General features: G+C 65.1%; 42 protein-coding genes and 2 pseudogenes. 23 read left to right on the top strand and 21 right to left on the bottom strand.

What is annotated here, in order from left to right; translation table 11 throughout:
• From A3736_RS13505 to A3736_RS13475, 7 genes and pseudogenes are all read left to right on the top strand, one after another.
• Positions 1 to 253, top strand: a pseudogene (locus tag A3736_RS13505) (MFS transporter); the annotation flags it as partial.
• 21 nt (positions 254 to 274) lie between these two features.
• Positions 275 to 1,303, top strand: coding sequence for a LacI family DNA-binding transcriptional regulator (locus A3736_RS13500; protein ID WP_067683951.1), 1,029 nt, complete (start codon positions 275 to 277; stop codon positions 1,301 to 1,303).
• 97 nt (positions 1,304 to 1,400) lie between these two features.
• Positions 1,401 to 4,547, top strand: coding sequence for a helicase-related protein (locus tag A3736_RS13495; RefSeq protein ID WP_233999388.1), 3,147 nt, complete (start codon positions 1,401 to 1,403; stop codon positions 4,545 to 4,547).
• 106 nt (positions 4,548 to 4,653) lie between these two features.
• Positions 4,654 to 8,232: pseudogene (locus A3736_RS13490) on the top strand (hydantoinase B/oxoprolinase family protein).
• A complete protein-coding gene (locus A3736_RS13485; RefSeq protein ID WP_067683949.1) occupies positions 8,229 to 8,924 on the top strand; it encodes a DUF969 domain-containing protein in 696 nt (231 codons plus the stop codon). The pseudogene A3736_RS13490 and the gene A3736_RS13485 overlap by 4 nt, the downstream one beginning before the upstream one ends.
• The gene (locus A3736_RS13480) at positions 8,921 to 9,871 is read left to right on the top strand and encodes a DUF979 domain-containing protein (protein WP_067683947.1); all 951 of its coding nucleotides are present in this window, start codon (positions 8,921 to 8,923) and stop codon (positions 9,869 to 9,871) included. Before A3736_RS13485 ends, A3736_RS13480 begins: the two co-directional genes overlap by 4 nt.
• Positions 9,862 to 10,851, top strand: a complete 990-nt coding sequence (locus tag A3736_RS13475) for a DUF2891 domain-containing protein (protein ID WP_067683945.1) — start codon at positions 9,862 to 9,864, stop codon at positions 10,849 to 10,851. Before A3736_RS13480 ends, A3736_RS13475 begins: the two co-directional genes overlap by 10 nt.
• Here A3736_RS13475 and A3736_RS13470 read toward each other — a convergent pair.
• Positions 10,848 to 12,116 carry an acetyl-CoA C-acetyltransferase gene (locus tag A3736_RS13470; RefSeq protein WP_067683943.1) on the bottom strand — a complete coding sequence of 423 codons (1,269 nt, stop codon included), beginning with the start codon at positions 12,114 to 12,116 and terminating at the stop codon, positions 10,848 to 10,850. The two genes, A3736_RS13475 and A3736_RS13470, sit on opposite strands and share 4 nt — an antisense overlap.
• 100 nt (positions 12,117 to 12,216) lie before the next feature.
• Here A3736_RS13470 and A3736_RS13465 point away from each other — a divergent pair, with 100 nt between their 5' ends.
• Together A3736_RS13465 and A3736_RS13460 are read left to right on the top strand one after the other, a co-directional pair.
• The gene (locus A3736_RS13465) at positions 12,217 to 12,978 is read left to right on the top strand and encodes a crotonase/enoyl-CoA hydratase family protein (protein WP_197465608.1); all 762 of its coding nucleotides are present in this window, start codon (positions 12,217 to 12,219) and stop codon (positions 12,976 to 12,978) included.
• Between the two features lie 2 nt (positions 12,979 to 12,980).
• Entirely contained in the window at positions 12,981 to 14,144 is a 1,164-nt protein-coding gene (locus tag A3736_RS13460) for an acyl-CoA dehydrogenase family protein (protein WP_067683933.1), read from the top strand.
• A gap of 67 nt (positions 14,145 to 14,211) precedes the next feature.
• Here A3736_RS13460 and A3736_RS13455 read toward each other — a convergent pair whose 3' ends face one another.
• From A3736_RS13455 to tsaD, 10 genes are all read right to left on the bottom strand, one after another.
• Positions 14,212 to 15,222, bottom strand: coding sequence for a fumarylacetoacetate hydrolase family protein (locus A3736_RS13455; protein ID WP_067683930.1), 1,011 nt, complete (start codon positions 15,220 to 15,222; stop codon positions 14,212 to 14,214).
• A 10-nt stretch (positions 15,223 to 15,232) separates the two neighbouring features.
• On the bottom strand, positions 15,233 to 15,877 hold the full coding sequence (gene maiA, locus A3736_RS13450; RefSeq protein ID WP_067683972.1) for a maleylacetoacetate isomerase: 645 nt from the start codon (positions 15,875 to 15,877) through the stop codon (positions 15,233 to 15,235).
• Between the two features lie 67 nt (positions 15,878 to 15,944).
• Positions 15,945 to 17,120: an acyl-CoA dehydrogenase gene (locus tag A3736_RS13445; RefSeq protein WP_067683927.1), complete on the bottom strand. Its 1,176-nt coding sequence runs from the start codon at positions 17,118 to 17,120 to the stop codon at positions 15,945 to 15,947.
• A gap of 107 nt (positions 17,121 to 17,227) precedes the next feature.
• The gene (locus A3736_RS13440) at positions 17,228 to 17,581 is read right to left on the bottom strand and encodes a response regulator (protein ID WP_067683924.1); all 354 of its coding nucleotides are present in this window, start codon (positions 17,579 to 17,581) and stop codon (positions 17,228 to 17,230) included.
• Positions 17,582 to 17,676: 95 nt separating this feature from the next.
• The gene (locus A3736_RS13435) at positions 17,677 to 18,357 is read right to left on the bottom strand and encodes a hypothetical protein (RefSeq protein ID WP_067683969.1); all 681 of its coding nucleotides are present in this window, start codon (positions 18,355 to 18,357) and stop codon (positions 17,677 to 17,679) included.
• On the bottom strand, positions 18,357 to 18,494 hold the full coding sequence (locus A3736_RS17710; RefSeq protein WP_197465607.1) for a hypothetical protein: 138 nt from the start codon (positions 18,492 to 18,494) through the stop codon (positions 18,357 to 18,359). Before A3736_RS17710 ends, A3736_RS13435 begins: the two co-directional genes overlap by 1 nt.
• Positions 18,494 to 19,234: an OmpA family protein gene (locus tag A3736_RS13430; RefSeq protein ID WP_067683922.1), complete on the bottom strand. Its 741-nt coding sequence runs from the start codon at positions 19,232 to 19,234 to the stop codon at positions 18,494 to 18,496. The genes A3736_RS17710 and A3736_RS13430 overlap by 1 nt, the downstream gene beginning before the upstream one ends.
• A 63-nt stretch (positions 19,235 to 19,297) precedes the next feature.
• A complete protein-coding gene (locus A3736_RS13425) occupies positions 19,298 to 20,851 on the bottom strand; it encodes a lipopolysaccharide biosynthesis protein (RefSeq protein WP_156502128.1) in 1,554 nt (517 codons plus the stop codon).
• A gap of 2 nt (positions 20,852 to 20,853) precedes the next feature.
• Positions 20,854 to 21,858, bottom strand: a complete 1,005-nt coding sequence (locus tag A3736_RS13420) for an NAD(P)H-dependent glycerol-3-phosphate dehydrogenase (RefSeq protein ID WP_067683920.1) — start codon at positions 21,856 to 21,858, stop codon at positions 20,854 to 20,856.
• The gene (gene tsaD, locus A3736_RS13415; RefSeq protein WP_067683917.1) at positions 21,855 to 22,895 is read right to left on the bottom strand and encodes a tRNA (adenosine(37)-N6)-threonylcarbamoyltransferase complex transferase subunit TsaD; all 1,041 of its coding nucleotides are present in this window, start codon (positions 22,893 to 22,895) and stop codon (positions 21,855 to 21,857) included. Before tsaD ends, A3736_RS13420 begins: the two co-directional genes overlap by 4 nt.
• A gap of 45 nt (positions 22,896 to 22,940) precedes the next feature.
• On the opposite strand from tsaD, the gene hemC reads away from it, so the two are divergent.
• From hemC to A3736_RS13400, 3 genes are all read left to right on the top strand, one after another.
• Positions 22,941 to 23,894, top strand: coding sequence for a hydroxymethylbilane synthase (gene hemC / locus A3736_RS13410; RefSeq protein WP_082851496.1), 954 nt, complete (start codon positions 22,941 to 22,943; stop codon positions 23,892 to 23,894).
• A complete protein-coding gene (locus A3736_RS13405; RefSeq protein WP_067683914.1) occupies positions 23,891 to 24,577 on the top strand; it encodes a uroporphyrinogen-III synthase in 687 nt (228 codons plus the stop codon). Before hemC ends, A3736_RS13405 begins: the two co-directional genes overlap by 4 nt.
• Positions 24,578 to 24,644: 67 nt before the next feature.
• Positions 24,645 to 25,595 carry a hypothetical protein gene (locus A3736_RS13400; protein WP_067683911.1) on the top strand — a complete coding sequence of 317 codons (951 nt, stop codon included), beginning with the start codon at positions 24,645 to 24,647 and terminating at the stop codon, positions 25,593 to 25,595.
• Positions 25,596 to 25,599: 4 nt separating this feature from the next.
• On the opposite strand, the gene A3736_RS13395 is transcribed toward A3736_RS13400, so the two are convergent.
• Positions 25,600 to 26,820 carry a UbiH/UbiF/VisC/COQ6 family ubiquinone biosynthesis hydroxylase gene (locus A3736_RS13395; protein WP_067683908.1) on the bottom strand — a complete coding sequence of 407 codons (1,221 nt, stop codon included), beginning with the start codon at positions 26,818 to 26,820 and terminating at the stop codon, positions 25,600 to 25,602.
• A gap of 73 nt (positions 26,821 to 26,893) precedes the next feature.
• On the opposite strand from A3736_RS13395, the gene A3736_RS13390 reads away from it, so the two are divergent.
• Positions 26,894 to 28,966, top strand: coding sequence for a protein-disulfide reductase DsbD (locus A3736_RS13390; RefSeq protein WP_067683903.1), 2,073 nt, complete (start codon positions 26,894 to 26,896; stop codon positions 28,964 to 28,966).
• Here the strand turns inward: A3736_RS13390 and A3736_RS13385 are convergent.
• From A3736_RS13385 to uvrB, 5 genes are all read right to left on the bottom strand, one after another.
• Positions 28,896 to 29,468: a hypothetical protein gene (locus A3736_RS13385; RefSeq protein ID WP_156502127.1), complete on the bottom strand. Its 573-nt coding sequence runs from the start codon at positions 29,466 to 29,468 to the stop codon at positions 28,896 to 28,898. The two genes, A3736_RS13390 and A3736_RS13385, sit on opposite strands and share 71 nt — an antisense overlap.
• A 53-nt stretch (positions 29,469 to 29,521) precedes the next feature.
• A complete protein-coding gene (locus tag A3736_RS13380) occupies positions 29,522 to 31,015 on the bottom strand; it encodes a S10 family peptidase (protein ID WP_067683897.1) in 1,494 nt (497 codons plus the stop codon).
• 59 nt (positions 31,016 to 31,074) lie between these two features.
• The gene (locus A3736_RS13375; protein WP_067683957.1) at positions 31,075 to 31,395 is read right to left on the bottom strand and encodes a HigA family addiction module antitoxin; all 321 of its coding nucleotides are present in this window, start codon (positions 31,393 to 31,395) and stop codon (positions 31,075 to 31,077) included.
• Positions 31,370 to 31,651, bottom strand: a complete 282-nt coding sequence (locus A3736_RS16755; RefSeq protein ID WP_082851493.1) for a type II toxin-antitoxin system RelE/ParE family toxin — start codon at positions 31,649 to 31,651, stop codon at positions 31,370 to 31,372. Before A3736_RS16755 ends, A3736_RS13375 begins: the two co-directional genes overlap by 26 nt.
• Before the next feature lie 143 nt (positions 31,652 to 31,794).
• A complete protein-coding gene (gene uvrB / locus A3736_RS13370) occupies positions 31,795 to 33,990 on the bottom strand; it encodes an excinuclease ABC subunit UvrB (RefSeq protein WP_067683894.1) in 2,196 nt (731 codons plus the stop codon).
• 136 nt (positions 33,991 to 34,126) lie between these two features.
• Between uvrB and A3736_RS13365 the strand changes: the two genes are divergently transcribed.
• From A3736_RS13365 to A3736_RS13345, 5 genes are all read left to right on the top strand, one after another.
• The gene (locus tag A3736_RS13365; RefSeq protein WP_156502126.1) at positions 34,127 to 34,909 is read left to right on the top strand and encodes a triacylglycerol lipase; all 783 of its coding nucleotides are present in this window, start codon (positions 34,127 to 34,129) and stop codon (positions 34,907 to 34,909) included.
• A gap of 112 nt (positions 34,910 to 35,021) precedes the next feature.
• Complete coding sequence (locus A3736_RS13360; RefSeq protein WP_369815453.1) at positions 35,022 to 36,419, top strand: circularly permuted type 2 ATP-grasp protein; 1,398 nt, start codon at positions 35,022 to 35,024, stop codon at positions 36,417 to 36,419.
• A complete protein-coding gene (locus tag A3736_RS13355; protein WP_067683888.1) occupies positions 36,419 to 37,363 on the top strand; it encodes an alpha-E domain-containing protein in 945 nt (314 codons plus the stop codon). Before A3736_RS13360 ends, A3736_RS13355 begins: the two co-directional genes overlap by 1 nt.
• Positions 37,363 to 38,178, top strand: a complete 816-nt coding sequence (locus tag A3736_RS13350; RefSeq protein ID WP_067683884.1) for a transglutaminase family protein — start codon at positions 37,363 to 37,365, stop codon at positions 38,176 to 38,178. Before A3736_RS13355 ends, A3736_RS13350 begins: the two co-directional genes overlap by 1 nt.
• Before the next feature lie 23 nt (positions 38,179 to 38,201).
• Positions 38,202 to 38,954, top strand: coding sequence for a proteasome-type protease (locus A3736_RS13345; protein ID WP_067683882.1), 753 nt, complete (start codon positions 38,202 to 38,204; stop codon positions 38,952 to 38,954).
• Between the two features lies 1 nt (position 38,955).
• On the opposite strand, the gene A3736_RS13340 is transcribed toward A3736_RS13345, so the two are convergent.
• The 3 genes from A3736_RS13340 to putP form a co-directional block, all read right to left on the bottom strand.
• Entirely contained in the window at positions 38,956 to 39,630 is a 675-nt protein-coding gene (locus A3736_RS13340) for an extensin family protein (RefSeq protein WP_067683879.1), read from the bottom strand.
• Between the two features lie 65 nt (positions 39,631 to 39,695).
• Complete coding sequence (gene ggt / locus A3736_RS13335) at positions 39,696 to 41,465, bottom strand: gamma-glutamyltransferase (RefSeq protein WP_067683876.1); 1,770 nt, start codon at positions 41,463 to 41,465, stop codon at positions 39,696 to 39,698.
• A gap of 15 nt (positions 41,466 to 41,480) precedes the next feature.
• On the bottom strand, positions 41,481 to 42,956 hold the full coding sequence (putP, locus tag A3736_RS13330; protein ID WP_067683953.1) for a sodium/proline symporter PutP: 1,476 nt from the start codon (positions 42,954 to 42,956) through the stop codon (positions 41,481 to 41,483).
• Between the two features lie 304 nt (positions 42,957 to 43,260).
• Here putP and A3736_RS13325 point away from each other — a divergent pair, with 304 nt between their 5' ends.
• The 4 genes from A3736_RS13325 to A3736_RS13310 all read left to right on the top strand — a co-directional run bounded on the left by A3736_RS13325 (position 43,261) and on the right by A3736_RS13310 (position 47,835).
• Entirely contained in the window at positions 43,261 to 45,600 is a 2,340-nt protein-coding gene (locus A3736_RS13325) for a TonB-dependent receptor (protein ID WP_067683873.1), read from the top strand.
• 69 nt (positions 45,601 to 45,669) lie between these two features.
• Positions 45,670 to 46,419 carry a hypothetical protein gene (locus A3736_RS13320; protein ID WP_067683870.1) on the top strand — a complete coding sequence of 250 codons (750 nt, stop codon included), beginning with the start codon at positions 45,670 to 45,672 and terminating at the stop codon, positions 46,417 to 46,419.
• Positions 46,420 to 46,501: 82 nt separating this feature from the next.
• Complete coding sequence (locus A3736_RS13315) at positions 46,502 to 47,290, top strand: SDR family NAD(P)-dependent oxidoreductase (RefSeq protein WP_067683867.1); 789 nt, start codon at positions 46,502 to 46,504, stop codon at positions 47,288 to 47,290.
• A gap of 2 nt (positions 47,291 to 47,292) precedes the next feature.
• Positions 47,293 to 47,835 (top strand): hypothetical protein, encoded by a 543-nt coding sequence (locus A3736_RS13310; RefSeq protein ID WP_067683864.1) that lies wholly within the window; start codon positions 47,293 to 47,295, stop codon positions 47,833 to 47,835.
• A 21-nt stretch (positions 47,836 to 47,856) separates the two neighbouring features.
• Here A3736_RS13310 and typA read toward each other — a convergent pair whose 3' ends face one another.
• Positions 47,857 to 49,686 (bottom strand): translational GTPase TypA, encoded by a 1,830-nt coding sequence (gene typA, locus A3736_RS13305; RefSeq protein WP_067683860.1) that lies wholly within the window; start codon positions 49,684 to 49,686, stop codon positions 47,857 to 47,859.
• Between the two features lie 304 nt (positions 49,687 to 49,990).
• Between typA and A3736_RS18050 the strand changes: the two genes are divergently transcribed.
• On the top strand, positions 49,991 to 50,373 hold a 383-nt coding region (locus tag A3736_RS18050; RefSeq protein ID WP_156502125.1), incomplete at its 3' end, for a TonB-dependent receptor plug domain-containing protein.

Below are 50,373 nucleotides of genomic sequence, written 5' to 3'. Positions count from 1 at the left end.
GGCCGATGCGATTCCGCCTGCGCGAACGGGCATCTATATGGGTATCTTCAACATGTTCATCGTGATTCCGATGCTGATCGAAACGGTGACGATGCCGCTGATTTACGAACCTCTGCTGGGCTCCGATCCGCGCAATGCGCTGATGCTGGGAGGAGGGCTGATGCTTCTGGGCGCGGTGGCGACTCTGTTCGTGCAGGCAGGCGGACGTCCCGCACGGGCCGTGTCGGAGGCCGCGTCTGTTCCGCCGACCTAGTCGCGTGTAGACGCTGGGACGATGAGCGCGAAAGAAACACCCAGGGGCCGCCCCGCCGTCCGCACCCTCAGCGATCTCGCGGGCATTGCCGGGGTGTCTGCAGGCACTGTCAGCCGGGCGCTTGCAGGCAACAGCCTGGTCAACACGGACACGCGCGACCGCATCGTCGCTCTCGCGCGCGAGCATGGTTTCCGGCCGAACAAGATGGCCAGCAGCCTGCGCCGCCAGAAGACGGACGTCATCGGCATCGCCATCCCGCTGGGCCACGATCGCAGACAGCAGATTTCCGACACCTTCTTCATGACGCTGCTGGGCCATCTCGCCGATGCACTTACCGAGCGTGGCTACGACCTGATGCTGCGCCGCGTGATCCCCGAACGCGACGAGGACTGGCTGGACCGTTTCATCGGATCGGGATTGGTCGATGGAGTGCTGGTGATCGGCCAGTCCGACCAGTTCGACCGGATCGAGGATGCAGCCGACGGCTATCTGCCGATGGTCGTCTGGGGCAATCATGCCGAAGGGCAGCGCCATTGCGTGGTCGGCACGGACAACCGCCTGGGCGGGCGGCTTGCGACCGAGCGGCTGATCGCTGGCGGTGCGCGGCATATCTATTTTCTGGGCGACACATCCGCAGTCGAATTCGCAGCTCGCTATGCCGGCGCGCTCGATGCGGCAGGCCGGTTTGGCGTGACGATCACACCCCTCACGAGCCACCTCTCCAGCGATCGGCTGGAAGCGGAGGTGGCCGCCAATCTCGATCGTCCGTTCGCGCCCGGAGACGCCATCTTCGCCGCGACCGACACGCTGGCCATCGCCAGTCTCGCGCGGCTGAAGGCGCTCGGCATCTCTGTGCCCGACGAGGTGCGCATCATCGGGTTCGACGATCTCCCGCTGGCCGCCCAGACATTTCCGCCGCTCACCACCGTTCGCCAGGACATACGCGCGGGCGCCTTCGCGATGGTCGATCTGCTGATCCGCCGACTGTCGGGCGAGGAAACCGAAAGCATCGTGATGCCGCCGCGCCTCGTCGTCCGGCAGACAGGGTAGCGCGGATCGGGGAACGGCCCTGTCTCTCGGGCCTTTTGTCCTGTGCGCGACCGGCCGCTTCCCTGGCCCCGCAGCGCCGCGAAAGGGCTTCCAGACAGTGTCTTCGACCGACGACGAAAGCGCCGCTGTGACCGGCATGGGTGCAAAGGTGCTGCGCATCGTTCGAAATATCGGCGATGGCCCGGTGCTGTACCTGTGCGACGACGACACCGAGGCCGAGAGCCTTGCCACGGCGCTCGAGGCGCTGCTGCCGGAGGTGACGATTGTCCATCTTCCCGCAAGCGATACCTTGCCGGGCGACGATGCGCCGCCATCGCCAGCCAATGTCGGCCACCGCGTCACCGCGCTGCGGCGGCTGCGACAGCTTTCGTCCGACGAAGGACACAAGGATCTCGTCGTGGTGACCACGGGAGAGGCCGCCGCGCGGCGTTATCTCCCTGCAGACGCTTTCGATGCCGAACCACCCTGCATCCGCGTCGGCGATCCGATCGATCCCGACGACTTTCGCGAAGATGCGATCGAACTCGGCTATTTCCTCGACGATCGCATCGACGAGCCGGGCGAGATCGCAATTCGCGGCGAGGTGATCGATCTCTATCCCGCCGATGCCGGAGAGCCCGTGCGGATCGATCTGGCCGATGGCCGGATCGCAGCGATCCATCATTTCGATGCCATCTCGCAATTGCGCAGCGATGCCTGCGACGCGGTTGCGATAGGCCGCGCGGCAGAGCCGGAGGGAGACGCGACGGCTACGCTTGTCGATCATATGACACCCGGCATCCTGTTGCTGTCGCCAAGGGCGGAAAAGCGGCGCAGGCGGTTCGCAAAGCTCGCGCAGCGTGCGGCGAAAGAGAGCAAGGCCGATCTGGACGCCGTCGACGACGCCCGCTGGCAGGCGGCGATCGAAAACTGGCGGTTGGAAAGCGATGGTTCCTCGATCGCTCTCGAAGCGATTCCCCGCTTCGCGGAAAAGAAATCCCCGGCGCGGGCGGCCATACGCTTTCTGAAGTCCGAACGCGAAGCGGGTCGCGCTATCGCCATTGTCGGCAGCGAGCGCGACCTGCGGTTTCTGCGCAGCCGTCTGGGCCATGCCTTCGAAATCGTCGAGCATTGCGAGAGCCTGCGCGCCTTATCCGCGAAAGACGACAATGCGCTCAATTTCCTGTGCGCCCCGCTCGATCGCGGAGCGCGCGATGACGATGTCGCGCTCATTGCGGCGGCGGATATTCTGGGCTCGCGCGCGCTGCTCGATACCTCGCCTTCCGTTGCGCGTCAGGTCGGCCTTGTCGGAGCGGAATTGCAGCCGGGCGATCTGGTGATTCACGAAGATCACGGCTTTGCCAGAGTTATCGGTCTGGAACCCGCGCCAGAAGCGCAGGGGGGCGAGGTGATCGCGCTCGAATATGCAAAGGAAGCGCGGCGTCTGGTGCCCACCAGCGACGCGGCCCTGCTGTGGCGTTACGGCGGCGATGCCGACAGCGTGAAACTGGACAAGCTCGATGGCACGGGCTGGAACAAGCGCCGCGCGGAAATCGACAAGGCGATCGCGGAAACCGCGAAATCGCTGATCACTCTGGCTGAAGAACGGGCCAGGCAGTCGGCCCCGGCGATGGAGCCCGATGCCTCGGCCTATGAACGCTTCGTCTCGGGCTTTCCCTATAACGAGACGTCCGATCAGGCGCGCGCCATCGCTTCGGTGCGCGACGATCTGGCTTCCGGCAAGCCGATGGAGCGGCTCGTCATCGGCGATGTCGGCTACGGCAAGACCGAAGTGGCTCTGCGCGCCGCGGCGATCGCCGCGCTGTCGGGTTATCAGGTTATCGTGGCCGCGCCGACCACGGTGCTGGCGCGCCAGCATCTGGAGGAATTTACGCGCCGCTTCGCCGATACCGGCGTCAAGGTCGCCGGTCTGTCCCGGCTGACGAGCGCGGCGGAGAAGAAGTCGGTCATGGCGGGTTTGGCGGACGGATCGATCGGCGTGGTCGTCGGCACCGCAGCGGTCGTCGGGAAGTCGGTCGAATATGCCAAGCTCGGCCTTGTCGTAATCGACGAGGAACAGCGCTTCGGTGCAGCCGACAAGGCGAAATTGCGACAGGCCGCCGACGTCCATCTCCTGGTGATGAGCGCGACGCCCATTCCGCGCACGCTGCACCGGGCGATGATCGGCTTGCAACAGGTATCCGTGATCGCCACGCCGCCCGCCCGCCGCCAGCCGATCCGCACCACGACCAGCACGATCGACGATCCGGCGATCGGCCTTGCACTGCGCCGGGAAAAGATGCGCAAGGGGCAGAGCTTCGTCGTCGTCCCGCGCATCGCCGATCTGGACGCCATGCGAGAGCGGATCGAGACGATCGCGCCCGATCTCACCATCGTCGAGGTGCACGGCAAGATGCCCGGTGGCGAACTGGACGAGGCGATGGTCCGGTTCGCGGCAGGTGATGGGGATATCCTGCTTGCGACCAATATCATCGAGGCCGGGCTCGACGTGCCGCGGGCCAACACGATGATCGTCTGGCGATCGGATCGGTTCGGCCTTGCGCAATTGCATCAACTGCGCGGACGCGTGGGGCGGGGGCGAAGGCGCGGGCAGGTGATCCTGACCACAGCTGAGGAAACGATTTCGCAAGCGAGCGAGAAGCGTCTGCGCACGCTCGAAACCTTCGATCAGCTCGGCTCCGGTTTCTCGATCGCCAGCGCCGATCTCGATCAGCGCGGAGCGGGCGATATTCTGAGCGATGCGCAGGCCGGGCACATGAAATTGATCGGCATCGATCTCTACCAGCATTTGCTCGAAGGGGCGCTTCGTCGGGCGCGCGGCGAAGCGCAACGCGAATGGCGTCCCGAAATCCGTACCGGCATCACGGGTGCGTTCCCGCCCGACTGGATTCCCGAAGAAGAGGTGCGCCTCAATCTCTACATCCGCCTCGCCCGATTGAGCGAGCGCGCCGAGCTGGATGCGTTCGAAGCGGAACTGGCCGACCGGTTCGGACCTTTGCCGGACGCCGCGCAGTCGCTGATCGATCTGGCCCTGCTGACGATACTCGCACTCGAAACCGGTATCCGCGCCGTGAATGCCGGCCCCAAGGCGATAGCCCTTACGCCGGCGGAAGCGGACGAAGACGCTCTGGAAGCGGTCGGGCTCGTCGCGAGCGACGATCGGTGGCTGGCCAGCCCGGACAAACCCTTCGCCGAACCGGCTCGCGCGGCGATCTCCATTCTCGAAGCTCTGGTAGAGAAATGAGGTAGGAGGGACCGATCGCGTGCGACATTCCCCAAGAGCCTGAAGGCTGTTCGCAGCGCGTCCGGTCCGTTTGTAATCCGTCGTGGCGCGTGCCAAGCCGTGCTCCATGACAGATGCTCCTTCCAGGCCGAGCTGGCGCTTCGCAATCGATCGCGGCGGCACATTCACCGATGTCGTCGCAACCACGCCCGACGGGCGGCTGGTGACCGACAAGCTGCTGTCCGAAAATCCCGAACATTACGAAGATGCCGCCAGCGAAGCCGTGCGCCGATTGATGGCGGCATATGGCGAGGGCGACGAGGCGGCTCCCATCGCCGAAATGCGCGTCGGCACCACGGTCGCCACCAATGCCCTGCTCGAACGCAAGGGGGCGCGGCTGGCTCTGGCGATCACGCGCGGCTTTGCCGATGCGCTCAGGATCGGCACGTAGGCGCGGCCGGACATCTTTGCGCGCCATATCCTCCTGCCCGAACAACTGCCCGAAACTGTGGTCGAGATCACGGAGCGCGTCGCGGTCGATGGCGAAGTTCTCGAACCTTTGGATATCGAGGCGGCGAAGCGCGAATTCACGGCTCTGCGCGAGGACGGATACGATTCGATCGCCATCGTCCTGATGCATGGCTGGACGCATCGCGATCACGAAATGGCTCTGGCGGATCTGGCGCGCGAGCTTGGCTTCGCGCAGGTCAGCGTCAGCCACGAGGTCGCGCCTCTGATCCGCCTGATCCCGCGCGGCGATACGACCTCCGTCGATGCTTATCTCTCGCCCGTCCTCGATCGGTACACCGATAATCTGCGTGCGAGCCTGCCGGAAACGGGTGCGCTGCGCTTCATGCAGTCGAATGGCGGCCTCGCCGAAGTCGGCGCGTTTCGGGGCAAGGATGCGATCCTGTCCGGCCCGGCGGGCGGTGTTGTCGGCATGGGGGCGACCGGCGCCGCGCTCGGCCACACGAAGCTGATCGGGTTCGACATGGGCGGGACCAGCACCGATGTCGCGCATTATGCAGGCGAATACGAGCTGACCGGCGACAGCACGGTGGCGGGCGTGCGCGTGGCCGCGCCGATGATGCAGATCCACACCGTCGCGGCAGGCGGCGGATCGATCTGCAGTTTCGACGGATCGCGCTTCCGCGTCGGCCCGGAAAGCGCAGGAGCGGACCCGGGCCCCGCCTGCTATCGCAAGGGCGGGCCGCTGACGGTGACCGACTGCAATCTCGTTCTGGGCCGGATCGATCCAGCCTTTTTCCCAAACGTATTCGGCCCCGATGGCGACGCGCCGCTGGACCCGGCGGCTGCGCGGGCCCGTCTGGAAGAGATCGCCGCCGCTCTTCCAGAGCCGCGCCCGATCGAGGATATCGCCGAGGGCTTTCTCGCCATCGCGGTGGACAGCATGGCGAATGCGATCCGCAAGATCAGCGTGGCGCGCGGCCATGACGTGACGCAATACGCGCTCGCCTGTTTCGGCGGCGCGGGCGGACAACACGCCTGCAAGGTGGCGGACGAATTGGGCATCGAAACGGTGCTGGTTCACCCGCTGGCAGGGATGCTCTCCGCCTACGGGATTGGCCTTGCCCCGGTGAAGGCGATCCGCGAGGTCAGTCTGGTGCGGCCACTGGAGGAATCCTATGATGACGGCCTCGCGGCTTTGCAGGACGAAGCGCGCGCGGCCCTGCTCGAACAGGGGATCGCGGAAGATGCGATAGAGATCGACAGCCGTGCGCGGCTGCGGTTTTCCGGCAGCGACAGCATCCTGACCGTGGATTGCGAAGACAAGGGCGCGATGGATACGAACTTCCGCCGTCTCCACCGCCAGCGCTTCGGCTATTCCGACGATAAGGCCCCGATCGTGGTCGAGGCCCTGAGCGTCGAGGCGAGCGGCTTTTCCGGCGGGCTCGACGCGGCAGAGGTGGAGCCGGTGGCGGCGGGCGGGACGCCTTCTGGCGAATGGACCACGCTGGAACGAGCCGCGATGAGCGCGGATGATGGCGTGGACGGGCCGGCCCTGATAATCGATCCCGGCTCCACCACCGTGGTCGAGCCCGGCTGGCAGGCGCGCCTCCAGTCGGAAGGCAGCCTCGTGCTCACGCGAACCGAACCCCTTGAGCGCAATCAGGCGGCGGGCGTTTCGGCGCATCGCCATGTCGATCCGGTCCGGCTCGAAATCTACAACAATCTCTTTATGGCCATCGCCGAGGAGATGGGCGTCGTGCTCCAGAGCACGGCGAGTTCGGTCAATATCAAGGAACGGCTCGATTTCTCCTGCGCTCTGTTCGACGCGCAAGGCGCGCTGATCGCCAATGCGCCCCACATTCCGGTGCATCTGGGAAGCATGGGCGATTCCATCGCGCGCGTGATCGAAACGCGTGGGGGCGCGCGGGATGGACGCGGATTTCGCCGTGGCGATGCCTATATGCTCAACGATCCCTATCGCGGCGGCACGCACCTGCCCGACATCACCGTGATCGTTCCCGTCTTCTATGGCGAGGCTTCGCACCTGCCCGACGCCTTCGTCGCCGCGCGCGGCCATCATGCCGATATCGGCGGGATCGCGCCCGGATCGATGCCTCCCGAAAGCCGCACGATCGTGGAAGAAGGCGTGATGATCGACGATTTCCTCCTCGTCGACGAAGGAGCGTTCCGCGAAGATGCGGTCCGAACCCTGCTGGCGAGCGCGGATTATCCCGCGCGCAATCCCGATCGCAACCTGTCCGATCTGCGCGCCCAGCTCGCCGCCTGCACGCGCGGGGCCGAATTGCTGCACAGCGCCGCGCGCGATTCCGGCGGCGAGACGGTTGCGGCCTATATGGGCCACGTGCTGGCGAATGCGGAAGAAAGCGTGCGGCGGCTGCTCGATCGGCTCGAAGACGGGCAGTTCGCCTATCCGATGGATAATGGCGCAGTGGTGAAGGTGACGATCCGTATCGATCGCGAAGCACGATCCGCCGTCATCGACTTTACCGGGACCAGCGATCAGCGCCCGGACAATTTCAACGCGCCGCGCTCGATCACCCGCGCCGCCGCGCTTTATGTGCTGCGCACGCTGATCGACGATGCGATCCCGATGAACGATGGCTGCCTGCGCCCGGTCGATCTGATCGTGCCCGAAGGATCGATGCTGAACCCGCGCCCCGGCGCGGCGGTGGTGGCGGGCAATGTCGAGACCAGCCAGACCGTCACCGATGCGCTGTTCGCCGCAACGGGCCGCCTTGCGCCCAGCCAAGGGACGATGAACAACTTCACCTTCGGGAACGAGAGCGACCAGTATTACGAGACGATCTGCGGCGGATCGGGCGCGGGGCCGGACCATGACGGGACGAGTGCGGTCCAGACCCACATGACCAATTCGCGCCTGACCGATCCGGAAATTCTCGAAACGCGCCTCCCTGTGCGGCTCGACCGCTTCGCCATACGGCGCGGATCGGGCGGGAAGGGCGCGCATACCGGCGGTGACGGGGTGGAGCGGCGCGTGACCTTCCTCGAACCGATGCGCGCCAATATCCTCGCCAATCGCCGCAAGCATCCGCCGCAGGGCATTTGCGGTGGCGGCGATGCCGAGCCGGGACGCAACTGGGTCGAACGGGCCGACGGATCGCGCGAGGATCTGGGCGCAACCGGATCGGCCGAAATGCGCCGCGGCGATGCTTTCGTGATCCTGACCCCCGGCGGCGGAGGATACGGCGCATGAATTACTGGCCGCTGCTCGGCATCGCGCTGGTCGTCATCGGTTTCGCGCTGCAGTTCAATCCGCTCCTCGTGGTGGTCGGCGCGGCGGTCGCGACCGGGCTTCTCGCCGGGCTCGACATCGTCGCGGTGGTCGAAGCGCTGGGCCGCGCCTTCAACGATAATCGCTATATCTCGGTGACCTGGATCATCCTGCCGGTGATCGGCCTGCTCGAACGCTATGGTCTGCAGCAGCGCGCACGGAGCCTGATCGAGAGCGTGCGCGGTGCGACGATGGGCAAACTGCTGGTCCTCTATCTCGGCTTCCGCCAGATCACGGCGGCGCTGGGGATGAAGGATATCGGCGGCCACCCTCAGGCGGTGCGGCCTCTGGTCGCACCGATGGCGGAGGCGGCGGCCACCAAATCGCACGGGGCCCTGCCCGAAGCCGAGCGGCAGAAAGTGCTCGCCATGTCGGCGGCGACCGACAATGTCGGGCTCTTCTTCGGTGAGGACATCTTCTTCGCGATCGCCTCTATCCTGCTGATCCAGGGCGTGTTCGAAGCGGCGGGCTATCCGCTGACGCCGCTGCAACTTTCCGTCTGGGCGATCCCGACCGCAATCTGCGCTTTCCTGATCCACGGCGGACGCATCCTGGCGATGGACCGGCGCATGGGCAGGCTCACCCCTCCTGCTAGCGGGGAGGAGCGGGCATGATTACCTATGAATGGCTCTACATCCTCGCGGGCGGCTTCTTCGCGGTCTGGGCGCTGCTGTCCTTGCGCGACCGGCGCTGGGGCAATGGCGCGTTCTGGGGATTGCTCGCGGCGAGCTTCCTCTTCGGCAGCCATATCGGCGATTTCGCCAATGGCGTGCTGGTGCTGGCGATGGTGGCTATCGCGGGGCTGGGCCTGCTGAAGCGCAGCGATCCGCCGACCACCACGCCGGAAGAGCGGCTGAATTTCTCCGAACTGTTCGGCAATCGCCTGTTCCTGCCTGCGCTGATCGTGCCGCTGACGGCAGTGGTGGGTACGCTGCTCTACAATTACACGCCTTTCGGCGAGACCGGCCTGTTCGAAGCGCGGCGCGAAACGCTGATCCTGTTCGGTGTGGGCGTGGTGGTGGCGCTGGTGGCGGCCATCGTCTGGCTGCGCCCCCCGGCGCTCGCACCAGCCGAAGAGGGCAGGCGTTTGCTCGATTCGATCGGGTGGGCGGCGATCCTGCCGCAGATGCTGGCCGCCTTGGGCGCGGTATTCGCGCTCGCCGGGGTGGGCGAGGTGATCGGCGCGCTGGCGGGGCAGGTGATTCCCGAAAACAGCGTGCTCGTCTCGGTTATCGTCTACTGCTTCGGCATGGCGCTGTTCACGATGATCATGGGCAATGCCTTTGCCGCCTTCCCGGTGATGGCTGCCGCGATCGGTATTCCGCTGCTGGTCGAGGGGTTCGACGGCAATCCGGCGGTGATCGGCGCGGTGGGGATGCTGGCGGGATTTTGCGGCACGCTGCTCACCCCGATGGCGGCCAATTTCAACATCGTGCCCGCAGCCCTGCTGGAACTGGACGACCAGAACGGCGTGATCCGCCAACAGGTGTGGACGGCAATCCCGCTTTGGGTGTGCAACGTGGCGATCATCTATGTTGCGGGGTTCTGGTTGTGGAACTGACCGAAACTATCGCGCGTAGCTACGCCCGGATCGCGCTGGGCCATGTGGCGCGGCCTTACCCTTTCAAGGACGATCACGTCTTTGCCTCGGACGCGGATGTCCGCCCCCCACGCGAGGCGCATCCGGTGTTCTTTGGCAGCTTCGACTGGCATAGCTGCGTGCATGGCTGGTGGACGCTGCTGACGCTGCGGCGGCTGTTCCCGGACATGCCCGAAGCGAACGAGATCGCGGCGCTGGCCGAGGCGACCTTCACGCCCGAAAAACTGGCGAGCGAACTGGCCTATCTCGACCGCCCCGAAGCGCGCGGTTTCGAGCGGCCCTATGGCTGGGGCTGGCTGCTCGCTTTGCACGCCGAGTCCGCGCGGCATGAAGATCGCGCATGGGGTGCGAAGCTGGAGCCACTCGCCCGCGCCTTCGCGGAACGGTTCGCCGCCTATCTGCCGTTGCTGACCTATCCGATCACGGTCGGCACCCATTTCAACACCAGCTTCGCTCTGGTGCTGGCGCGCGACTGGGCGGAGGATCGCGATGCAGCGCTCGTCGCGACCATCGACGATTGGGCCGAGACCGCCTTTGCGGATCGCAGCGACTATCGCGGGTGGGAGCCGGGCGGAGACGAATTCCTCTCACCCGTTCTCACCGCTGCCCTGCTGATGAGCCGCGTCTGGCCGCGCGATCGGTTCGCGCCGTGGTTCGCAGCGTTGGTGATCGATAATCGCTGGCTGGAGCGCGAATGCGAGCCCGCCTTCGTGTCCGACCGCAGCGACGGCAAGATCGCCCATCTCGACGGCCTCAATCTCAGCCGCGCCTGGGCCTTGCGCGAAATCGCCTCCGCCATCGCGCCGCATCCCGCCGGGGCGGACCTGCGCGCGCTGGCCGACCGGCACTTCGCCGCCGCCGAAGCCAGCGTTGCGGGCGATTATATGGGAGAACACTGGCTGGCGAGCTTCGCGCTGCTGGCGCTGCTCGCCCCGCGCTAGTCGACGAAATCGCTCACCCGTTCGACGATGATCGCCGGAGCCATGCCGCCCGCCGCGCACATCGTGACGAGGCCATATCGCTTGTCCTGCCGCTCCAGCTCGTCGACGATCGTGCCGATCAGGATCGATCCGGTCGCGCCGATCGGATGGCCCAAGGCGATCGAGCCGCCATTCACATTGACCCTGTCCCAATCGAGCCCCAGATCGCGCACGAATTTCGCCGCGACCACTGCGAAGGCCTCGTTGATTTCGAACAGGTCGATCTCGTCCACGCTCAGCCCGGCCTTCTCCAGCACCTTCTTCGCCGCCGGGACGGGGGCATTCAGCATCAGCGTGGGATCATCGCCCATATTGGCCGTCGCCACGATGCGCGCGCGCGGCTTCAGCCCGTGCTTCTCGGCATAGTCCCGGCTCGTCACCAGCACCGCCGCCGCGCCGTCGACCACGCCGGACGAATTGCCCGCATGGTGGAAATGCTCGATCTCGACGTCGGGATATTTCGCATTCACCAGTCCGCGAAACGTGGTGCCCTGTTTGTCGAGCGGCACGTCGGCGATCTTGGTGAAGGCGGGCTCCAGTTCGGCGAGGCCTTCGCGCGTGGTCTGGGGGCGGGGAAATTCCTCGCGGTCGAGCACGATCTTGCCCTCGTCGTCGGTCACCGGAACCACCGATTTGTCGAACCGGCCCTCGGCAATCGCCTGGGCGGCGCGCTGCTGGCTGCGATAGCCGACCTCGTCCAGCTCCTCCCTTGTGAAGCCTTCCATGCTGGCGATGGCATCGCCGCACACGCCCTGATGGCTTTGCGGGTGGGTCGCCTGCAGCCGCTCGTTATAGCTGCCCATCATCGGCGGCCTGAGGCCCGCCGCCATCTTGTCCTTCGCCATCTGTGCGGTCAGGCTCATCATCTCGGTGCCGCCCGCGACGACGCAATCTTCCATCCCGCTCATCACCTGCGCCGCGGCCAGCGCTACGCTGGTGATCCCGCCGCCGCAGAACCGGTCGAGCGTGGTGCCGCTCGAGGTTACGTCATAGCCCGCATCGAGCGCGGCCATCCGCCCCAGATCGCCCGCCTGCATCCCGTCCTGCGTGCTGACCGACCAGATCACGTCGTCTACCGTCGCCGTGTCGAGATCGTTGCGCTCCGCGATCGCTTTCAGAACCGTCGCGGCGAGATGCTGCGGGTGCATGGCGGCGAGCGCGCCTTTTCCCTGCTTCCCGATCCCACGCGGGGTGCGGACGGCGTCGATGATATAGGCTTCAGGCATGGCGTGCTCCTCTCTCGCTCCGGCGATTGCCGGTTGACGTTTGCGTAAGCCTCAAGCAGCACTGCGGCAAGACCAGTTTCGAAATGCAATGGAGAGAGGCATGAGCGAAGAGGTACAGACCGAGGTCGAGGACGGCGTTCTGATCGTCACGATCAACCGCCCCGAAGCCAAGAACGCCATGAACAAAGCGGCGGCAGAAGGGATCGCCGCAGCGATGGACCGGCTGGACGCGGAAGACGATCTGCGCGTCGCCATCCTGACCGGGGCAGGGGGCACGTTCTGTTCGGGTATGGATCTGAAGGGATTCCTGCGCGGAGAAAGCCCCAGCATCGAAGGGCGCGGCTTCGGCGGGGTGGTCCAGGCGCCGCCATCCAAACCGCTGATCGCGGCCGTCGAAGGCTATGCGCTGGCCGGTGGGCTCGAATTGATGATCGCCTGTGATCTCGTGGTGGCGAACGAAGGTGCCAAGTTCGGCATCCCCGAAGCCAAGCGCGGCCTCGTCGCGGCGGCAGGCGGCGTGATGATGCTGCCCGATCAGATCCCCGAACGGATCGCGATGGAGCTGGCGTTGACAGGCGATTTCATCGACGCCGCGCGCGCTTACGAGCTTGGCCTGATCAACCGCGTGGTTTCCGGCTCCGCCCTTGAAGGCGCGAAGGAACTGGCGCGCAAGATCGCCGAAAACGGCCCGCTGGCAGTGCGCGTGTCAAAACAGATCCTCAAGGAATCGCGCGGCTGGTCGATGGACGAACGCTACGACAAGCAGGCGCAGCTGATCGGCCCGGTCTTCGTCAGCGAGGACGCCCGCGAAGGTGCAGCCGCCTTTGCCGAGAAGCGCAAGCCGAACTGGAAGGGGAAATAAGCATGGCCGTCATCGACGTACCCGAGCCCGAATATATGCAGGACGAGGAGATCGCGATCTTCTCGGATGCGGTCGGCAAGTTCTATGAAAAGCACGCACCCGAAAAGCGCGTGTTGAAATGGCGCGAGGACGGCCAGGTCGAACGCGAATTTTGGAACGAGGCGGGCGCAGCGGGCTTGCTCGGCGCGTCCGTGCCTGAGGAATATGGCGGCCATGGCGGCGATTTCCGCCACGAAATGGTGGTGATCGACCAGCAGGGCAAACACGGCGTCGAAGGCTTTTCCGCCAGCCTGCACAACACCGTGATCCTGCCCTATCTGGTCCGCCACGGGACCGAGGAGCAGAAGAAGAAATATCTGCCAAAGCTGGTTTCGGGCGAGCTTGTCAGCGCCATCGCCATGACGGAACCGGGCGTCGGTTCCGACCTCCAGAGCATTACCACGACCGCGCTGAAGGACGGGAACGGTTACCGCATCAACGGGGCGAAGACCTATATCTCGAACGGCCAGATCGCCGATTTCGTGATCGTCGTCGCCAAGACCGATCCGAAGGAGCGGGCCAAGGGCATCTCGCTGATGCTGCTGGAGACCGAGGGCGCCGAAGGGTTCCAGCGCGGCAAGAAGCTCGACAAGGTCGGATTGGATGCGCAGGACACCAGCGAATTGTTCTTCGACGACGTGTTCGTCCCGGCGGAAAACGTGCTCGGCGGGGAAGAGGGCAAGGGCTTCTACCAGCTGATGGGCGAATTGCCGCAGGAACGCCTCATCATCGCCATGGGCGGGATGACCACGATCGAACGCGCGCTGGAAGAAACGGTGAAGTTCACGAAAGAACGCAAGGCGTTCGGGCAGACGATCTGGGATTTCCAGAACACCCAGTTCGTACTCGCGGATCTCAAAGCGAAGGGCACGGCGGCGAAAATCTTCGTCAACGATTGCATTGCCAAGCACCTGAAGGGCGAGCTGGACGTGCCGACCGCCTGCATGGCCAAATACTGGGTCACCGAATTGCAGGGCGAGGTGGTCGACAAGTGCCTGCAGCTGCATGGCGGGGCGGGCTATATCAACGATTACCCGATCGCGCGCATGTTCCGCGACAGCCGCATCACGCGCATCTTCGGCGGATCGAACGAGATCATGAAAATGGTGATCGCGCGTTCGATGTGATCCTTACGCGTAACGGGAAGGGGGACCATGCTTTGCGAGCGGTCCCCCTCTCCGATATTCGGAGGCCTCAGACCTCCACCACCTTCTGTTCGATCGCGCCGAAGATCGAGTGGCCCTCGCGGTCTTTCATCTCGACGCGGACGGTGTCGCCTGCGCGCATGAAGCGGGTCTTGGCCTCGCCGTCATAGATCGTTTCGATCATGCGGATTTCGGCGATGCAGCTATAGCCGCGCCCGCCTTCGCTGACCGGCTTGCCCGGACCGCCATCTTCGCCCTTGTTCGAGACCGTGCCCGATCCGATGATCGCGCCCGCGCCCAGATCGCGCGTCTTGGCGGCGTGGGCGACCAGCTCGGCGAGGCTGAAAGTCGCATCCTCGCCCGCTTCGGCGCGTCCGAAGGGTTCGCCGTTATAGTCCACCATCAAGGGCAGATGGATCACGCTGTCCTTCCACGCATCGCCCAGTTCGTCCGGCGTCACCGCGACGGGCGAGAACGCGCTGGAGGGCTTGGACTGGAAGAAGCCGAACCCCTTGCCAAGTTCCGCCGGGATCAGGCCGCGCAAGGACACATCGTTGACGAGCATCAGCAGCTTGATGTGATCCTCCGCCTGTTCCTTCGATACGCCCATCGGCACATCGTCGGTGATGACGGCGATCTCGCCTTCCATATCGCAGCCCCAGGCGGGATCGCCCAAGGGGATGTCGGCGCGCGGCGGCAGGAATTTGTCCGAACCGCCCTGGTACATAAGCGGGTCGTGATAGAAGCTTTCCGGTACTTCCGCATCACGCGCTTTGCGCACCAGTTCGACGTGATTGATATAGGCCGAACCGTCCGCCCACTGATAGGCGCGCGGCAGCGGCGAATGCGCCTCGCGCTCGTGGAAGCGTTCGCAAGGCACGGCTTCGTGTTCGACATCGGTGTAGAGCGCTTGCAGCTTGGGTGCGATGGCTTCCCAATCGTCCAGCGCAGCCTGCAATGTCGGCGCGATGTTGTCGGCGGCGCAATAGCGGGTCAGGTCCTTGGACACGACCACCAGCTTCCCGTCGCGGGTTCCATCGTTGAGCGTGGCGAGTTTCATGTATGTCCTCTCAGGTGTTTTCGGGATTGTCGGGCTGCGCGCCGGGATGGGCGCGCTGAAATTCGGTCATGGCGAGGCAGGATCGCTCGATCCGCGCGATATGCGGCTTGTCGGCAAAGCCGAAATCGAAGCGCCGTGCATTGTAGATCTGCGGCAACAGAACGACTTCGAACAGGCCGGGGCGGTCGAACAGGAAGTCCTTCGTGTCGAGCTGGGCCAATCGCTCTTCCAGCGGATCGAGCGTGCGGGCCAGGAAATGGCGGTAGAAGGTGTCGACCTCGTCCTGCGAATGGCCGAGCGGGTCTTTCAAATATTTCAGCACCGGAAGATTCAGCGGCGCGTGGAGTTCGGTGGCGATCGCATAGGCCAGCTCGCGCGCGGTGAAGCGATCCTCGATATCGGACGGCAGCAGGCGCGGCGTATCGGGATAGGCTTCGTCCAGCCATTCGAGCTGCGCCATCGATTGCGCCCGGTCGCGCCCCTTCGCTTCCAGCATCGGCACCGATCCGAACGGGTTGCGCGCCCGGTAGGCCTCGTCCTTCTGTTCGCTCTTGAGCAGATTGACGGGCACGTATTCATGGGCGAGCCCCTTCAATTCCAGCGCGATGCGCAGGCGATAGGAGGTGGAACTGCGGTAATAGCCGTGCAGGCGAATGTCTTGGGTCATCACCTCTCCCAATGCATGGCGCGCGCCGTAGGTCCGGCGCGCGCGGAATTGGAAGTCAGAACGCCGGAATGCCCGTGATCGCCCGGCCCAGGATCAGGGCGTGGACATCGTGCGTGCCTTCGTAGGTGTTGACCGTTTCCAGGTTCACCATGTGACGGATCACCTGATATTCCTCGGAAATCCCGTTGCCGCCATGCATGTCGCGGGCCTTGCGCGCGATGTCCAGCGCCTTGCCGACATTGTTGCGCTTGACGATCGAGATCATCTCGGGCGCGAATTTGCCCTCGTCCATCAGACGCCCGACGCGCAGGCTCGCCTGCAGGCCAAGGCCGATGTCCGTCAGCATGTCGGCCAGCTTCAGCTGGTAGAGCTGTTTGGACGCCAGCGGCACGTCGAATTGGTGCCGGTCGAGCCCATATTGCCGCGCGGCGTGCATGCAGAATTCCGCCGCACCCATCGCACCCCAGCTGATGCCGTAGCGTGCGCGGTTGAGACAGCCGAACGGCCCCTTCAATCCTTCCACATTGGGAAGCAGCGCATCGGCGCCCACGCGCACCTCGTCCATCACGATCATTCCGGTGGTGCTGGCGCGCAGGCTCATCTTGCCTTCGATCTTGGGTGCGGAGAGCCCTTCCATCCCCTTCTCCAGAACGAAGCCGCGGATCTTGCCGCCATGCGCCTCGCTCTTGGCCCAAACCACGAAGACGTCGGCGAAGGGGGAGTTGGAGATCCAGGTCTTGGACCCCGAAATGACGTATCCGTCGCCATCCTGCTTCGCGACCGTCTTCATCGAGCCGGGATCGCTGCCCGCATCGGGTTCTGTCAGGCCGAAGCAGCCGATCAGTTCGCCGCTGGCAAGGCCGGGCAGGTATTTGCGGTGTTGCTCGTCCGATCCGTAGGCGTGGATCGGATACATCACGAGGCTCGACTGGACGCTCGCCATCGAGCGATAGCCGCTATCGACCCGCTCGATCTCGCGCGCGATCAACCCGTAGGCGACATAGCCCGCGCCCGCGCCGCCGAATTCCTCGGGGATGGTCGCGCCCAGGAGGCCGGCCTGACCCATCAGGGGGAACAGTTCGGGCGCGTCCTTTTCCGAGCTGAAGGCTTCGCGAACGCGCGGCTGCAATTCGCCTTGCGCGAAGGCATGCGCCGCGTCGCGGATCATGCGTTCGTCTTCGCTCAACTGGTCGTCCAGGGCGAAGGGATCGTCCCATGCGAAGGGCACCATGCCAGCCATATTATCTCCTCATCTCGTTGGCTAAGAGATGGCAGGCTTGGAGGGGTGCTTCAAGGGGACGCGAGCGACGGCGGTCGCGCTGCGCTCGAAATTTTTGCTCAGCGCAGGGCGTTCTGGACGGAATCGATGATGGCGGCGGGCGGGCAGGGCTTGGCCAGGGCATGCGATTGCGGGAAGCGTTCGGACACCTCGCCCGGCGTGTAGTTGCCCGAATGGAAGATCACCGGAATATCTTCGGCCATCATCTGTTCGGCCAGCGGGAAGACGTTGCCGTCTCCCAATTGCACATCGAGGATAGCGAGGTCGGGCTTCTGCTTCTGATAGGCGAGCATGGCGGAGGAGATATCGGTATAGGGCCCTTCGACCGTATAGCCCGCTTCTTCTACCGTGGCACACAGATCCCAGGCGACGATCGTTTCATCTTCCGCAACGAGAATGACTGGCTGGCCCATAGTTCCGTTCTCCTCTCATCCCCCATCGCTCGCGAAGTTTCGCGCCGAGTCGCAAGGCTAGGGGTCTAGGAGAGGACGTCAAGCTGTAACATAAATCAATCGAGCCGTCCGAACTTGGCTTCGTAGGCGGCTTTGTCTCCGCCGGTAAGCAGGCGGGCCTGCGTGACCCAGTCGTCGCGCCTGATGCGGCCCTGGAAGCGGCCAAGCTTGGAATCCACGCGATCGATCTCGGCATCGTCCCAGTTCGCGATCGTTTCCAGCGAGGTGATGCCGAGCCCTTCCAGCGTGGCGGCAAGTTTGGGGCCGACGCCCTTGAGACGCGTCAGATCGTCTTTCCCATCCGCATTCAGCGACGCGGTGGCAGGAGCCGGTACCGGAGCTTGGGGCTGTGCGGGCGCAGGCGTCTCTGTTGAAGAAGGCGTATCCACGACCTCTTCCGCACGGGTTTCCTGCGCGTCTTCTACGCTGGCGGAAACCGCCGCGCCCGTTCCCGCCAGCCCCATGGGCGTCGCGGGCGGCACAGTCGAGGGCGCTTCCTTCCGTGTGGCGGAGGCAGTCGGAGCCGGAGAGGGGGATGGCGCAGCGCCCGCGGCGGGAGCGGAATCGATCAACGCCTGATTGCGCGCAGCGGGCGCGGCGCCTTCGTCGAGCACGTCCTGCCGTTCGCCCGTCACCTTGGTCCGGCGGCTCGCATTGAAAAGGAACCACGCGATCGCGAGGCCGATCAGGAAGGCGACCAGCAGCAGCGGCCAGTTCGCTTCAATCATCTCCATCATCATGCGTCTCCGTCAGTATCGTCATTGTCGAATTCGGGCCTGTCGGGGGCAGGGCGGTTCCACAGCGCCCATCCCGCCGCCACGCCCAGCCCATAGGCGCTCAGCATAATCACGGTAATTTCGAACCAGATCGGCATCAGCGGGCTCCCGGCGTATCGACGGGCGTGGGGACGAGCGGTTCGGTGGCGATGACCGAGAATTCGATGCGCCGGTTGGCCGGATCGCCGGGCGCCAGTCCCTCGACCGGCTCCTGCGATCCGATCCCGCGTGCGCGCAGCCCGTCTCGCGGAATGCCGCGAACGACCAAGCCTTCGCGCACGGTGCGCGCCCGTTCCTGGCTCAAGGCGAGATTGCCGGGCTCGGGCCCGGTATTGTCGGTGTGCCCGGTAATCGCGATGATCGATCCGAGACAGGGGCGCAGCGCATCGGCGACCTCGTCGAGGAGAACGCGGCTCGCCGGATCGAGCGCGGCGGAGCCTTCCTCGAACCGGATCGAGCGTGAGCGCAAAAGCCCTTCGACATCCTCCTGACAGTGGAGCGGCGTGTATTGCAGCGTACCGGCCTGCGCAGTGGCCGATCCGTCCGCCCAGGAAACGCCGCCGATACCCGGTACGGCGGCGACAGCTTCGGCCACGCGCGCGCGCTTGGCTTCCGGCAGCGATCCGGCATTTTCGAGGACGGGATGGCGCGTGGGCGATCCCAGCGGGTTGATCAGCCGGGCCGTCACCGTCCCGCCATCGGCGGAAGCGATAGCAGCTTCGACTTCGGAGGATTTGGACGCGAGAAAACCGGCGCCATAGCTTTGGCCCGCGACATAGCCGATTCCCGCGACGAGCGCGGCACCGGCGACAAGAAAAAGTGTTGGGCGAAGGGACATGTCCCGCGCCTTAGCGAGCGTGGGCGCGGAGCAAAAGGGGGCTTTGCCCGCCTGGCCTGTGTCTCAATCGGTGTCGGGGGCCACGTTGCGGCGGAAGAGGACGCGGTCCTCAGGCCCGAAGCCCTTGCGCCAGATCACCCAGCCATAGGTCAGCAGGATCGCCGGGATGCCGAAGACCAGCTCCGCCCATTCGGGAAGGCGAGTCACCCCGTAGCCCACCACCACGGCGGGCGCTGCCGCCCACACCACCGCCCAGCGCCAATTGTTGACCGGATGGCCCAGAATCCGCCCGAGCAGGATCGCCTTGACGAGACTTGCGAGGCCGAGCGCGATCATCAGCGCGATCGCGGCGGCGGCGGCTTTGAACGGTTCGGGATATTGCAGTTCGTCGACCAGCAGGATCAGTCCCACAGTCAGCACCGCCTGGAAGGCGATGGTGGCGATGGAGATCCAAAGATTGCGGACCCGCGCGACATAGATCAGCGCGGCTTCCGACACGACCGCCGTCGCCGCGACGACCTCGGCGGCGAGGAGGAAAGCGAGCGCGCCGGTGCCGCCGACAAAATTCGGGCCGACCAAGCCCATCACCGCCTCGCCCGGCACGCCTAGCGCCAGTGCGATCCCCGCCTGCATCGCCGTGATCCAGAATCCGACCTGACAGACCTGCTGCGCGATCTTGACGTAATTCTTCGTTTTCAGATTTTTGGTGATGACCGGGCCGAGGATCGGCTCGAAGCTCGTCTTCAGCTTCTGCGGCAGGCTCGCGACCTGCTGCGCCACATAATAGACCCCCACGGCGGCGGGCGCGGCGAACAGGCCGAGGAGGAAGATGTCGATACGCCGCGTGCCCCATTCGATCGCGTCCGCAGTCGCCAGCGGCAGGGCGCGCACCGTCATTTTGCTCATGGCGTGCGGGCGCGGGCGCCAGCCTTTGGGGAGGCCATAGCTCTTGAGGAACGACCACAGACCTACCGCCAGACCGGCGTAGATCGATATCAGATAGGCCAGATTGAGGCCGGAAGACTGAAGGGCGGGGATGAAATAGAACACCCCCGCCATAATCGAGATCGTCCACGGCTCTACCACGGCTCGCGCCCTCACGGTGGTGGCGATGTCGTATTTATAGGCCTGGGCGGCAAGGACGATCTCGGTCAGCGCGTAGCCGGGAATGGCGAGCACGATCAGCAGGTCGAGCCAGTTGTACTCGCCCGACGGGAAGAGCGGCGCGGGCACCAGCCAGAAGAACAGGGCGGCGAGTGAGGAGAACAGCGTCGCCAGCAGAATGCCGTCGAAGACGACATTGGTGGGATGCGTCTTGCCCTCGCCTTCGGCCAGGCGCTGCGCAAGCCCGCGCTTTTCGCCGAGCGAGCACAGGAGCGCGACGAGTTCGACCACAACGAGGGCCGAGGCGAACCGGCCGAGTTCCGCCGCGCCGTAGAGCCGTCCGGCGATGAAGAGGAAGGGCAGGCGCGCGGCAAGGCGCAGGAGGAAGCCGAAGAAATTGGTGCGACCACCTTTGGCCAGCGCAGCGATATCGCCGTCCGGCTCTTCCGGCGGCGTACCGGTCGGGGTGCCGGGGACAGGCCCGACATTGGGGGTTGTCGGTGGCAGGCCCATGCTCAGGCGCTGCGTTCCGCGCGCAACGGTCTTGCAAGCAGGTCGGACACCACACCGCGCGCTTCCGCGCCGTCCAGCAGGCGTTCGACGGCGGCGACGATCGGCATGGCGATATCCATGTTGCGCGCCATGCGCGCGAGGACCGGCGCGGTGTGTGCGCCTTCCGCCACTGTGCGGCGATCCGCCATCAGATCGGCGGCGCTGCGCCCTGCGCCAAGCGCCTTGCCGAGCGAGAAATTGCGGCTGGAGGTGGACGAGCAGGTAAGCACCAGATCGCCCAGTCCGCACAGACCCGCCAGCGTCTCCGCCCGCGCGCCCAGCGCCTCGCCAAAGCGCAGCATTTCGGCATAGCCGCGTGCGATCAGGGCGGCGCGGGCGTTCTGGCCGAGGTCGAGCCCGTCCACCACGCCGCAGGCGATGGCGAGCACGTTCTTGACCGCACCGCCGATTTCCGCGCCCGCGACATCGTTCGAGAAATAGGGGCGAAAGGCTGGCCGGGCGATCAGGGATGCGAGCCGGTCCCACTGATCCTCGCCCCCGCCGCACGCCAGGGTGACGGCGGTGGGAAGACCTTCGGCGACTTCGTGCGCGAAAGTGGGCCCGGACAGCACGGCGATGGCCGAACCGGGCGCGGCATCGCGCGCGACGTGGTTCATCAGCCGCCCGGTACTCGCCTCGATCCCCTTCGAACACAGCACCAGATCGTTCGGATGGCTGGGCATCGCTTCCAGAACGCTGCCCATATGCTGCGCCGGCGTGACGACCAGAGCGACGTCGAGATAGGCCATCTCGGCCAGATCGCTGGTAGCGCGGATGGTCGGCGCGAACTGCGCGGAGGGGAGATAGACCGAATTGGTGCGCGCGGAATTGATTTCCTCGACCAGAGCCTCTTCGCGCGCCCACAGCAGCACGTCGCGCCCGTCGCTCGCCAGCATCTGGGCGAGCGCCGTGCCCCAGGCGCCTGCGCCGATGACGCCGACCGAGGGAGAGGAACCGGTCGCGCTCATGCCTTCACGCCCGCGCCGCGCGCCGGTTCGGCATCCGGGTCCAGCGGCCAGCGCGGCTTTGCGGCGATGTCCAGCGGATCGGGCCGGAACCCGTCCAGCGCCAGTCGCTCGCATCCCGCCCAGGCGATCATGGCCGCATTGTCGGTGCAGAGGCTGGGCGGCGGAGCGACGAAACGCATCCCGCGCGTCTGTGCGAATTCCTCCAGACCCGCGCGGATCGCGGCATTGGCCGCCACGCCCCCGGCAACGACGAGGGCGGGCACAGGATCGATCCGATCCGCGCTGAATGCCAGCCGATCGAGCACGCAATCGAGCGCGGCCTGCTGGAAGCTCGCCGCGATATCGGCATTGGAATGGATGCCCGCATCCTTCGCCCGCAGCACCGCGCTTTTCAGCCCCGCGAAGGAGAAATGCGGTTCCTTCGAACCGAGCAGGGGGCGAGGCAGAGGCACATTCGCCGCATCTCCCTCTTTCGCCAGCCGCTCCACCGCCGGGCCGCCGGGATAGCCGAGCCCCAGCACCTTGGCGCTCTTGTCGAAGGCTTCGCCCAGCGCATCGTCGATCGTCGTCGCGAGGCGGCGATAGTTGCCCACGCCTTCGACCAGCAGGATCTGGCAATGTCCGCCCGACACCAGCAGCAGCAGATAGGGAAAGCCGAGATCGGGATCGCTGAGGCGCGGGGAAAGAGCGTGGCCTTCCAGATGATTGACTGCGATCAGCGGCGTCTCGCTCGCCATCGCCAGCGCCTTGGCGCTCACCAGGCCGACCATCACGCCGCCGATCAGGCCCGGCCCGGCCGTGGCGGCGATGGCGTCGCAATCGGCAAGCGTCTTGCCCGCATCCTTCAGCACCGCATCGATCATCGGGGCCAGTCGCTCGGCATGGGCGCGCGCCGCGATTTCGGGGACGACGCCGCCATAGGGTGCATGTTCCGCGTCCTGCGAGGCGATGCGCTGCGCCAGAATCGTGCGGTCGCTCGTGACGAGCGCCGCCGCGGTTTCGTCGCAGCTCGATTCTATTCCCAGTACCAGGCCCATCGCACTTTCCCTTAGCGACCCACACCGCTAGGGCAAGGCGACGCGATGCCAGCCTCCAATTCCCAAACCCCTCGTCTCGATCGCCCCATCCGCCTCGGCACGCGCCGTTCGCCTCTGGCGATGGCGCAGGCGAGCGAAGCCAGAGCGCGCCTGTGCGCGGCGCATGGCTGGGACGAAAGCGCAGTCGACCTGATGCCGGTGATCGCCAGCGGCGACAGGATACAGGACCGCCCGCTGGCGGAAATCGGCGGCAAGGCGCTTTGGACGCGCGAGCTCGACATCTGGCTGGAAGAGGGCTGGATCGACGGTGCAGTGCATTCGATGAAGGATGTGGAGACGATCCGGCCGGAGGGGTTCTCGATCATCGCCATTCTGGAACGCGAGGACCGGGCGGACCGATTGCTCGGCGCCGAAACGGTCGTGGCTCTGCCCCAAGGCGCCACTATCGGGACCAGCGCACCGCGCCGCGCCGCCCAATTGCTGCACCGGCGGCCCGATTGCCGCGTGGTCACGTTTCGCGGCAATGTCGCGACGCGCATGGCGAAGCTCGCCGCCGGAGAAGTCGATGCGACCTTTCTTGCCGCTGCAGGCCTCAACCGGCTGGGCGAGGATGCGGTCGGTACGCGGCTCGATCCCGAAGACTGGCTGCCCGCGCCCGGCCAGGCCGCGATCGGCATCGAATGCCGCGCCGGGGACGAGACGATGCAAGATATCTTCGCGGCGATCGACCACCGCGCGAGCCATGACGAGGTGATGGCCGAACGCGCGCTGCTCGCCGGACTGGGCGGATCGTGCCACAGCCCGGTTGCCGCGCTCAGCCGGATCGAGGGCGAAGAGCTGGTTTTGCGCGCCGCGATCTACAGTGCGGAAGGCGCGATCCGGATCGAGGACGAAGCGCGCATGGCGCGTGACGATCGCGAAGGCCCGCGCATTTTGGCCGAAACATTGCTGAAGGAAGCGCCCGAACAGGTCCGCGCCCTGTTCGAAGGCGCGGCGTGAGCCGTCCGGCCTTCCTGCTCCGCCCCGAACCGGGCTGGAGCGTGAGCGCCGCGAATGCCCGCGCCATCGGCCTTGGTATCGAAGGCGAGCCGCTCGCCCGCGTGGAACCCGTTTCCTGGGAAGCGCCCGCACGATCTTTCGACGGCCTGCTGATCGGCAGCGCCAACGTGTTTCGCCACGGCGGGCCGGGCCTTGCGGCCTTGCGCGATCGGCCCGTTCATTGTGTCGGCGAGACGACGGCCGAAGCCGCGCGCGCTGCCGGTTTTACCGTCGAAACGGTTGGGCGGGGCGGGCTGGCGCCTGTCGTCGCATCGCTGGCCGGGCGTAATCTCGACCTTATGCGCCTGTGCGGGGAAGCGCGCATCGCGCTCGATGTACCTGCCGGGATCGCGGTGACGGACGTCATCGTCTATCGCGTACGCCATCTGCCGATCGCTCCGGCGCTCGCCGAGCAAATGCGCACGGGCGGCGTGGTGGTGCTGCATTCCGCCGAGCTGGCAGGCCATTTCGCTTCGGAATGCGACCGTCTCGGACTGGATCGGTCCAGCTTCGAACCGGTCCTGATCGGACCGCGCCTGGTGCCTATGATCGGGACCGGCTGGCGCGCCGTCCACATCGCAGAGCGGCCGGAGGACGCGGCTCTGCTGGCCTTGGCCGCGCAAGTGTGTAGTAAGGCAGGGTAAAGGCGCGCCGGTTCATTCCGGTGCGGGGGCAAAAGGTACAACAGCGCGGGATCGCAAGCGGACCTGAATGAACGATACCATTTATACCAATCGCGGTGCCGGATCGGGGCGCAAATCCTTCCGCCCGGTGCTGATCGCGCTCACCGCGTCCTTCCTGCTGGGCGGGGCGGTGATCGGTTACGGAACCTATCGCTATTTCGACGCTCAGGCGGGGGCGCAGGCCGGGACCGAGAGCGATCCGGCACAGGCCGAAGCGGCGATGATGGCTGGCGAGACAGCGCAAGCGGCGCAGGCAACCGCCTCGCCCACGCCGACACCGCGCGCCAGCGCCACCAATGCCGCGCGCCAGGCCGCCGCGGTGGAGCGCGTGGTGGACCAGCAGGGCGGGATCGACCAGCGATTGGCCGCCGCGGAACAGCGTCTGGCCCGGCTCGACCTTCAGGCGCAGGCGACGGCAGGCAACACCGCCCGCGCCGAAGGGTTGCTGATCGCCTTCGCCACGCGCCGCGCCATCGAAAAGGGGGCGGAGCTGGGCTTCCTCGCCGATCAGTTGCGGCTCCGCTTCGGTGACGCGATGCCCAATGCCGTGCGCACCATCATCGACCAGTCGCGCAACCCGATCACGCTCGACATGCTGACGGCCCGGCTCGACGGGCTGGCACCCAGCCTGTCGGAACCCGATCGCCGGTTCAGCTGGGATCTCGTGCGCAGCGAATTGTCGCAGCTCTTCGTCGTTCGCCGCGAAAGCACGCCGTCGCCGCAGCCCGAACGGCGCCTCGACCGGGCGCGCATGTTCCTCGAAAGCGGACGCACCGAAGCGGCCATCGCCGAAGTGCGCAATCTGCCCGGTGCGGACAATGCCGCGCAATGGATCGCGCGCGCCGAACAATATGCGGCCACCCAGCGCGCGCTCGACCTGATCGAGACCGCCGCCGTTCTCGAACCGCGCCGCCTGCGCGACGGGGCGGGCAACCGGATCGAACAGGCAAGCCCGGTTCAGGGCGCGCCCGAACTCTGAAATCTCAGGCGCGCAGCAGCTCCGGCAGGTCGCCGGTGATCCCGCGCGCTTCGTCCATGAACCAGTCCTTCAACGGGCCGATGCGCTGGACGCCGCCCATGCCGAAGCGGCGCACGGCCGATGCGGTCTTGCCGGGCACGCCGAACAGGCGCGTCAGCCCGTCGGTCGCCAGCGCCACCATGAAACTGTCGAGCCCGCGCCAGCGCTCGTACCGCGCCAGCACCTGCGCATCGCCGAGATCTAGGCCGAGCCGCAGTGCCTCTTCGAACACCTCCACCAGCGCGCCGACATCGCGCAGGCCGAGATTGAGGCCCTGGCCCGCGATCGGGTGGATGCCATGCGCGGCATCGCCGACCAGCGCGAGGCGCCGATCGGTAATGGTGGCGGTGTGATGAAAGCCGAGCGGGAAGCTCGATCGCGGGCCGACGTCGGTGATAGCGCCCAGAATGCCGTGCATCCGCTCCTCGACTTCGGCCAGAAAGGCCCGGTCGCCGAGCTTGAGCGTGCCCGCCGCATCCTTTTCATCGACCGTCCAGACCAGCGCGCTATGGTGCGAACCGTCTTCCCCGTCGCGCATCGGCAGAAGCGCGAACGGCCCTGCGGGGTAAAAGATTTCCCACGCCACCCCGTCATGCGGCTTGGCATGCGTGAGCCCGGCGATGATGGCGCGGTGATCGTATTGCCACTGGGCGATCGAGATCCCCGCCTCCTCGCGCGTGGGCGATCCGCGCCCTTCCGCGCCGACCATCACTGCGGCCTTCAGCACGCTGCCGTCCGCGAGAGTGACCGAAACGCCATGCTCGCCGCGCTCTCGCGCCACGATTTCGGCGCGTTCGTGCCATTGGATCGCGGGCTCGGCGCGCGCGGCTTCGAACAGAGCGAGCCGCAGCTGGCGGTTCGGGAACATCCGACCGAGCGAGCCTTCATGCGGTTCGGGCGTGAAGTCGATCCGGCCCGGCTTCATCTGGTCGGTGACGGCGATGGATTCGATCGGACAGGCGAACGGCTCCAGCGCGTCGCCCAGGCCGATATGGCGGAACAGGCGCCAGCTGGCGGTAGAAATGGCGGAAGCGCGCCCGTCGAAACCTTCCGCCGTCAGATCGGCGGGATCGGCGCGGTCGACCACGTGGCTGGTGATCCCTTTGGTCGCCGCAGCCAGCGCCAGCGTCATGCCGACGAGGCCGCCACCGATTATGATCAGATCGCAGGTATCGTTCTCGGCCATGTCGGGGCTCCTTAGCTCGTTGCGCGGCGCACGTCCGGGCAGTAGAGCCTGCCGCGTGAGCGAGGCAAGGATATTGACGGATTTTCGCGCCGCTCTGGCGCTGTGCCTCGTCGTCCTGCTTTCGCTCGTTGCCCAGCCGTTGGGGGCACAGCCGGTCCGCGCGCAGGACGCGCGCTTCGGCGATGCGAACATGGCGGTGGCGCTTTATGCCGATGGCGCGCCGGTGGCGGGCGAGGAGTGGATGCTTGCCTTGCGCTTCCGGCCCAGCGCGCCCGAATGGCACGGCTATTACGCCAATCCGGGCGATGCGGGGCAGGGCATGGACCTGACGCTGGACCTGCCGGACGGCTGGACGATGGGCGAGCCGATCTATCCCGTGCCCGAGCGGCTCGTGATCGCAGGGCTGATGAACCACATCTACGAAGGCGATTACACGGTGCTCGTCCCCGTCCGGGTGGGGTCCGATGCCGCCGCGCTCGACGCGCCGTTGACGGGGTTCGTCGCCTATCTCGCCTGCACCGACCGGATCTGCGTGCCGCAGGATGCGCGCCTGGAAGCGACGCGCGGTGGCGATTTCGACCGCTGGCGAGCCGAGGTCGCGCCCCTGCTGGACCGCGAGGGCGGGTTCGAAATCGTCGGCGAGACGCTGCGCGTCGCGATTCCCCTGCCTGCCGATCTGGCGCTGAGCGATCCGCATATTTTCGTGCGGCAGAGCGATCTGGGGGGCGGCGCGCGTGTGGATTATGCAGCGCCCCAGCGTTTCGTGCGCAAAGGCAACCTGCTGGTTGCGGATATCCCGCTGGCAGGCGCAGCGCCGGAAGGGAGCGGCCTTGCCAGCCTGTCCGGCATTATCGGCTTCGGCGACGGGGAGGGGCTGCGGTTCGATGCCGTCCCGCAGTCGATCTCCATCGATGGCGCGATGCCTCTCGCCTCCGAAGCGGAATTGCCGTCGCTCTGGCTCTTGATCCTCGCTTCTTTCGCAGGCGGATTGCTGCTCAACATCATGCCCTGCGTTTTTCCGATCCTCAGCCTGAAGGCGCTGGCTCTCGCCAAAGCGGGCGGTGACGAGCGGGCGGCGCGGCATGATGCGCTGGCCTATATGGCGGGCGTGGTGCTCGCCTGCGCCGTGCTGGGCGCGCTGGTGATGACCCTGCGAGCGGCGGGCCAGCAGGTCGGCTGGGCGTTTCAATTGCAGGAGTCGGGCGTGGTTCTGGCGCTGTTCGCCCTGACCGCCGCGATCACTGCCAATTTCCTCGGCCTGTTCGAACTGCCCGGCTTCGCCATTTCGGGCCGGGGGCCGAGTACGAGCGGATCCTTCGCCACCGGCCTCCTCGCCGCCTTTGTCGCGACGCCGTGCACCGGGCCGTTCATGGCGCTCGCTCTTGGCGCGGCTCTGGTGCTCGCTCCGCTGGAGGGCATGGCGATCTTCGTGGCGCTGGGCGTCGGGCTGGCGCTGCCCTTCGTCGCAGTCGGTTTCGTGCCCCGGCTTCGACGGCTGCTACCGCGCCCCGGCCCCTGGCTCGCGCGGTTTCGCGCCTGGATGGCCTTGCCCATGGGGCTGACGGTGGTGGCGCTGGGATGGCTGGTCTGGCGGCTCGGCGGGTGGACATTCGTCGGCTTGGCGGCGCTGATTGCGATCCTCGTGGTGGCGGGACTGGTCGTGCTTCTGGCGCGGGGCAACAGGCTCGGCTGGGCCGCGCTCGTGGCTGCGCTTCTCCTCGGATGGTGGAGCGCCAGTCAGCCCCTCGCGCGCGAGGTTTCCGCTGCGGACAGCCTGCTCGATCCCCAACCTTTTTCCGAAAGCGCGCTGGCAGAAGCGCGTGCTTCGGGCCGTCCCGTCTTCGTCTGGTTTACGGCCGATTGGTGCGTCACCTGCAAGGTCAATGAAAGCGTCGCGATCGAGCGCGAGGCGACTCGTGCCGCATTCGAAGAAGCGGGCGTCGTAACCCTGCGCGGCGACTGGACGCGCCGGGACGAGGCGATTGCCAGCTTCCTCGCCGATCAGGGCGCGGCGGGCGTTCCGCTCTATCTCTGGTATCCGCCGGGGAGCGAGGCGCGGCAATTGCCGCAAGTGCTCACGCCGCAGGCTCTGCCCGATCTGGCGCGCGATCCTTCGCCCGCAGCCGCGCCCGGCAGCGATCGATAAGTTCGCCCGGCAGCGGGCTGGCATTCAGGATGACCGAACCCGCGCCCGGCACCGTCGCTTCGACCGAGCGCCCGCCGGTCAGCGCGTCGAGCCCCGGCTCGTCCGCCGGGCTGGCGCCGCGCCAGATCCACGCTTCGCCCATTTTGGTCGAATCCACGAACAGCCGCGTGACGTGCGAATTGCCGATCAGGGCCAGGATCGCCTGCGCGCGCGGATCGGCGCGGACCAGCCGTTCGTAGGCAACGCGCGTGCCATCCTCATCATCGAGGCAGGACAGCGCCATTAAGGGCCGCTCACCGGGCTTTCCGTAGATGATCCGCTCCACCGCGCCCTCGCGCGGCTGGCCTTCCACCCAGGCGGCGTCTTCGGTGTCGGGCGACTGGATCGGATCGGCGGGCGCTTCCCGCTCGTCGATCGGGATGCGCGCGACGTAATCGTCCGATGCGGGCGGCTTGCAGGCGGCAAGGGCCAGAAGCGGCAGGAACGGAAGGAAGCGACGCATCGCGGCCCCGCTAATCCCCATCATGCCCGGCATGCAAGTCCGCTATCCCCAGCCTAGCGCGCACGGATGAAGGCGCGCAGATCGCGCGACAGCTTCGCGCGGTCTTCTTCGCGCACATACATCATGTGGCCCGCGTCGTAATAATGGAACTCCACCCGGTCCTGCGGGATGCCGACGCGGTTCAGCGAATATTCCGCGCCGAAGAACGGCGTGGCGAAATCGTAATAGCCTTGCGCCACGAAGGTGCGCAGCCCGGAATTTTCCCGCATCGCCTTGCCGATATAAGGCGCGACGTTGAGATAGGCACCGCGCCCCTGGCCAAGCGTCCAGTCCCAATTGCGGCCCGGTTCGAACCCGATCGACTGATATTCGCGGCGCGTTTCGAAGCCGAGCGTTTCGCGCAGCCAGCTGTTGATCGCGGCGGTATAGCCTGCATCGATGCCATAGAAGCTCGGATCGTTATCGGGCGTCTCGCCGGCGGAGTCGAAATCGCGGCCCGTATAGCGCGCATCGAGCCGCCCGATCGTGAGGCCGCGATCGCGCAGCAATTCCTTGTAGAACCGCTGGTCCGTCACGCGCAATTCGGCCTGGTCGAGATAGGTTTCGGACAGGCCGGTCAGCCGCGCCATCTCCGCGCGAACCGCGGCGCGCTCGGCAGCGGGCAGGTCCTGCCCCTTGAGCAGCGCGGAAGCATAGGGCCCGATGGCGAAACGGCGCGCTTCCTCCACGATCGCCTCGACCGAAGGCGCCTGCACCTTGCCGTGATAATAGGCGGCGGCGGCCATGTTGGGGAGGGTGACGACATAGGCCAGCTCGTTACCCGGCGTCGGCTCGCGCCCGGCGAAATCGAGAATGGTCGATATCAGGACAAGGCCGTTCAGACCGACATCGTTGAACGTACCCGCCTCCAGCTCGTTGACGACGGCGGCGGTGCGAGTGGTGCCGTAGCTTTCCCCGCCGAGATATTTCGGGCTGTTCCAGCGACCGTTCTCGTTCAGCCACAACCGGATCACGTCCGCCACGGCGCGCGCATCCTGGCTGATGCCGTAATATTTCTTGGGGTCGGTCCCTTCGGTCAGATAGCTGAAGCCGGTGCCCGGCGGATCGATGAAGACGAGGTCCGCGACGTCGAGCAGGCTGTCAGGATTGTCGAGGATGGGGTAGGGCGGCGCGCCATCGTCGCGCGCATCGCCGGGTATCGCGACCCGCTTGGGCCCGAAGGCGCCCATCTGCAACCAGACCGATCCCGAGCCCGGCCCGCCATTGAACAGGAAGAAGACCGGGCGCGAGGTGTCGCGCGGAGTGGCGACATAGCTGGTCGTGACGATCACCGCCTCGGCCTTGGTTTCGTCTTCGGAGAACAAGACGTTCTCCTTGACGGTGGCGGTATAGGACACGCGCTTGCCGCCGAACGTGCCGATCAGATCGCGGCTTTTGACCTGCGGTATGATTTCGCCAACGGTTTCCGCTTTTGGTTGCTCCTGCGCGAAGGAAGCGGACGGGACGGCGGTGAGAGTGAGAGCGGCCAGCGCGACGGGGAACTTCATGGCTCAGGTTATGGCAGGGCCGACGCGCTAGGTAAACGCGCGGATTTGACCCATCAATCTCAGGCGGCCCGCGGTTGAATACGATCGAGTTCGCCATTCAAAGCGCGCTTCGCGATACGCAGCTCGGCGCTGGTCTGGAGACGAAGGAAGTATCCTTCGGACATGCGGAAATAACGGGTAAGGCGAAGATCGAGCTCGCCGTCGACGCGCTCACTACCGTCGATCAGGGCTTGGAGGCGCGCCTGATCGACCTCGATGGATTTCGCCAAAGCAGAGGTATCAAGCTGAAGCGGCTCCATGAATTCGGACACGAGCAATTCGCCCGCATGGGGGATATGCAGCCAATCGGAGCGATCAGTGATAGTCGACGATTTCGACATCGTATGCGTGTCCGCCTTTCCAACGAAAGCATATACGCCATTGCGCATTAATTGAAACCGAATGCTGTCCGACACGGTCGGAAGAGAGTGCGTGCAGCCGGTTGCTGGGCGGCAGCCTGAGGTCGTCGAGCGTTTCGGCAGCGTCAAGAATGGCGAGTTTGGCTAAGGCACGTGGCTGAATGTCAGGCGGCAGCTTCCTGCTGCACTGACCAGACCAGAGCCGTTCTGCTTCCTTGTCGGCGAAAGTTTCGATCATGTCTGCCTCATTCGATGCAGCTTGCTAATGATCAAGAAAGACCGGCGCTCAAAAATTCCAAGCCTGTCGTCTAATTGGCATATTTCATCAAGCGTCTGTTTTTATGCAATAAGTTATCCACAGATATGGATGGCGTCGCACAGCTACGGCTTGCCGCCCATCTTCTTGTAGCGCGTCTTGCCGTACCGCGTCTTGCGCGTGCCCGGCTTGCCTTCGTTGCTGCGACCGACCAGCGGCGCTTTCTTGTCCTGTTCTCCAAGGCCGAGTTCGTCGTTTTCGAGGCGGCGGATCTCGTCGCGGAGGCGACCCGCCTCTTCGAATTCGAGATCGGCGGCGGCATTGCGCATGCGCTTCTCCAGATCCTCGATATAGGCGCGCAGATTGTGACCGACCAGGTTGTTGCGCTCGTCGTCCCCGGTGTCGACGGTGACGCCGTCGCCCGCCGCAGTGTGCGCGACGATGTCGGCGATCTGGCGCTTGATCGTCTGCGGGGTGATCCCGTGTTCCTCGTTATATTCGCGCTGCTTCTCGCGGCGGCGGCCGGTTTCGGCCATCGCGCGTTCCATCGATCCGGTGATCCGGTCGGCATAGAGGATCACGTGTCCGTCCACATTGCGGGCGGCGCGGCCGATTGTCTGGATCAGCGAGGTTTCGGAGCGCAGGAAGCCTTCCTTGTCCGCATCGAGAATGCAGACGAGGCCGCATTCGGGAATATCGAGCCCTTCGCGCAAGAGATTGATGCCGACCAGCACATCGTAAACGCCCAGTCTCAGGTCGCGGATCAGTTCGATGCGTTCGAGCGTCTCGACGTCGGAGTGCATGTAGCGGACCCTGACGCCCGCTTCGTGCATGAACTCGGTCAGATCTTCGGCCATGCGCTTGGTGAGCGTGGTCACCAGCGTGCGATAGCCCTGCGCGGCGGTCTTCTTGCACTCCTCGATGCAGTCCTGCACCTGATCTTCGACGGGGCGGATATTGACCGGCGGGTCGATCAGGCCGGTGGGGCGGATGACCTGTTCGGCGAAGACGCCGCCGGTCTGTTCCATCTCCCAGCTTCCCGGCGTGGCCGAAACGCAAAAGGTCTGCGGGCGCATCGCGTCCCATTCGTTGAACCGCAGAGGGCGGTTGTCGATACAGCTCGGCAGGCGGAAGCCGTATTCGGCCAGCGTGATCTTGCGGCGATGGTCCCCGCGCGCCATCGCGCCGACCTGGGGCACGGTCTGGTGGCTTTCATCGACGAAAAGAAGCGCATTTTCGGGCAAATATTCGAACAGGGTTGGCGGCGGTTCGCCGGGAAGCCGACCGGTCAGGAAGCGGGAGTAATTCTCGATCCCCGCGCAGCTGCCGGTGGCCGCGATCATTTCGAGGTCGAAATTGGTGCGCTGTTCCAGCCGCTGGGCTTCGAGCAGGCGGCCTTCCTCGTTCAATTCCTTCAGCCGCTCGGTCAGTTCGAAGCGGATCGCTTCGGCGGCCTGTTTCATTGTCGGGCCGGGGGTAACGTAGTGCGAATTGGCATAGACGCGCACCTTGTCGAGGATCTGCCCCTTCTTGCCGGTCAGCGGGTCGAATTCCGCGATCTCCTCGATATCGTCGCCGAAGAAGCTGATCCGCCAGGCGGTGTCCTCAAGGTGGCTGGGGAAGAGTTCGAGATTGTCGCCCCGCACCCGGAAATTGCCGCGCGCGAAGCCTGCATCGTTGCGCTTGTATTGCAGCGCGACGAGCTTGCGGATCAGCTCGCGCTGGTCGACCGTCTCGTCCTTCTTGATGTCGAAGATCATCGCCGAATAGGTTTCGACCGAGCCGATACCGTAGAGGCAGCTGACAGAGGCGACGATGATGACGTCGTCGCGCTCCAGAAGCGCACGCGTGGCCGAATGGCGCATCCGGTCGATCGCCTCGTTCACCGAGCTTTCCTTCTCGATATAGGTGTCCGAGCGGGGAACGTAGGCTTCGGGCTGATAATAGTCGTAATAGCTGACGAAATATTCGACTGCGTTGTTGGGGAAGAAGCTCTTGAATTCCCCGTAAAGCTGCGCGGCGAGGATCTTGTTGGGGGCCAGGATCAGCGCCGGGCGCTGCAATTCCTCGATCACCTTGGCCATGGTGAAGGTCTTGCCCGAGCCGGTCACGCCGAGCAGCACCTGGGTCTGTTCGCCCTCCTTCGCGCTTTCGGTCAATTCGGCGATCGCCGTCGGCTGGTCGCCTGCGGGGGTATAGTCGCTCACCAGTTCGAAGCGCTTGCCGCCCATGGATTTCTCCGGGCGGTTGGGCTTGTGGGGCACGAATTGCCCGGTGGTGTCGGGCTCTTCCAGCCCCCTGCGGATAACGAGTTCGGCCATGCGCGCACATATGGGGAACGCGAGGGCACGAGGCAACGGGCGGAGGCGCTTTGGCTTGCGTTACGGTTTCGTGACACGACGAAGACGCATGCGCTTTCGGGATCGGATCGGCGGGGGTCCGCGTTATGAAGCCATGATGGCAACGTTACCGTTCAAAGACATTCCGCTGCGCGAAGCCGCGCTCCAGCACAAGGCGGAGCTGGCGCGGCGCTGGGCGCTGGCGAGCGAGCCGTGCGCGGAAGAGGTATCGACCCCGCCGACCAAGCTGCTGCTGGGCGAGCTGGGCTGGGTGGCCGAACCCCTGAAGCGCCTGTTCCGGCCCGCGCTCGACATCCCGCAGGCCCGCCATCCGCAGACGGTGATGCTGCTGCCCGGCTTCGGCGCGCACCCCATCCGCATGCGCTACATGGCGCGGCAGCTCGAAAAGGCGGGGCACACGGCGAAACGATGGGGCGTGGGATATAATTTCGGCGCCACCGAAGACCGCTTCCGCAAGGTGGAAAATCGCCTGATCGACCTTTTCGATCGCAAGGGCGAGCCGGTCGTCCTCGTCGGCTGGAGCCTCGGCGGGGTCATGGCGCGTGAAATCGCAAAGCTGCATCCCGAAAAGGTTTCCAAGATCATCACCATGGGTTCGCCTTTTTCGGGCAGCCCGCGCGCCAACAATGGCTGGCGCGCCTATCAGGCGATTGCCGGGCACCGGGTGGACGAGCCCGAATTCGACGCCATTCCGGCCGAAAAGCCTCCGGTGGAAACGATTGCGCTGTGGAGCCCGCGCGACGGCGTCGTCAGCCCGCGCAGCGCCTGTGGCCGCCCCGGAGAGCGCGATCGGACGGTGTGCCTGCGCTGTACCCATATGGGCTTCGTGAACACGCCAGAGGCGATCGAAGCGGTATTACGGGAACTGGACGCGCGTTGATCCTTTGTTAAGGTGACGGGGCGTTGCACCGCACCATTCTTATCGAACCTGCCGATTCCGGCAGGGCGAGACATATCGGGGGACCATGGCCGCTAGCGACCAATTCGATGAAATGCACATGCCAGACGGCTCCGTGCGCGAGGCTTATGGCGGCTATCAGGATTGGTTCGCGGAACAGGACGGGTCGTTTCTCAAGCGCAAGCACCGCGATGCCGAACACGCTTTCCGCCGCACCGGCATCACCTTCAACGTCTATGGCGAGGACGAGGCCGAAGAGCGGCTGATCCCCTTCGACATGGTGCCGCGCATCATTTCCGCCGGCGAATGGCGCCGGTTGACGCGCGGGATCGAACAGCGCGTGTCGGCCCTCAACGCCTTCATGCACGATCTCTATCACCGGCAGGAGATCATCCGCGCGGGCCGCGTGCCCGAACGCCTGTTTCGCAATAATGCCGCCTGGCTCCCCAACATGGTCGGCTTCACGCCGCCGGGCGGGGTCTATACGCATATCGTCGGCATCGATCTGGTGCGGACCGGGCCGGACGAATTCTTCGTGCTGGAAGACAATGCGCGCACGCCCAGCGGCGTCTCCTACATGCTCGAAAATCGCGAAACGATGATGAACATGTTCCCTGAACTGTTCATGCGCGTACCGGTGGAATCGGTTTCCAACTATCCGCGCCGCCTCGCCCGCAGCCTGGCGGCCTGTGCGCCAGATTGTACCGAAGGCAAGCCGGTGATCGCCGTGCTGACGCCGGGCATCTACAATTCCGCCTATTTCGAACACGCCTTCCTGGCCGATCAGATGGGTGCCGAACTGGTCGAGGGCAGCGATCTGCGTGTCGTCGGCGGGCGCGTACAGATGCGCACCACCGGCGGCTACAAGCCGGTCGACGTGATCTATCGCCGGGTCGACGATGAATTTCTCGATCCGCTGACCTTCAATCCGGACAGCGTTCTGGGCGTTCCGGGCATCATGGACGTCTATCGCGCGGGCCGAATCACCATCGCCAATGCGCCCGGCACCGGCGTGTGCGACGACAAGGCGATCTACAGTTTCATGCCGGAAATCGTGGAGTTCTACACTGGCGAGAAACCGCTGCTTCCCAATGTCGAAACGTGGCGCTGCGCCGAAGAGGACAGTCTGAAGTACGTGCTCGACAATCTCGAAGAGTTGGTGGTCAAGGAAGTCCACGGCTCGGGCGGATACGGGATGCTGATCGGCCCGACGGCATCCAAGCGCGAGATCGCCGCTTTTCGCGACAAGCTGAAGGAGAGGCCGGAAAACTACATCGCGCAGCCGACGCTGTCGCTGTCGACCTGCCCGATCTTCACCAAGCAGGGCCTCGCGCCGCGCCATGTAGACCTGCGACCCTTCGTGCTCGTTTCGCCCGACAATGTGGACATCACACCGGGCGGGCTGACGCGCGTGGCGCTTCAGAAAGGGTCTTTGGTGGTCAATTCCAGCCAGGGTGGCGGAACCAAGGATACGTGGGTGTTGAAGGACTGATGTTAGCCCGGACAGCCAATTCGCTCTTCTGGATGTTCCGCTATCTTGAGCGGGCCGAGAATACGGCGCGCCTGCTCGATACGGGCGTTCGCATGGCCCTGACGCGCGACGTCGTCAGCGCGGAAGAGGAATGGCGCTCCGTCATCCTCACCGCCGGACAGCAGCCGGGCTACGAAGCCAAGCACGCCAGCTATACCGGCATGCAGGCGTGGAATTACGTTCTGCGCGACAAGGACAATCCCGCCAGCGTGCTCGCCATGCTCGGCAATGTGCGGTCCAATGCGCGCCAGTCGCGCAACGTCATCACCGGCGAGGTCTGGGAAGCGATCAACGACAGCTGGTTGCAGATCAGCGAGATGCTGGCCCGCCCGGTGGGCGAACAGCGGGTGGGCGACGTTCTGGCGGCGGTACGGCGCGCGGGCACTCTGACCCATGGCGCGGTGATCGGCACCATGCTGCGCGACGAAAGCTTCCATTTTGCCCGTGCGGGCACGTTTATCGAGCGGTCGGACAGCATCGCGCGCATCCTCGACATGAAATATTACCTGCTGCTGCCCTCGCTCTCCTATGTGGGCTCCAGCCTCGATACCGGGCAGTGGGATACGGTCCTGCGCGCCGTGTCGGGCGATCGCGCCTATCGCTGGCTCAACGCAGGGCAGGTCGATGCGCGGGGCATCGTCGAATTTCTGGTGCTGGACGAGCGTTTCCCGCGCAGCCTCTCCTACTGCCAGACGGCCCTGCGCGAAAATCTCGCGGCGCTCGCCCGGATGCGCGGGTGCGAAGGGCAGAGCAACCGCTTGATGCGCAGCGCCGACATATCCTTGAGCGAACGCACTATCGATTCGATCTTCGATCAGGGGCTGCACGAATTCCTGCGCCAGTTCATGGCGTCGAACGCGACGATCGGCGCGGCCATTTCCGAAGATTACAGGTTCCTGTCCTGATGCGCCTCTCCATCCGCCACACCACCCGCTATCGCTTCTCCGAACCGGTTGTCCACGCGCTGCAGCGCCTGCGCCTGACGCCCAAGGAAACGCAGGGTCAGGAAATCGTGTCCTGGGAGATGGAGTACGATAACGCAGCGCCCGAACTGACTTACGAAGATCAGCACCACAACACGACGACGCTGGTTTCTGTCGTTAGCGAGGCGTCGATCGTCACGATCACCTGCCGGGGGGAAGTCAACACCAGCGACCATGCCGGCGTGATCGGGCAGCACGCCGGGCACTTGCCGCTATGGAGCTTTTGCAGCCAGAGCGACCTGACCCGGCCCGGCCCCAAGATGCGTGCGCTCGCCGCGGAGTTGCGCGGGCGCGATCTCGGACCTCTCGACATGCTTCATGCTCTGTCGGCCGAGATCCTCGATCGCGTCGAATATCGGATCGGCAGCACCGGGGTCGACACGAAAGGCGAAGAGGCGCTCGGCAAGGGGGCCGGGGTCTGCCAGGACCATGCCCATATCTTCATCGGCGCGGCCCGGATGCTCGACATTCCGGCGCGCTATGTCAGCGGCTATCTGATGATGGACGACCGGGTCGAACAGGACGCGACCCACGCCTGGACCGAGGCCTATGTCGAAGGGCTGGGCTGGGTCGGTTTCGACATTTCCAACGGGATCAGCCCGGATCAGCGCTACGTCCGGGTTGCCACGGGACGCGATTATCGCGATGCCGCTCCGGTCACCGGAATCAGCTTCGGCACGGCGTCGCAGGAGCTTGAGGTGGAAGTCGCGGTCGAACAGCGACAGGTTCAGCAGTAACGCCTGAAGGGCGAGGGATTTCAATGACATATTGTGTAGGCATGATGGTCGACAAGGGCCTCGTGTTGATGAGCGACACGCGCACCAATTCGGGCGTCGACAACATTTCGGTGTTCCGGAAAATGTTCTCCTGGCGGGTCGAGGGGGAGCGGATCATCACGGTGATGACGGCGGGCAATCTCGCCACGACGCAGGCCGTGGTCAGCCAGCTGGAAGAGCGCACCAAGGCGCCGGACGAGCGGGACAACGTGCTGCTGAAATCGCCGACCATGTTTCAGGTCGCCAGCGAGATCGGACGCCTGCTGCGCCATACGGTCGGCAACCGCCAGCAGGAAAACGGCGATCGCGGGCGGGGACGTTTTACCGCTTCGATCATCGTGGCGGGCCAGATAGCAGGCATGGAGCCGCGCCTGTTCCTGGTCTATCCCGAAGGCAATTTCATCGAAGCGAGCGCGGACACACCCTTCTTCCAGATCGGCGAGACGAAATACGGCCGCCCGATCATCCTGCGCGGATACGACCGCGAAATGAGCATGGAAGATGCGGTCAAGCTGCTGATGGTGAGCTTCGATTCGACGCTGAAGGCCAATCTCTCGGTCGGTCTGCCGCTCGATCTGATGGTGATCCCGCGCGACACGTTCGAAGCGACACATACGGACCGGATCGCGCATGACGATCCCTATTTCCAGGCGATCTCGGCGGGCTGGGGCGATGCGCTGAAACACGCGTTTCATTCGCTGCCCGATTACAGTTTCTACCAGCCCGACCCGGAGTAAATCAGCGGCAGAAGCTGCCGCTCCCTTCCTCAAGATGGAAGTGATTGGCGTGCGCCGCGTTGTAATCCGGTCCCAGTACCGTTCCGAAGCGTTTGCAGGCGCTGCGCTGTACGGTCTGCAGAAATTCGCGCTCCTCCGCATCGCCTGCATTCCAATCTTCGAGGACGCTGATCCTGCGCCCGTCGGCAAGCACAAAAGCGGCCACATCGATGGCTTCCGCGCGCGCATGGGCGGAGCGGCGGCCCGTGCCCGCGACATTGCGGCAGGAATAGCTGCCCATCGTTTCGATGCGGATCAGCGAACGGCCCAGGATCTGCCGCGCCGCCCGATCGACGCCGTAGCGCGCCCATCCAGAGAACGTGCGCGCCAGCGGGCAAGTGACAGCGCCCAGATTGGTGACGGCGATATTGGCCGCGTCGCCTGACAACCCCTCGATCCGCACCGTGTTGATGGTGGAACAGCCCGCGCCATAATAGGCATCCGGCTGGACCGTAAAACGCGTCTGATTTTCGGCCAGTTCGGCAAGACAACGCCGCGCTTCGCGTGTCGGTTCGGGCGGGGTGACCGGGCGGCTGATCGGGCCGCTCGGCACCCGCTCCGGCGCGCGTCCGGCGGGAAGGGCATTGCAGGCGGCAAGCAGAACGAGAAGCGGCAGGGCAGCGGCGCGTCGAAACATGCCCTCTGCTATGCCGCAGCTCTGGTTAACGCAGGCCGAAGAGAGCCCGCGTCACCTTCACTCGCTCAATACCCCGAGGCCTGCCCGTCCTTGCGCATCTCGGTCGCTCCGGTGAGAACCCCGGTTTCGGGATCGCGCGCGATCGCCTGATAGCCGCCGAACATGATCCCATTATCGACCACTTCGACCTTGTGGCCCATCCCGCGCAGCCGCTCGATCGTGGCGGCAGGGATGCCCGGCTCGACATAGAGCGTGCCCATCGGATCCTCGATTTCGCCGTCCAGAGTATCGGTCGGCTGGCGGCCGCCATCGTGGTTGAACCGCGCCGCATCGCCCGCTTCCTGCAGGTTCATCCCGTAATCGACGATGTTGACCAGCACCTGGACGTGGCCCTGCGGCTGCATCCCGCCGCCCATCAGGCCGAGCGTCATGTAAGGCGCGCCGTCCTTCTTCACGAAAGCGGGAATGATCGTCTGGAAGGGGCGCTTGCCGGGCTCGTATGCATTGGGATGCGCGGGATCGAGGCTGTAGAGCTCGCCGCGGTCCTGAAACATGAAGCCGAGGCCATCGGGCACCAGCCCGCCGCCCATACCGCGATAGTTCGACTGGATGAGGCTCACCATCATGCCGTCGCCATCGACCACGGTCAGATAGGTGGTGTCGCCTTCGCCCTCCAGCTTGGGCTCGCCGGGGCCGTAGGCGGTGGCTTTCGCCGGATCGATCAGCGCGAACCGCTCGCGCCCGTAGCGCTCGCTCAAGAGGTCCATCGGCGTCGGCGAGAAGTCTGGATCGGCATAGAAGCGTGCGACGTCCTCGTAAGCCAGGCGCTTGGCTTCGGTCATGTAGTGCATGGCTTCCGGGCTGCCGCGCTCCCACTGGGCCAGATCGACATTCTTCAGGATGTTGACCATTTGCAAGGCGGCAAAGCCCTGGCTGTTGGGCGGCAGTTCGCACAGTTCGAATCCGTCGCGATAAATCGCGCAGGCGGGATCGACCCACTCGCTGTCATGCGCGGCGAAATCGGCGCGGGTGAAGGCGCTGCCCTGACGCTGGAGGTAATCCACCATCGTCTCGGTCAGCGCGCCGTCATAGAACGCATCGCGCCCTTCGCGACCGATAGTCTCCAATGTGTTGGCGAGGTCGGGGTTCCTGAACATCTCGCCCGCTTCCGGCGCGCTGCCATCCGCAAACCAGACCTGCCGCGCATTCGAGAAGTCGAAGTCGTCCTCGCGCCGCGAATAGGCGGCGAGGGAGCGTTCCAGATACATGGCGATCACGGGCGCGACCGGATGGCCTTCGCGCGCGTAGCGCACCGTCGGCGCGAGATTGTCCGCCATCGGGCGCTTGCCGAACCGTTCATGCAGCGCGAACCACGCATCGACCGTGCCGGGAATAGTGACGGGGAGGGGGCCGTAAGCGGGTATCGATGTCGCATCGCCGAGCTTTTCCTTCAGCTGGGTGAGCGTCTGCCCGCGCGGGCTGCGGCCCGATCCGTTGAGGCCGTAAAGCTTTTCGGTCTTCGGATCCCAGACGATGGCGAACAGATCGCCACCGATGCCGTTTCCGGTCGGCTCCATCAGACCGAGCGCGGCGTTGGCGGCAATCGCCGCATCGACCGCGCTGCCGCCTGCCTTCAGGGTATCGAGCGCCACTTGGGTCGCCAGCGGATGCGCGGTGGCGGCCATGCCGTTTTCCGCGATCACCGGGCTGCGCGACCAGTTCGCGCCGACCGGGCGCCCGCCGCCGCCGATCTGCTCCTCGATGGGTTTCGCATCCTGCGCCGTGGCGGGGTGGGCGATCAGGGCCAGGATGGCCGCGGCGGTAAGGAAACGCATTGAATTCTCTCCCAATCAGGCGTGAGCTTTGTGGCCTTCCGTTGCCTTGCTGACAAGCACGATCGCCAGCCAAGATGCGATGAAGCCGGGCACGATTTCGTAAAGGCCCTGACCGTTGATGAAATCGCTGTTCCACCCCAGCGCGATCCAGATCCCGACCACGGCGGCACCGGTCAGAAGGCCGGCCACTGCGCCTGCGCCCGTCATCCGGTCCCAGGTCAATGCCAGAATAATCAGCGGGCCGAACGCCGCGCCGAAGCCGGCCCATGCGTTCGAGACGAGGCCGAGAACCTCGCTGTTGGGATCGCGCGCGATGAAGATCGCGGCCACCGCCACCAGCGCCACGCAGATGCGCCCGACATTCACCGCCTCGCGCTCGCTGGCGTGTTTGCGCAGGAACAGGCGGTAGAAATCCTCGGTCAGCGAGCTGGAGGAGACGAGCAGCTGCGAGCTGATCGTGCTCATGATCGCGGCGAGCAGGGCTGCGAACAGGAAGCCGGTGATGAGCGGATGGAAGAGCAGGTCCGACAGGACGATGAAGATCGTCTCCGGATCGTCGAGCACGATGCCGTTGCGCTGCGCATAGGCGCGGCCCGCGATCCCCACGCCGAGCGCGCCGATCAGCGCCACGCCCATCCAGGCGAGCCCGATATTGCGCGCAACCTTGACCTTTTCGACCGTGCTGATCGCCATGAAGCGCACGATGATATGCGGCTGCCCGAAATAGCCCAGCCCCCAGGTCACGGCGCTGACGAAGCCCAGGAAGGTGAGGCCCTGCGTCAGGCTGAGGAAGCCCGGCTGGCTCGCCGCGACCGCCTCGATCGATCCGCCCGCCGTGCCGCCGGGGCCGAACATCACCACAAGCGGCATCAGCACCAGCGCGACCACCATGATGCAGCCTTGCACGAAATCGGTCAGGCTGACGGCCAGGAACCCGCCCACCATCGTATAGGCCAGCACCACCAGCGCGGTGATCCAGATGCCCATCATGTAATCGCTCATCCCGCCCGCAGGCAGAATGTCGGCAAAGGCGGTCTCGAACAGTTTGCCCCCGCCGACGAGGCCCGCCGCGGTATAGACCGTGAAGAAGACGACGATCACGAGGCCGGACACGACGCGCAGCGTCTTCGCCTTGTCGGGAAAACGGTTGGCGAGGAATTCGGGGATGGTCAGCGCATTGCCCATCTCCTCGGTCTGCTGGCGCAGGCGAGGGGCGACGATGATCCAGTTCGCGACCGCACCCACGAACAGGCCGATCCCGATCCACGCTTCGACCAGGCCCGCCGCATAGAGCGCGCCGGGCAGGCCCAGCAGCAGCCATCCGCTCATGTCGGAAGCCCCCGCGCTCAGCGCCGCGACCGCCGGATGAAGATTGCGCCCGGCCAGCATGTATCCCTCGCTGGTATCGGTCGATCGTTTCCAGGCGAACAGGCCGATCCCGATCATCAGGAGGAAATAGAGGGCGAGCGTTATGAGGGTTCCTGTTTGCATGGGGCGATACATACAGACGCGAGAGGCTCTGTCATCCTTGGGCCGGAAATTTGATCGAAGCCAAGCCGGTGGGGTCTGCGCGGCTTATATCTTTACGCTGAGGCTCACCGGATCGAAGCTTCCTGTCCCCGGCGAGCCGTGTCGACGGGTCGCGGATGTGGCCCATCCGACACATCGGCGTGGTGAAAATGACGCCGCCTCACCGATTTTTCGCCAGTTTCATCGAGACGACACGCAACCGACACGGCCCGGTCATGCGCGGATACGAAAGGCCCTCGCGTCTTCCAATGACGGGAAAAAAGCCATGTCGCATCTTACCTCGCTCGTCCGCCTGCTCGTCCTGTCGAGCGCTCTTGTTCCCGTGACGGCCTTGCAGGCACAGGCCGCCGCCCAGCCCGAGCAAGGCGAGGAAGCTGCGGAGGCGAGCGGCAACGAGATCATCGTCACCGCGCAGAAGATCGAACAGCGCGCCGCCGATGTGCCGATCACCATTTCCGCCATGCGCGGCGAGCGGATTCAGGAACTGGGCGTCACCGACCTCGACGAATTGTCGAACTACGTGCCCGGCCTGAACATTCAGGAACAGAGCGCCAACAATCCCGGCGTGGTGATTCGCGGGATCACGTCGGATTCGGGCTCCTCGCAACAGGGGCCGCGCGTGACGCTCTATTACAATGGCGTCGATATCTCGCGCTCGCGCGGGTCGTATCAGGCGATCTACGATCTCGACCGGGTCGAGGTTATCAAGGGCCCGCAGGCGACCTTGTTCGGAACGGCCAGCGCCGTTGGCGCGATCAGCCTCGTCTCCGCGCCTCCGCGCCCCGGTTTCTCGGCCGAAATCACGGGCGGGTACGGTAATTTCGATGCCACTTTGCTCTCAGGCTACGTCAATGCCGGATCGGACGTCCTGGCAGGGCGGATCGCCTTCGAGTGGCGCACGCGCGACGGATATGTCGAAAATCTCGCCGCCTCGCAGGAGGAAGAATTGTACGCGCAGGACAATCTGGGGCTTCGCGGCTCGCTGCGCTTCATGCCTACCGATCGCCTGACCGTCGACCTGATCGGGACGTTCGACCGTCAGCGCAATGGCGGCACACCGTTCATCTCGGGCACTTTCGCTACCACCAATGGCCCCGCCGATCCGTTCGGCCCGGCGCAATTGGGCGGCTCGCCATATTCGCAAGCACATCTGGGCGATGCGCAGCTTGGCCTCGACCGTGAAGTCTATGACGCGAACCTCACTGCCGAATACGAATTCGGCGACAGCTGGACCTTCACCACCGTCAACGGATATCGCGAATTCGACAGCGCCGAAGTATTCGATGCCGATGGCGGGCCTGCGCCCTTCCTCGAATTCGCCGAGATCGCGGACGGCTGGCAGTTCAGCCACGAAGGCCGCTTCAGCTATGTCGATCCGATGTGGCGCGCGGCGTTCGGGTGGAATTTCTTCACCGAGAAGGGGCGCCAGAACGTACCGTTCTCGACCGAGGAAGGCACCTTCCTGCAATGCCTGACCTCGGTGGCGACACCGCGCCCCTTGATCCCCGGTATTCCGTGTGTAGCGCCGGACGGATCGGTGTCGGCCTCTCAGGTCACCGCTCTCGTAACAGGCGGGGCCGCATCGGCGATTCCCTATACCTCGACCTTCGAGAACCGCGGCGAGAATCAGAGCTATTCGGTTTTCGCCGACGTGACCTACATCGCGACCCCCGCGCTTGAACTGACCGCAGGCGCGCGGTTGCTGATCGAACAGCGCAAGTCCGGCTATGTCACCGATGTTCCCAACTCGATCATTACCGGCGCGCCCCTGATCCCGGGGCAGGTCGATACCGACGGCCGCGTGTTCGAGGCCGACCGCAGCTATTCCGTCGTGCTCCCACGCTTCAACGCGCTTTACCGTCTGACCCCGGATCTCAACGTCTTCGCCACCGTCTCGAAGGGACGCCGTTCGCCGGTGGTGCAGTTGAGCGCACGGCGCGCGGGCGGGGCGGTCGTGTCGAACTTGCAGGAAGTGCCCGAGGAAACGGTATGGAATTACGAGGGCGGGCTCAAATTCGCCAGCGGGATCGTGTCGGGATCGCTGGGCGTCTATTACCAGGAATATCAAGGCTTCCAGGTCAGCATCACGCAGCCCGACGGTACCACGGTTACGCGGAGCGCGGGCAGCGCCAGCAATCTCGGCGTCGAAGGGGAACTCGCGGTAAACCCGACCGACTGGCTCAATGTGTTCGGCAATGTCGGCTATATCGACGGGGGGATCGACGACAAGCCGGAGAACGGCGTCTTCGCGGGCGATCGCTTCCGTCTCCAGCCGGAATGGCAGGCGGCGGGCGGCTTTACCTTGGATGCGCCAATCGGCAACGGGATGCGCGTCTTCGCGACGCCCAGCGTGACCTATCGCAGCCGCATCTTCTTCGAAGTGCCGAACAGCCCGCTGATTTCGCAGGAAGGCGTGACGCTGGTGAATGCGCGCGCAGGCGTGAGCTTCGCCGACGACAGCTTCGAGATCGCCGGGTTTATCCGCAATGCCTTCGACGAGGACTATCTGCTCGATGCCGGCAATACTGGCGGCGCCTTCGGGATCCCGACTTTCATTCCCGCCGAACCGCGTCTTTATGGGGTGAGCGCAACCGCCCGTTTCTAACATCGTCACCGGGGCGGTTTGTAGAGCCGCCCCTTTCGGCCCTGGGCGAGGCGCGCTAGGCATCGCGGGATGCCCGCGATCGAACCCGTCACCGCGCTGATGGCGCTTGGCTTTTGCGCGGTGCACCTGTTCGTCGGGAAACTGCGCTTCCTCGATGTCGAGCCGCGCAGCCGCTGGCTGAGCTTTGCGGGCGGGGTGGCGGTCGCCTATGTGTTCCTGCACATCCTGCCCGAACTGGGCGCGCATGGAGCGACGTTTCAGCGCGCCATGGGCCTAGCGCGCGGAGCGGCGGAGGCTTGGGTCTATACGATGTCGCTGGCAGGGCTCGCGCTGTTCTACGGGATCGAGCGGGCGCTGGTCGTCTCGCGCGGGGGCCGCGATCGTACCAACAAACGACCCGGCAGCGGCATCTTCTGGCTGCACATCGCGGCGAGCGGCTTGCTCATCTTTATCGTCGCCTATCTTCTCAACCACCGCGAGGACGAGACGGCGGGCGGGTTGATCCTGTTCTTCGTCGCGCTGCTGCTCCACTTCGTCACGGCCGATTTCGCCAGCCGCGCCGATCATCCCGAAATTTACGACCATGCAGGTCGCTGGGCGCTGGTGGGCGCCACGTTGGCGGGGTGGATCACCGGCCTGTTGGTGGAGCTGCCCGAAATCGCCATCGGCTGTCTGTTCGCTTTCGTCGGCGGGGCGATGGTCCTTGTGATATTGAAGGAAGAACTGCCGGAGGAGCGGGAGAGCAAGTTCTGGCCGTTCCTGCTTGGCGCGACGCTGTATGCAGGGCTGGTGCTGGCGGAATTCTATCTGACCGGGTGAAAAGACCGGTAGAGGTATCGGACCTTCCAGCGGACAGAAGGGTTGAAGGGGTGAACCCTTCATTCTTCAAAGGCCCGACTCCATGAACCGTTTTTCCGAAACCACCGTCCTCGTCACAGGCTCGTCTTCCGGCATCGGTGCCGCGATCGCGCGCCGGTTTTCCGCAGAAGGGGCGAATGTCGTCCTGAATTCCCGCACGCGCGAGGATATTGAAAAGGTCGCGAAGAATCTGCCTGACGATCGCACTCTGATCGTCGAAGGCGCGATCGGCGGCGCGGATTTTGCGAAGGAGATCGTCGGGAAGACCGTCGAACGCTTCGGTGGGCTCGACGTGCTGGTGAACAATGCCGGCATCGCCGCCGCAGGTCCCCTGGCCGAGGCGGACGAGGACGATATCGAGAGCGTGATCGATATCAACGTGAAGGGCATGCTCTATATGTGCCGCGCGGCCATCCCCGAACTGGTGAAGAGCCAGAGTGCGGGTGGTGCTTCGATTATCAACACCTCCAGCGTGTCGGGCAGCGGCGGCGACTGGACCATGCCGATCTACAACGCATCGAAAGGCGCGGTGACCAATCTGACTCGCGGTCTTGCTCTCCAATTGGGCGCGCAGGGCATCCGCGTGAACGCCGTCCTGCCTTCGCTGACCCGGACCGATATGAGCGAGGGCATTCGCGACAATAAGAACCTGATGGACGCGTTTCTGCGCCGCATTCCCTTGGGCCGCGTCGGCGAGCCGGAAGATGTGGGGAGCGTCGTCGCCTTTCTGGCGAGCGAGGATGCGCGGTTCGTGACGGGGGCGAACCTGCCGGTCGATGGCGGGGTCAGCGCGTCGAACGGACAGCCGAATTTCATGGCGCTCGGCGACTGACTTTGGGCCATCGACCTATCATCGCGCCGCCGCTTCGCCTCGGCTCGCTCGCCGCACTTGTTTTGCTAGCGGCGTGTTCGAACGATCCGCCGGACTCGCAGAACGACCGGAACTCCGGAGAGGTCGTTACGCGCACCGAACCGGGCGAGGTCGCTCCGCCTGACCCGTCCAGCTCTGCGGAATCGGAGCGTACCGAAAGCCCGGCTCCGCAAACAGAAGATGAGAGGAGCGTTGCCGGGGCTTCCGTGCAGGACACGATACCGGCGCGTTTCCACGGGCTTTGGTCGGAAGATCTCGACCATTGCCGCGTGCCCGGACACCAGCGCTACGACATCGGAGCGAGCCGCATCGGCTTTTTCGAAAGCACCGGCATCGTGCGCACGGTGCGGGTTCGCGGCGACTACGCCGCCGCGACCGTCTTCGAACAATATGGCGACGGCCCGGGCACCCGATACGCCTTTTATATGGCGCTTGAAGGTCCGGACCGGATGCGGGCGCGCTACGATACCAGGGACGGATTCGTGCTGCGCCGCTGCCCGGACTGATCGGACCCCGGCGGGCGGACCTCAGCCGTCCTTGCGCTTGGCCTTCTTGCGCTCGTGCGGATCCAGGATCGCCTTGCGCAGGCGAATGGTCTGCGGCGTCACTTCGACCATCTCGTCATCGTCGATATAGGCGATGGCCTGTTCCAGCGTCATCACGCGCGGGGGCGTCAGGCGGATCGCATCGTCCTTGCCGGTCGAACGGAAGTTGGTGAGCTGCTTGGACTTCAGCGGGTTGACTTCGAGGTCCTGCGGCTTGGCATTCTCGCCGATCACCATGCCTTCATAGATCTTTGCGCCGCCGCTAATGAACAGCTCGCCGCGATCTTCCAGCGCGTACAGGGCGTAACCGGTCGCCTCGCCCGCCACCATCGAGATCAGCACGCCGTTCTGGCGGCCTTCGATGGGGCCTTTATGCGCGTCGTATTTCTCGAACAGGCGGTTCATGATGCCGGTGCCGCGCGTGTCGGACAGGAATTCGCCGTGATAGCCGATCAGGCCGCGGCTGGGGGCGGAGAAGGTCACGCGCGTCTTGCCCGCGCCGGAGGGGCGCATGTCGGTCAGCTCGGCCTTGCGGCGCTGCATCTTTTCCACGACCGTGCCGGAATGCTCGTCGTCCACGTCGATGACGACCGTTTCGAACGGCTCCATGCGCTGACCGTTTTCTTCACGGAACAGGACGCGCGGGCGCGAAATGCCCAGCTCGAAGCCTTCGCGGCGCATCGTTTCGATGAGGACGCCGAGCTGCAATTCGCCGCGCCCGGCGACTTCGAAGCTGTCCTTGTCGGCGCTTTCGGTAACGCGGATGGCGACATTGGTTTCCGCCTCGCGCATCAGGCGATCGCGGATCATGCGGCTGGTGACCTTCGATCCCTCGCGGCCCGCCAGCGGACTGTCATTGACCGAGAAGCGCATTGCCAGCGTGGGCGGATCGATCGGCTGGGCGGCAATCGGTTCGGTCACGGCCGGATCCGCGATGGTGTTCGACACGGTCGCCTTTTCGAGGCCCGCCATGGCGATGATGTCGCCCGCCTGCGCGCTTTCGACCGGCACGCGGTCGAGCCCGTCGAAGCTCATCAGCTTGGTCGCGCGGCCGACTTCGACCACGTTGCCGTCGGCATCCAAAGCGCGGATCGGATCGTTGATCTTGACCGTGCCGGACTGGACCCGGCCCGTCAGGACGCGGCCCATGAAATTGTCGCGGTCGAGCAGGGTGGCGAGGAAGCTGAACGGCCCGCTGGTGTCGAGGCCGGGGGACGGGACATGGTCCACGATCAGCTTGAACAGCGGTTCGAGATCGCCCGAGCGCGCGGTCGCATCGGGGCTGGCATAGCCATCGCGACCCGAGGCCCAGAGCGAGGGGAAGTCGAGCTGCTCGTCATTCGCATCGAGGCTGAGGAACAGCTCGAAACATTCGTCCAGCACTTCGTCGGGGCGGGCATCGCTGCGGTCGATCTTGTTTACGACGACGATCGGCTTGAGGCCTAGCGCCAGCGCCTTGCCGGTGACGAACTTGGTCTGCGGCATCGGGCCTTCCGCAGCGTCGACCAGCAAGATCACGCCGTCGACCATGCTCAGGATACGCTCCACCTCGGCGCCGAAATCGGCGTGGCCGGGGGTGTCGACGATGTTGATACGCGTCGTCTTGCCTTCGTGCTCCCATTCCACGCTGGTGCACTTGGCGAGGATGGTGATCCCGCGTTCCTTTTCCAGATCGCCCGAATCCATCGCGCGTTCTTCCACGCGCTGGTTTTCGCGGAAGGTGCCGGACTGGCGGAACAGCTGGTCGACCAGCGTGGTCTTGCCGTGGTCGACGTGGGCGATAATGGCGACATTGCGCAGGTCGCGGGACATGGGCGGGGTGCTTTCGTGAGGATCGGAAAAAGGGGGAACGGGCGAGCGAACACCCTGTCCGCGCGGCCCCTAGCCGACTTGCTGCAATGCGGCAAGCTCACAGACGGCTTCACACCCTCGCCAAGCCGTAGCGGAAGGTGTGGCGGGCGCGCAACACGGATCGAAGCTCGTCGAAATGGCGGGATCGCGCTTGTTCCGGGTGCCTGCGCCACGTAAAGGGCGGCGGTGCAAGCGCGGCTCTACCGCGCGCATAGGAGAGAAAAGCGGTTCGAACGATACCGCTTTGAAGAAGAGAGGTTTTTTCATGAATTTTTCGCGTTCGTTTTCGCGTGGCGTTTCCGCCGGCCTGTTTGCCGGTGTCGCCGCGATCGCCCTCATGCCCAGCGCCGTCGCCGCGCAGGCGATCGAGGAAGATACGACGACGCTCGACAATGATGCCGACCTGACGGATGGCGAGCCCGATGTGGCCCCCGCCGCCGATAACGACGTTATCATCGTCACCGCGACCAAGCGTGCCCAGACCCTTCAGGAAACGCCCGTCTCGGTCAGCGTTACCACGGGCGAGACGCTCGAACGCGCGGAAATCCGCGACCTGCTCGACCTGCAGACGGTCGCACCGTCGCTGCGCGTCAGCCAGCTGCAGAGCTCGGCCAACACCACCTTCTTCATCCGCGGCTTCGGCAACGG

It is taken from the genome of Erythrobacter sp. HI0063, from assembly GCF_001635685.1.
Lineage (GTDB): Bacteria > Pseudomonadota > Alphaproteobacteria > Sphingomonadales > Sphingomonadaceae > Qipengyuania.
The sequence above is the reverse complement of the archived record's forward strand: the minus strand, read 5'-3'. Positions and strand labels throughout refer to the sequence as shown.

Coding starts and splice junctions, on each gene's coding strand:
- A3736_RS13470 (WP_067683943.1), bottom strand. CDS start 12,116: ATGCCTGAAGCCTATATCATCGACGCCGTCCGCACCCCGCGTGGGATC.
- hemC (WP_082851496.1), top strand. CDS start 22,941: ATGCCAGCCTCCAATTCCCAAACCCCTCGTCTCGATCGCCCCATCCGC.
- A3736_RS13455 (WP_067683930.1), bottom strand. CDS start 15,222: ATGAAACTCGCCACGCTCAACGATGGAACCCGCGACGGGAAGCTGGTG.
- A3736_RS13465 (WP_197465608.1), top strand. CDS start 12,217: ATGAGCGAAGAGGTACAGACCGAGGTCGAGGACGGCGTTCTGATCGTC.
- typA (WP_067683860.1), bottom strand. CDS start 49,686: ATGTCCCGCGACCTGCGCAATGTCGCCATTATCGCCCACGTCGACCAC.
- A3736_RS13500 (WP_067683951.1), top strand. CDS start 275: ATGAGCGCGAAAGAAACACCCAGGGGCCGCCCCGCCGTCCGCACCCTC.
- A3736_RS13420 (WP_067683920.1), bottom strand. CDS start 21,858: ATGAGCGCGACCGGTTCCTCTCCCTCGGTCGGCGTCATCGGCGCAGGC.
- A3736_RS13430 (WP_067683922.1), bottom strand. CDS start 19,234: ATGTCCCTTCGCCCAACACTTTTTCTTGTCGCCGGTGCCGCGCTCGTC.
- A3736_RS13345 (WP_067683882.1), top strand. CDS start 38,202: ATGACATATTGTGTAGGCATGATGGTCGACAAGGGCCTCGTGTTGATG.
- A3736_RS13385 (WP_156502127.1), bottom strand. CDS start 29,468: ATGCGTCGCTTCCTTCCGTTCCTGCCGCTTCTGGCCCTTGCCGCCTGC.
- A3736_RS13460 (WP_067683933.1), top strand. CDS start 12,981: ATGGCCGTCATCGACGTACCCGAGCCCGAATATATGCAGGACGAGGAG.
- putP (WP_067683953.1), bottom strand. CDS start 42,956: ATGCAAACAGGAACCCTCATAACGCTCGCCCTCTATTTCCTCCTGATG.
- A3736_RS13375 (WP_067683957.1), bottom strand. CDS start 31,395: ATGTCGAAATCGTCGACTATCACTGATCGCTCCGATTGGCTGCATATC.
- A3736_RS13400 (WP_067683911.1), top strand. CDS start 24,645: ATGAACGATACCATTTATACCAATCGCGGTGCCGGATCGGGGCGCAAA.
- A3736_RS13325 (WP_067683873.1), top strand. CDS start 43,261: ATGTCGCATCTTACCTCGCTCGTCCGCCTGCTCGTCCTGTCGAGCGCT.
- A3736_RS13480 (WP_067683947.1), top strand. CDS start 8,921: ATGATTACCTATGAATGGCTCTACATCCTCGCGGGCGGCTTCTTCGCG.
- A3736_RS13320 (WP_067683870.1), top strand. CDS start 45,670: ATGCCCGCGATCGAACCCGTCACCGCGCTGATGGCGCTTGGCTTTTGC.
- A3736_RS13485 (WP_067683949.1), top strand. CDS start 8,229: ATGAATTACTGGCCGCTGCTCGGCATCGCGCTGGTCGTCATCGGTTTC.
- A3736_RS13425 (WP_156502128.1), bottom strand. CDS start 20,851: ATGGGCCTGCCACCGACAACCCCCAATGTCGGGCCTGTCCCCGGCACC.
- A3736_RS13395 (WP_067683908.1), bottom strand. CDS start 26,820: ATGGCCGAGAACGATACCTGCGATCTGATCATAATCGGTGGCGGCCTC.
- tsaD (WP_067683917.1), bottom strand. CDS start 22,895: ATGGGCCTGGTACTGGGAATAGAATCGAGCTGCGACGAAACCGCGGCG.
- A3736_RS13315 (WP_067683867.1), top strand. CDS start 46,502: ATGAACCGTTTTTCCGAAACCACCGTCCTCGTCACAGGCTCGTCTTCC.
- A3736_RS13340 (WP_067683879.1), bottom strand. CDS start 39,630: ATGTTTCGACGCGCCGCTGCCCTGCCGCTTCTCGTTCTGCTTGCCGCC.
- A3736_RS13445 (WP_067683927.1), bottom strand. CDS start 17,120: ATGGTGCCCTTCGCATGGGACGATCCCTTCGCCCTGGACGACCAGTTG.
- A3736_RS13435 (WP_067683969.1), bottom strand. CDS start 18,357: ATGATGGAGATGATTGAAGCGAACTGGCCGCTGCTGCTGGTCGCCTTC.
- A3736_RS13365 (WP_156502126.1), top strand. CDS start 34,127: ATGGCAACGTTACCGTTCAAAGACATTCCGCTGCGCGAAGCCGCGCTC.
- A3736_RS13380 (WP_067683897.1), bottom strand. CDS start 31,015: ATGAAGTTCCCCGTCGCGCTGGCCGCTCTCACTCTCACCGCCGTCCCG.
- A3736_RS13440 (WP_067683924.1), bottom strand. CDS start 17,581: ATGGGCCAGCCAGTCATTCTCGTTGCGGAAGATGAAACGATCGTCGCC.
- A3736_RS17710 (WP_197465607.1), bottom strand. CDS start 18,494: ATGCCGATCTGGTTCGAAATTACCGTGATTATGCTGAGCGCCTATGGG.
- A3736_RS16755 (WP_082851493.1), bottom strand. CDS start 31,651: ATGATCGAAACTTTCGCCGACAAGGAAGCAGAACGGCTCTGGTCTGGT.
- A3736_RS13355 (WP_067683888.1), top strand. CDS start 36,419: ATGTTAGCCCGGACAGCCAATTCGCTCTTCTGGATGTTCCGCTATCTT.
- A3736_RS13350 (WP_067683884.1), top strand. CDS start 37,363: ATGCGCCTCTCCATCCGCCACACCACCCGCTATCGCTTCTCCGAACCG.
- uvrB (WP_067683894.1), bottom strand. CDS start 33,990: ATGGCCGAACTCGTTATCCGCAGGGGGCTGGAAGAGCCCGACACCACC.
- A3736_RS13360 (WP_369815453.1), top strand. CDS start 35,022: ATGCACATGCCAGACGGCTCCGTGCGCGAGGCTTATGGCGGCTATCAG.
- ggt (WP_067683876.1), bottom strand. CDS start 41,465: ATGCGTTTCCTTACCGCCGCGGCCATCCTGGCCCTGATCGCCCACCCC.